The sequence below is a fragment of the Alteromonas australica genome (assembly GCF_000730385.1).
GTDB classification, from domain to species: Bacteria; Pseudomonadota; Gammaproteobacteria; order Enterobacterales; family Alteromonadaceae; genus Alteromonas; species Alteromonas australica.
Window position 1 is genome coordinate 865,070 of the sequence record NZ_CP008849.1, and the last position, 57,671, is coordinate 922,740.

Consider the following 57,671-nt stretch of genomic DNA (forward strand, 5'->3'; position numbering starts at 1 on the left):
GTTTTGCTGACGCGATAAAGGAGTTCTCTGTATTCGTCATTATCCAAAGAGCCAAATTTGATAACCGATAAAGCTAGCAAGGAATAATGCCCCATTCGTGCGGGAGATTATTCGTTTGCCAATAAGGTCAAAGCTAAATAAAAACAACAACAGGGTTAGCCCAAGCATTACCCACATATCTCGGTTAAATACATCAGGGTCGAGTAGTCCAGGGGCTATCAACCCTGGCATTCCCAGTACGGCCAACAAATTGAATATGTTCGAGCCAATAATATTACCTAATGCTAGGTCATCTTCACCTTTCAAAACCCCTGCGATGCTGGCAGCTAATTCAGGCAAACTTGTGCCAAATGCAATGATGGTTAAGCCGATAACCAAGTCGGAGATTCCAAAGTAGCGCGCAATCTCTACCGCTGAATCTACCAAGAAGTGTGCACTTAAGGGTAAAAGAACCAGTCCGACACCGACCCATATGAGTGCTGAAGTGGTTGATACGTTTGAGGGAATTTCGTCGGCAGTTTCGGCAACAAGGGGGTCTTCTTTATCTACTTGTAGAGATAGCCAAGCCATCATGGCCAAGACAAAGACAAATAAGCCCATTAAAATTAAGCCTTCGTAGCTGGCTAATTCACCGTCAAACAAAAATGCTACGGCAATTAGGGTAATGACTAATAAGGCGGGAAGTTCTCGTTTAAGTGTTGTTGAAGCCACCACTAGAGGTTTAACCAACGCGGTTATACCTAGTACTAGCGCAATGTTAGTGATATTCGAGCCTAAGGCATTGCCAACGGCGGTGTTCATATTGCCATTGGCTGACGCCATAGCAGAAACAACAATCTCCGGCGCCGAAGACCCCATTGCAACAATAGTCAGGCCTATCATCATGGGGGAGATACCAATGTTTTTGGCGAGGGCAGACGCGCCGTACACAAAACGATCAGCACTCCAACTGAGCACAATGAGGCCAACAAGAAAAATAACTACGCTTAAAAACACAACAACCTGTTATTTTGATGATTTCATGGGATTGTCGCAAAAACAATGCCATTTGCCTATGGGAACTATGGGATATTTTAATTAATGATAGAATACGGGGATAAAAGGCTCGTGAAGCGCATGACAAATAAAGTGAAAATTGAAGGTAAATCTGATGCGAAACTATTGCGAAGCAATAGGCAATGATCAACCATTCGTTTTCATAGAACATATATTGTAACTTTTTGCTTTTGGCGCGAGCCTTGAAAAAGCGTACAATGCCTCAAAATTACACTCGTCAGTAAACTTTCTATTGTTTTTGCACTCATAGGCATAGTTATTGCTCATTCAGTGGGGCTTGCAACCCTTGAAAAAGCGACAAGGAACTGATGGGGAACTCCCCTGTACTAACGCGTGGTATTTAGAATGCGCATGCGTGGTTACACGGATAAGCAAGTAATAATAATTAATGGCTGTAGAAGTGCATCAGGGTTTCTGCAGTGACTAAATTTAATCATTCAAAGGTTGGCCTTAATAGAGCTATGGATCATTTAGTTGAAGTAGACAATCTTACCTTTCGACGCGCCGAGCGGCTTATATATGATGGTATATCGCTGCGGGTTCCGAAAGGCAAAATAACAGCAGTAATGGGCCCAAGCGGAATAGGCAAAACCACGTTGCTACGCTTAATCGGCGGGCAACTTATCCCCGATGAAGGGGACGTGAGATTTGATGGTAATTCAATTGTTGCCATGAATCGACGAGAGCTGTATCAGACCCGTCGTCGCATGAGCATGTTGTTTCAAAGTGGCGCGCTGTTTACCGACATGAGTGTGTTCGACAACGTGGCATTTCCGTTAAGGGAGCATACCCAGCTTTCAGAAGACATTATTGCTACGACTGTCGCATTAAAGCTACAGGCTGTTGGCTTAAGAGGCGCTGCCTCGTTAATGCCAAGTGAATTATCGGGCGGAATGGCACGACGCGCCGCACTAGCGCGTGCTATTGCATTGGATCCTGACTTAATTATGTACGATGAGCCATTCGCAGGCCAAGATCCTATTTCTATGGGCGTTTTGGTCAAGCTTATTAGAGAGCTTAACGATGCTTTGGGACTGACAAGTATCGTGGTAACCCACGATGTGACAGAAGTACTTACTATCGCTGATTACATATATATTTTGGCTGACAAGCGTGTTATTGGCGAAGGAACAGCGCAACAAATTAAAGAAAGCGAGTCTGAATTGGTTCAACAGTTTTTAAAAGGCCAAGCTGACGGGCCTGTTCCCTTTCATTTTCCTGCTGATGATTTAGAGCAAAGCTTCTTTGGAGGTGGGAAATGAATGTCTTTCAGTCGGTAGGCGCCTCTACCTTAGGTAAGATTAGCGCGGTTGGGCGAGCAGGTGTGATGCTCTTTGGCGCGTTGATTGCCGTGCCCCGCTTAAAGAATATCCCGCTGACAGTAAAGCAAGTTAATGTGGTAGGCGTTCAGTCTCTATTAATTATATTAGTGTCAGGATTGTTCATTGGAATGGTCATGGCACTGCAAGGCTATACCATTCTAGTGGACTATGGTGCTGAGGGAAGCTTAGGGCCAATGGTGGCACTTTCGTTACTACGAGAGCTTGGCCCTGTGGTGACAGCATTATTGTTTGCGGGTCGCGCAGGATCTGCCTTAACCGCAGAAATTGGTTTAATGAAAGCCACTGAGCAGTTAAGTAGTTTAGAAATGATGGCGATAGATCCGCTACGACGGGTTGTCGCGCCGCGCTTCTGGGCCGGTATGATTTCTATGCCTATGTTAGCGCTGATTTTTAGCGCCGTAGGTATTTTAGGTGGTCACTTAGTGGGAGTGGATTGGCTAGGCGTCGATGCAGGCAGCTATTGGTCAATCATGCAGTCCACCGTTGATTGGAATCAAGATGTAATAAACGGCGTGATTAAAAGCCTTGTTTTTGCCTTGGTTGTCACCTGGATTGCCATATTTAAAGGGTATGATTCCATTCCTACTTCGGAAGGGATCAGTAAAGCAACAACTGAAACCGTTGTGTTTTCTTCATTAGCAGTATTAGGGCTGGACTTCGTGCTCACCGCCCTTATGTTTGGTATCGAGTAGAGGGTTGGTATGAATAAGTATAAAACGGAAATGATGGTAGGTGTATTTGTAGTCCTGACCATTGGCGCTATTTTGTTGCTGGCATTAAAAGTGGCCAATCAATCGATGGCCACAGACGGCGACACCTACACCCTGTACGCAAAGTTTGACAACATTGGTGGTCTTAAACCTCGCTCTGCGGTGAAGGTAGGCGGCGTGACGGTAGGTAGAGTGACTTCAATTTCCCTCGACCAAGGTGACTTCACTCCCATTGTAGAGTTGTCAATATCAAACGAATACAACGGTTTCCCTGAAACCAGTTCGGTATCAATTTTAACGTCGGGCTTGTTAGGCGAACAATATGTTGGCTTCCAGCCTGGGTTCTCATTCGATGGCGTGGCTAATTTGAAAGATGGCGATTATCTGCAAGACACCAAGTCTGCGTTGGTACTAGAAGACTTAATTGGACAGTTTTTATTCAATCGCGGTAGCGACGAAGATTAACGAATATTTAGGTAGGCGGATGAAACCATACGGGGTGTTATCAGGTCTGCTGTAGTAGGACACGATTTAGGAGAGTTACATTGAAAAAGTTGATGGCAGTTGCCGGTTTATTGCTGATGTCGTTGGTAGGGAACGTTCAGGCACAAGAAATTAATGATCAAAACCCTTACCAACTGGTGAAAGGCGTAGCGACAAAAACCTTTGATAGAATTAAAGCGAACCAAGAACAAATTAAGCAAGATCCAGAAATGCTTCGAACCATTATGGAAGAAGAATTGGTGCCGCACATTGATTACAAATTTGCCGCATTTATGGTGTTAGGAAAGCACTTTAAATCGGTACCAAAAGAAAAAATGGGTGAATACATTAGTGTATTTAGACAATACCTAATTACTACCTACGCGGTAGCGATGGGTTACTACGACAACCAAGAGGTTATTTTCGAGCCAGAATCTAACTTTGAAGATCAGAAGTCAGTTACCGTGCGTGCCGTAGTGCAAGATCCTGAGCGTCCAGAAATTAAAATTGCATTTAAAGTACGTAAAGACAGCAAAACCAACGAGTGGAAAGCTTACGACATGGTGGCTGAAGGTATTAGTATGCTAAACAGCAAACGTAGCGAATTTGAGTCGATCTTACGACAAGAAGGCATTGATTCAGTGATTGCACTAATGCGAGATAAAATTGGTAAGCCAGTAGAACTGAATCAAGATGAATCCTACGATATTGACGGAGCATCTGAGTGAGCCTTTTTCAGGTAAGCGACACCGGTAAAATTAGTGTACATGGGCACCTCGACCATAACACACTGTCAAAAGACTTTTGGGTATGCTTAAGCGGGGCAGAACAGGATATACTGAAACGTACAAAAACGTGTACTATCGACCTCAGTGATGTAGAGCGAGTAGACAGTGCCGGGTTAGCTTGGTTGTTGAACGCGATTAGAGATGGAAAGCAACAGGGAATAGATGTTAGCCTGCATGATATGCCTGAAAAGTTGCTCAAGCTTGCTAAAATTAGTGACCTAGACAGCTTTTTGCCCGTAAATTAAGACAGTGAAACGAGAAAAGAAGTAAGTTATGGAATTGTCAGAGATTGAAAATATCCTTAAAGAGGCGTTAAACCTTGATGAGGTACATGTGCGTGGAGAAGGTTCTCATTACAACATTATCGCCGTAAGCGATGCGTTTAATGAAATGAGCCGAGTAAAACGCCAACAGGCGGTATACGCACCCCTTGCAGATAAAATTGCAGATGGTTCTATGCACGCCATTTCGATAAAAACATTTTCAGTGAAAGACTGGGAGCGCGAGCGCCAGTTTAATATTCCTCAATAGGCGAGTCTTTTTTCGTGGATAAACTTGTAATAAAAAAAGGCCCTGCTCTTCAGGGAAGCGTGAGAATTTCAGGCGCTAAAAATGCAGCGCTTCCTCTGTTGATGACAAGCTTACTAACGGATTCGCCTTGTCGATACACCAATGTTCCTCGCTTACGTGATATTAATACCACGCTATCGTTGCTACGCGAACTGGGCATTGAAGTGGCGCAACCGGCAGCAAACGATGTGCTGTTAGATGCAAGTACCTTACAAAGCGTAACCGCGTCTTACGAGCTTGTGCGTACTATGCGTGCATCCATCTTAGTGCTAGGGCCATTGTTGGCGAAGCAAGGTAAAGCAAATGTTTCGTTACCTGGTGGTTGTGCCATTGGCGCACGCCCCGTTAACTTGCATCTTACTGGCTTAGAAAAGATGGGGGCTAAAATTGAGGTTGATGAAGGTTACATTCGTGCTGAAGTAGACGGTAAGTTACAAGGCGCACGCATCTTCATGGACATGGTCAGCGTAGGTGCTACTGAAAACCTGATGATGGCGGCCGCCATCGCTGAAGGCACAACCGTACTGGAAAACGCCGCTCGCGAGCCAGAGATTGTAGATTTAGCGAACTGCCTAATTCAGATGGGCGCGAAAATTTCAGGCGCAGGTACCGATAAAATTACCATTGAAGGTGTTGAAACCTTAAACGGATGTGACTATCGCGTATTGCCAGACCGCATTGAAACCGGAACTTTTCTCGTTGCAGCTGCGGTCACCGGCGGAAAAATCCGTTGCACCCATGCCGCGCCGGATACCCTTGATGCGGTACTAGATAAACTCGAACAAGCAGGCGCAAAAATTACCACAGGTGATGATTGGATTGAGCTTGATATGGAAGGCAAAAAGCCAACCTCTGTTCGCGTTAAAACAGCGCCTCACCCTGCGTTTCCTACCGACATGCAAGCACAATTTGTTACATTGAACTGTGTTGCTGAAGGAACAGGGGTTATCACAGAAACAATTTTTGAAAACCGCTTTATGCATGTGCCTGAATTACAACGGATGGGCGCAGAAATTGCCCTTGAAGGTAACTCCGCCGTGTCTAAAGGTAGCTCAGCATTGAAAGGTGCGCCTGTGATGGCCACTGATTTACGTGCATCTGCAAGCTTAGTCATAGCCGGTTTAATTGCCGACGGTGAAACTCACGTTAACCGTATCTACCACTTAGATCGAGGCTACGAAGCCATCGAAGAGAAGCTAGGCGGTTTAGGGGCAAATATCCAACGCGTTAAAGAATAATCATCGTTAACGAAAAGAAAAGGCCGCAAATAAAGCGGCCTTTTTTGTGTTTTCCTTGCAAGCGCATTAGTTACTCGCCGCTTGCAGTTCCCCGACCACGGCTTTTATGGTGATGGTTTGTTCGCCACGGCTGACCTCTAACTCTAACGGTGTGTTAGGGGTGGTTTCCGCAATCATATCTAAAGTCTTTGAAGCGCTTTCTATGCGAATACCATCAATAGCGACAATAATATCACCGGGTTGTAAACCCGCCTCAGCAGCAGGGCTTCCATTTGCCACGGCGGTTACTTCAATGCCTTGATGGTTGCGGTTTTCACTGCCAATGAATCCGAGTTGACCGCGGATAACACGGCCGTGAGAAATGATTTCGTCCATCACGCGTTTGGCTAACTCGTAAGGCACGGCAAAGTTGATACCATCTACATTTCGCACGCGATTACGGGAGTCTCGAACCTGGAAGTTTGCATTAGTAATTCCCAGTAAAAAGCCATTGCTATCGACTAACGCGCCACCTGAATTACCTTGGTTTAATACCGCATCAGTTTGAATGAAGTCGACATAGTTCGACAGCCCATTGCGGCCCGCACGGCTGATAATACCTTGGGTAATCGTTTGGCCTAAGTCAAAAGGGTTACCAATGGCCATGACGACATCACCTACATGAATGTCTGGCTCTTTAACTTGTGGAATGACATGTAAGTTATCGGCAGACACTTTTAATACGGCAAGGTCGGTAAGGGGGTCGTTACCCACTATTTCCGCTTCTAGAATTTGCCCGTCTTGCACCGCTACAAAAATGCTATCTGCATTGCGCACAACGTGATGGCACGTAAGTATGTACCCGTTGTCTGTCATGATAACACCAGACCCAAGACTCGTGCGTTCCCGGGGTTGGTTTCTGAATAAACCAGTGTCTTTTTCTATACTCACACTGTAAATATTCACTACCGCTGGCGCTGAACGGCTAAGAGGCGCAAAGTAACTTTCTCTACTTGCACTTACGGAAGGGTCGGAAAACAAGCCTTGCGTAAAACCGTTGCCTTGCCGTAAGTCAGGTAAGAAGAGCAACAGCAACAATGCGACGATTGTGCCGAGAAATACAGATTTTAAGAAAAAGCTAACGATTGAGCTGCCAGTCACGGATCACACTTATTTATAGGTTTATAATTGTCAACAACTGCACTATTGGCGTTTGCTATAGCGCTATTAAAGCAGAGCATAACATTTAATGCATTATTCTGGTTAAATTTATCCGATAGTGAAGACGTATTTCACGGTAAACAACAACGCCTGTTTATAAATCCCCCCCGTTGAAGCAAAAAAAAAGCAGCGCTAATGAACGCTGCTTTTTGGGGACCGATTAAACGTAGTTATTTAACGGATAACGAGATAAAGCGTGGAGTTACCTCGTTTTACATTGAGTGCGATAACACCACTGGCATCATCTAACGCATTTCTAAAATCTGACACGCTAGATGTGCGTTTACGATTAACACCCACAATCACGTCATCAGGCTTAAGACCAATGCGTGCAGCCGGGCTGTTGCGCTCAATATCTGAAATAACTACGCCAGCATTGCCGGCTTCATCTGCGCCATTTGTTAACGTAGCGCCTTCCAAGGCAGGGTGAATTTGCTGCGCGGTGACGGTAGCTTGCGTAGCATCACCCAATACAACCTCTACGGTGACTTCTTCACCTTTACGAAGTAGCGTCAGCTCCACTTCTGCGCCAGCGCCCATACTGGAAATACGCGCACGTAATTCAAGGAAGCTATTGATCTTACGGCCATTAACTTCAGTTATGATGTCTCCCGCTTCTATACCGGCATCTTCGGCCGCGGATTCCGGCGTGACTTCGCTAACAAATGCGCCAATGTTCACATTGGCGTTCATCGCTTCTGCGAGCCCTGCGTCAATGTCGCTACCGACTATGCCTAATAGGCCGCGGCGAACTTCGCCATATTCGGCAATTTGATCAGCCAAGCTTTTCATCATATTTGAAGGGATAGCAAAACCAATACCTACATTTCCACCATTAGGCCCAAAAATAGCGGTATTGATGCCCACTAAGCGACCATGTAAATCCACCAATGCGCCACCGGAGTTGCCTCGGTTAATGGCAGCGTCGGTTTGAATAAAGTCTTCGTATCCGCCAATATTTAGGCCAGAGCGCCCAAGGGCACTGACTATGCCTGATGTCACTGTTTGCGAAAGACCAAACGGGTTACCAATGGCCACCACAAAGTCGCCTACGCGGAGTTCGTCTGAATCGGCAAGAGGAATTGCTTTTAGGTCATCAGGGTCAATTTTTAACAAAGCAATGTCGCTTTGTTCATCAGCACCTAATTTCTTAGCCGTAAACTCTCTGCCATCAGTAAGCTTAACGGTAATCTCGTCTGCGTTGTCGACCACATGGCTGTTGGTAACCACATACCCTTTTTCTGCATCAATGATAACGCCTGAGCCTAAACCTCTAAACGGGCGTTCTTGCACTTGTTCCTGTGGTGCGCCAAAAAAGTACTGGAACATTTCTGGAACTTGTTGGCGAGACGTTTGCGTGCCTTTCACTGCAATACTCACCACAGCAGGGGTGGCTTCTTCAAGCATGGGTGCTAACGACGGCACTTCGTCTTTCTTATCTGAAAAGAAAGGCAGTGCCGCATTTGCGGTAACACTAAAGCCCATAGAGCTAACTACAACGGCAGACGCCAATACATAATGGCGAAAAGACATTTTCATGTTCGCTTACACTCCTTCAGGTTATTGCGACATTGTATCGATTTTACTAAAGAGTCTTAAGTTACTGAAAAAGTTCCAGGTGTTAGGGTTTCTCTGCGGTAGACTGTTCCGATTTTCCGGCGAATAGACCTGACCCCGAGTTTGCAAAGTCTTTTGGTTGGGTATCAGAAACCCTATTTGACTTCGCTTTTTCAGTGCTCTTTAGGTTATTACGTAAATAGGTGGTGGCTTGCTCACCATAAAAAGGGACTTTAGCGTCTTCGTCGTCAGACTGGTGGAGCAAGGCTTCGTATTCTTCCATTTGCGAGCGCAAGGTGGCGCACTGGCTTTCAATGCTTTCAACACTTTGACGAGTTTGGTGAATATGGTGTTGCGCCTGTTGCGAGAGAATTTCCTTCACTTGCTGTTCTGCCGTCGCGGCATTGCCCGACCCTTGTTTAGATTGCACAAAGCGACCAACAAAAAAGCCAATAATTACACCAACCACTAATAAAGCAAGGGACACTAACAGTTCCATTTCCATCTCCGAATCATACTACAACTTACCTCAGCTAACCTGATACGGTAAATAAGAGGCAAACGACCATACTTTACTATAGCAAGGTCGATGGTTAAGTGCGCCCATTGTCGTTGTTTATTGCGATAATACGACAAAGGACACCACGCAAGGTGCGATTCTACCGTGATTTTACTTAAAATTAAGGTCATAATTGAGAAAATCAAGCAGGTCGGTGCAGCCACCATAAGTATTGACATTTTTACGGAGTAGTTTGGGCGATGACGCCATGGGAAAAGTATCAAGCAGATTTAACCTCACCAGAATTTCATTACGATGCGGCGCAGGAAAACGCAGTTAAAGAGCTTCAACGGTTATACGATGAACTCACAGAGCTACGTAAGAAAGCCACGTGGAGGGTGAAATTGAAAGCCGCCTTTGGGAAAGGGCACAAAAAAGCAGGCATTCAAGGGATTTACTTCTATGGTGGAGTAGGGCGGGGAAAAACCTACCTGGTTGATACATTTTACGATTGCTTACCCTTCGAGAAAAAAATGCGCGTGCATTTTCACCGCTTTATGCACCGTGTTCACGATGAACTTAAGCGACTAAATAATGCCCAAGACCCCCTGAAAACCGTAGCGGAAAAACTGGCAAAAGAAGCGCGAGTTATCTGCTTTGATGAATTTTTTGTTTCGGATATTACTGATGCCATGATTCTTGGCACTTTAATGGAAGCGCTTTTTGGCCATGGTGTTGTGCTTGTGGCCACCTCTAATATTGTGCCCGACGAACTCTATAAAAATGGCCTTCAACGCGCACGCTTCTTACCTGCTATCGAGCTTATCAATCAAAACACCCGGGTGGTTAATGTGGACAGTGGCATTGATTATCGCTTACGTACCCTAGAGCAAGCTGAAATTTATCACTATCCACTTGATCAACAAGCGACAGCAAACTTACATGAATATTTTAATCAACTCGCGCCTGAAGAAGGTACTCGAGAACAAAATATTGAAGTCAATAATCGACAAATACCCACCCTGAGGGATGCCGACGGTGTACTTATGATCGACTTTTCAGACTTGTGTGGCGGGCCCCGTAGTCAAAGCGATTATATTGAACTTAGCCGGTGTTACCATTCGGTGTTGCTGGCAAACGTGAAAGAAATGGGGCAACACAATGACGATGTAGCACGCCGCTTTATCGCTATGGTGGATGAGTTTTATGAACGCCACGTTAAACTGATAATATCTGCCGAAGTCGCCTTGGAATCCTTGTATACAGAAGGGGTGCTCAATTTTGAATTTAGGCGTTGTTTAAGCCGACTAAAAGAGATGCAGTCGCATGACTATTTGGCAACTGAGCATTTACCTTAAAGGTTAGCAGATAAGTAAAACAGCATAAACACTGTATTGTTTTAGCTAAAATAGGTAGAATTTCGGCAATTTTTCTGTGCCCAAGGTATTTCAACGCTGGTGTCGCTTAATCAATAGGTGATGGGGTACAGGCAGTCGATAAAAACGCAACGCAGCATCCTTATTGCGAAAAAGAGAATTTTAAGATGGGAAGAGCATTCGAAGTACGTAAAGCCGCCATGGCAAAAACTGCTGGCGCAAAAACAAAAGTGTACTCTAAGTACGGTAAAGAAATTTATGTGTGTGCTAAAAACGGTGGTGCAGACCCAGACACCAACCTGTCGCTTCGCCGTTTAATGGAGAAAGCGAAGAAAGACCAGGTGCCTAGCCACGTTATTGACAAGGCTATCGATAAAGCCGCAGGTGGTGCGGGAGAAGACTTCCAGCCTATGCGCTATGAAGGCTTTGGCCCAGGTAATTGCATGGTTATTGTGGATTGCCTATCTGACAATGCGAACCGCACCATTACCGACGTGCGTAATTGCTTTACTAAAACCAACGCTAAGCTTGGCGCACAGGGCGCGGTTTCTCATATGTTCGATCACCAAGCCATTTTTCAGTTTGCCGGTGACGACGAAGATGCCATTTTAGAAGTGCTTATGGAAGCAGATGTAGATGTTACTGACGTTGAAGTAGAAGACGGTAAAGTGACTGTGTACGCGCCACATACTGAGTTTTACCAAGTAAAAACTGCGCTTACTACGGCCTACCCAGACATGACCTTTGAAACGGAAGAAATGAGCTGGATCCCACAGACAGAAACGGAAATCAGCGAAGATGATATGCCTATGTTTGAAAAGTTCATGGACATGCTTAACGATTGTGATGACGTGCAAGACGTTTATCACAACGCGATAACGCCAAGCTAAATATTTACCGCAAACCTGTTGTTTAAAGAGCACGAACACCGCGTTTTGCGATGAAAGTAAAAAGTGATATTTGCTTTAAGAGAAGATCATAAGCCTTATGGGACACCGTAAGGCTTTTATATCGTTATTAGATCCCCAATCACAGCCTTAAATTGCTTAGCGTAATTTCTGCTCAAGCGAACGTTTATGTGGCCCGAGAGGCACACGTCATAATCACCATTTAGCCTCGATTGATAAGACGTTACCTTATCGATATTTACTATGCAGGAACGGTGAAGCTTAAAAAATCGCGAATCGAGCTCTTCGCCTATTTTTTTTAAAGAGGATGAGTGCAAATAACTGTTATCTTCTGTCTGAACAAGCACGTACGGCGAGTCTGCCTTAATGCAAAGGATAGCGTCAAAGCTAACAAGGTGATGTTGTCTGCCATTTTTTATCTCAAGGTTTTTAGGTTGAGATTCTGCTGTATCGGTAATCTCATTGGCTTCTTTTGAATCTAATGTGGGCGAATAGAAACGCTTTAGGTAAATCATCGACAAAAAATAGATGAATAGGATCTTGGAACTATCATTTGAGAAAGTGAACGCGAGAATTTTTGCAAGCCCATATCCTTGGTCTTTGAATATCCAAGAGATTGCCCACACCATAACAGTGGACACAAAAACATGACAGAAAACTAATGCCCCATAAAGCAAAATCAGCTTTTGGTGAGACATCTCTTTAATCATATGAAAAGACTTATACGAACAGAGATAGGCGAGGAAAAACACTACCCAAACGCACTTGAAAAGTAGTGACTCAAAAAACACAAAGGATGTGTTATGCCTTTCGGTAAACAAGTAATCCTGAAATATGGACAAGATCATTCCGCATAACGCGACCATGCACACAAGTACAACTGATTTTCCGAGGATAACAGGGTATATCTTTCTTCGTACTGCACTTATCACAATAAGCACCTGAGTGAAGGCTGTGACTGAACGTTTAAGTTAGCAAAGTCATGAATGCTTTAAAACTAGAATTGCCATCAAAAGTCTGGCTCAGTCTTCAATTTAATCGCAACATGAATTGTTGCTCCAGCTTCCGTAGTCACAACCTCGGGTATGGAACCATACTTTCCTGATTTTTTTGAAAGTAACTTCTGGCGTTCTGTTAGTAATTTATCGTCAGAAAAATACGCTTTTAGTGCCCACTGACGGCCATATTTTTCGGATATCGTAGTGAAATGAATATGACCACCTTCACGTCCTAAATGATCAGGCGCCGCTTTGATTGTGTCAAACGTAAAGCGACCGTGCTGATCTGTCATCGCCCATCCTTGTATGCGCCAGGTTGTTGTTTCTTTATCGTTAAGGCCAAAATCAAATCCTTGGCTATCTCTGTGGTAAGCGTGAACGATAACGCCTTCTGCTACATTGCCATTTGGGTCAAACACAAGACCTCTAATCTTTAGCCGTGTACCAGGCTCATCATTGTTAACCATGAGGGCCGATGATTTTAGCTCAGAAGGTAGACTCGCAACAGCCTCCTCCCAAGAAGCTAACCATGAAGGGTCGACATTGGCGTATACAGGTGACGAGAGTGTACAAAATGTAACGGACAGTCGTAGAGCCAAAGCAGTGAGAGTTGAAGCCATAATAAGTTGCCTTTGTGAGTCACAGATAGCTAAAAATTGCACAGCAAAACCAAAGCGTTCAATGTATTTTTTCTGACACGATGAGTTTTTCAAGCGAGCGGAGTGAATACGTACTTTCTTAGTTACTTACTTTACGAGACAGGCATCTTTAATGTCCGACTTGGCGCTTGTGTTATGCCTGTCTCGGAAGTCGCTTTTTCAGTAGCGGCTTGGTTTAACTTGAATTAACATACATAGCGAGACAGGCACTTTTAGAAATGTATAAGTGGCATGCACAAAGGCTCTGCACTAGGCCGTTTAAACAGACTAATTTTTCTGTTTTGGAGGTTGGCTGGAAATGTGGATGTGTAAGTATAGTTTTGGCTCAAGGGTCCATGTCTTTAATGGCGTGAATCATCAGTAAATTTGGTGCGTTTAGCTCTTTGGGCGCATCGCTACCCCAGTAATCGCCGAGCACTTTGTCGCCCCTGAACCCGTTGCTGATGTTGGTTGTGGGCATATTGCTCAAGGTGCGCTTCTTTGCCGGCGGCGTGTTTAAAGCAGGCTTCAAATTGGGTGGTTAAGGTTAACCATTGCTCACGTTCGATGTTGAGACGTTCCAGAATAGTGGGCAAGGTATGTTCAACCTTGCCGCGTTTGGTGGGGTGAATATATCGGCTGGTGGTATCGACAAGTTGAAGGTAATCGGGAAGCGTAAAAGGCAGGCTCTGTGGCATACTTTGTTTTGAACTTTGTGCAAAAGGCATGAGTCGTTTCGGCGTTTTACCTACTCTGGCGGCGTTAATACGATATTGAATACTTGTATGGTCAGAGGTTTCTGGTGTTTTCGCCATGTTGGCGCGAACCGGGTTTAAATCAACATAAGCCATACACGCTGCAAGGGCTGATTCATCCAGTAGCGCTTGAGACTTAAACCGCCCTTCCCAAAAATGCCCAGTGCAATCATCTTCTTTGTTTGCGGCTCTGGCAATATATTCGTTTAAAGCACGCATAAACCAACTAATATCATACAACCGTTTACGCCATATCTCTGCGGTGGCCTCCACCGTTTTAATTTCTACTTCGTGCAAGTTTTTGCGTAACGCTGGTGATAGGTAGCGCTGTGTGAGTAAGGTGCCTTTATACAGTCTGTGCCAACGTTGAATCACTTCTTCTGTGGTGAGAGCGTCTGCCTTATCTTTACTGACATGTAATACCACGTGCGTATGATTGCTCATCACCGCATAGGCGCACACATCAATAGCAAACACATCACTAAGCACGTGAATACGGTCTTCCACCCAGTAGCGACGATGCTCGAAACTCTTACCGTCTTCCTCGCCACACAAAAACGCGCGGCGAACACAGCGTGAAACACAGTGGTAATACGGTGTGTCTAATAAACTGATTTGTGATTTTCTGGCTTTAGGCATCTGCACTTTCTAGCATTGGTTTACTCCACTAATAGTGTGAATAGCTAACCAAAGTAAAAAAAGTGTACTGAAGTACAGTTTTGGTACCGCCGTGTTATGCCTGTCTTGTTAAGTAAGTAATCCCTTTGGCTTCAAAAGCAGCCAAAAATAAAGCCCCTTGAAAAAGTCTCAAGCCGCCTGATCCAGAAACAACAAAGCCCCGCTTCCTAGGTCAGAGTGCGAGGCTTTGGATTCAAATATGCTTTTTATTTTATTCGTCTACTTCGACATAGCAATCGTTTTCTAACTCAAAAGAGATTGGAAAATCATTATCAAGATATTCTGCTAATTCGGGACACTTATTCACTAATGTGGAAGCATTGTACAAGGAAAAATTGTCTTCATTTTCACAATACTCTTCAGTCTCTTCTCCTGAAAAAAATCGCCATCCACTATCTTTTGGCTCTGAGGGCTTTTCTCTGTAGAAATACCCTACAGGTTTACCACCTTTCATAATTTCGTCACTTACAACAACATAGCCTACTTTGATTTTTTCACTCATTTCGCTTCTCATTAATTGTCTTTTTCTTCATGTTTATGGCTTCGGTTGCTTGATCTATCTTCTAGTTGATAAAGATCTGGGTCGTTTTCAGCCTCTATCACTTCTGGTCTAGTACTTCCTTGTTCTTCATGCATTTTTTTCCTTTTTCGCCATTCCTGCCCCGGTTTATGCCCAACATCAATCTCTCCATCAACAAGAGGCTCTCCAGTATTAGGGTCTACCACACAAACGTGATGAGACAGGCATGTTTATTTTATGCCTGTCTTGTTAAGTTCATGGGGTTGGATTCAATGAAGAAACAATTTACTCTGCACCTTTATTTACTTCCCATAATCTCGAAAATTTTGATATTGTGTATAGGCCGTATAAAACTACAAAAAATGAAACAATATAAAAGCAATACTTATTTCTATCTATTGAAGTAATTGCACTTTCAAAAGATTGGATTTCATTTCCATCAACCGAAACTTGATAAATAGCTATAATCGAATCCTTACTAAAATAATTTATTAGATCTAAATTCAAATCATAATGAAGTAATTCAATAACCTTTAAATTATTTGTTTTCATTGAGCTAACCAAATTCTCTTTATTACCTAGTATGTTCAAGTAATAGTATGCGTTATCGATTCCTCTAAGTTTAATTTTAACTCTGTAACTCTCAACTTCGTAGCTCTCTACAACTCCTACAGATTTGGTCAAATCTGTAGGAGCAGGCACAAAATAGAATAGCTTTATTGATGCATACGAAATGATAGTGCCAATACATAAAACAAATAAACCCAAGGCCAAATTTAACAATCGTTTACCGATCATGTTCTTCTAATTCCCGTTTTGCTTGCTCTTTGACAACAGCTAACCCTGTGCCGAGTACCTCTCCCGGCTTGCCTTCAAGACTAGCTGTGCCGATACTAGTGGTAAGCCCAGTAGCAGCGCCATCCAACGCGCCATTTCCAAAACGTGATGAGACAGGCATGTTTATTTTATGCCTGTCTTGTTAAGTTGCTTAGCGATTACGATTTGTTACGCCAAGTGCCACGAGATTTATTGGCTTACTCTGGGAATTGGGTATGCAACCAGCTATTTAAAGGTAAAACTGTTTACTACGAACAGTTACCCGATTCATTTGGTGATATTCAAAATTGTCTGAAACGATCTTATCGTCAACAACGTATGGCGCTGGCAAATCAACTAGACCTAAATGCTTTTCTGACATTATTGTATTTGGCAATTTTCAGCAAACTTTTTTGAAAAAACCACGGCCTACTGAAGCTGAGTGTTTAGCATTTAAACTTTATAAAAAACTATTTTGTGTTAAATACCCAATCGGCTCTCCTGACGTACTTGCTTTGCACATATCCCAACTCTTAAACCACTATTCATCAACTCGATACAGCAACGATAAAAGTACTTCTCAAGATGAAAAATTAAATTATTACTCAGCGATTTTCGATTACTACAATCAGGAGCTTTATAAAGGTGAGAAAACCTTAACTTTAAAGCTGATCCTCAATGACAAAGAATTTGATAGAAAACTGTCAAAATATAACGTTCTTAAAAATCCATTTGATAAACAAAAATCATTTTTAACACCTTTTGATTAGAGAGTTTTTTCTAGCTAATTAATAAGTATAAAATTATTGTAGTTTTAAAATTGGTCCAAGCATTTTGCATAACTGGTCCACGTGTTTTGGAATTGCTGGTAAAAATGATTGGAATGTCCATGTGGAGATTACAGCTTTTTTGTGAACGTATTCCAATCAGAGAAGGTCGATAATTCAACGTTACTGGACCAACTCATTCCAATCACTTTGGACCATTAACCTAAACCATCAAATCAAAGTACATCTTTATAATTAATTTAATATAAATTAATTAGTTAAGCGTTTAATCAGTTTCCATTTTGAACATAGCTCAGGTTAAAAACCAGTTCCAGTCTTGAGGTAAAAAACTACGGATTAGATCCACGCTTTTAGTATGTTTTTAACTGAAATTTTTCTATGATCATCTTAAATTCTTATATGGATTAGGTCACGAAAACAACAGTTAAAGATTGGTACATCGTTTCAGTTTTTGACGATGAGGAATTGATCGGAAAAATCCTCTGGGGCACTTGCGAAGAAGATGAGACTTACAGATTTTCACCGGGCAGCTATATCAGTACTTCAAAGGTTGAAAAGATTTTTCCAAACAAAAGATTAATCATTACAGCGAGTGGCAGTTGCTATAAATTGATTGGCGAAGGACAAAAGGCTCAAGTGCAAATAATTGACTTCGAACTCCTTCGAAACGGCTTTTCGCCTGAGCAGATCACCCAATTGAATTTGGCACCAAACGGATTTTTTCATTGAGCTGCTAGCCAGCCTTGAAAACAAAATCCCAAGCCAGCTACCCCAGAAAAAACAAAGCCCCGCTCATGAAATGACCAACTATTGGGGGTCACTTCAGTGCGATGCTTTGGATCCAAAACATTAAAATCAAATCTTGTTAAATAAACCCCCGAGACACTCGGAAGATATTCCTCTTCCACCACCGAGATTCGTAGATTCTCCTGTCTCAGTGTTCGTTAAGATATATTCAACTCCCAGAGCAATTTTACCTGAGGACAATTTGGCATAAGAAATATTGTGAACCTTCTTGTCTCCAATGAAACTAACAACTTCCCAATTTACATCTTCTCCAAAACGGTAGTTAGGGATCTTAGTCACTTCTGACAAACAAATTTCAATCTCGTTGAGTATCGCTTCATCTCTCGTTGACCTTATACTTCTACCACTAATACTTTCCTTTAAAGCAACTTCTTCTAAGTTCATTGCTTTTAAGTCAGAAATTGCAGATTTCTTATCGAATGAATTAGACAAAGTTTGATATCCAATTAGAACTGACAAGCACAATGCACCTGCAATTTTTAAAGCATTTGATTTAACTTCACTCATGTAATTACCTTAAATCCCAACATTCACATCTAATGCTTCTTTCATCTTGGTGGCGATATTATCCATAGTAGACTGTATTGCTTGGCCTGCGCTTTGTAGACCATTTCTGACATCTTGGCCTGTTAACGAACCTACTACTTTGGCTTGCCCTGTACCAGTATGAATAAAGCCGTTAGCTTGAGGCGTTCCTTTTTCGAGAGATAATTGCACACCTACGTCTGGGTTTGGTCCCAAAGTAGTGTTTCCTGCTACTGTACCTACAGCTCCGGCACCTCCTTGTCCACCTGCAATCATATACTCGCCATTTAACGCTGTTTCATATCCACCAGTCATAGCGCCCATTTCAAAACCCGTACCTGCTGAAGGTGTTCCAGTAGATGAGCCTATTTCATGTGAGGTATAAGTTCCAAATTTAATTCCATCAAGTGAAACGTCTAAGAAAACACCACCTGCATTGTCACCACTAACGCCAGCATTTCCACCTCCAGTAAATCCAGCATATATGACAGCTTCTCCATCAGGGTCAACATACTTATATGGATTATTATTCGCGTAGGCATATCTATTAAAACCCTGTACACCCTGTAAACCATTCATATGCCCCAAAGCATCCACAGGATCATTCGAGTAGAAACGCCCTATAACTGGATCATAGTATCGTGCCTGCATATAAGTAAGCCCAATACTTTTGTCATGCTTATGGCCGGTGTAACCTATTTCATCTTCACCTGAACTGGCATTCGTCTTCCCCCACTCTAGTCCGAAAGGGGCATAGCGCAATGGCTTAATAAGGCCACCGTCGCTGTTTGTCTTCCCAGCCGTTGTACCTAAAATGTCTGGGTGGATAAACGTTTGTTCGCCTGCCCCCTGATGGGCAATTAATCGTTTTCTAAACGAGACAGGCATGTTTATTTAGTGCCTGTCTTGTTTAGTAGTAGTAGTCGTTTGAGCAAAAAAATTTGGCGCCTATAGGGTTTCAAGTGTAATAAAAAACGATAACTACGTACTAATGCTTGTAACGTAGCGGCGGTTTCGGTGGCAACCGCTTAAACAGACCTTTTTAAATAGAAGAATAGCTAAATAACAGGAGGGAGTATGAAGAGCCAAAACACTAAACCACAGTTAAGGGAATCTTCTAGCCTAAAAGACCTCGTTAAAATGCAACCAGAAGTTGCGTTGTTCGAATCGATGTTAAAATCAAAAACGCTTACCATTATGGTTGGGGTGATGCTTTCATCATTTCTGGGGTTCTTATATTTTTTGTCTAAAATGGCGGGTGCTTAAGCGTAAATATTCCTAAGTTAGTGTGATACAGCAATGAACTTAGCAATGAGTGAATACCACTACCCCAGTAATCGCCTAGCACTTTGTCGCCCTTGCACCCGTTGCTGATGTTGGTTGTGGGCATATTGCTCAAGGTGCGCTTCTTTGCCTGCGGCATGTTTAAAGAAGGCTTCAAATTGGGTGGTTAAGGTTAACCATTGCTCATGTTCTATGTTCAGACGTTCTACAAGAGTGGGCAAGGTATGTTCAACCCTGCCGCGTTTGGTGGGGTGAATATATCGGCTGGTGATGTCAACAAGCTGAAGGTAGTCTGGGAGGGTAAAAGGTAAGGCCTGTGGCATGCTTTGTTTTGAGTTTTGCGCAAAAGGCATGAGTCGTTTAGGCGTTTTACCTACTCTGGCGGCATTAATACGATATTGAATACTCGTATGGTCAGAGGTTTCTGGTGTTTTCGCCATGTTGGCGCGAACCGGGTTTAAATCAACGTAGGCCATACACGCTGCAAGGGCTGATTCATCCAGTAGCGCTTGAGACTTAAACCGCCCTTCCCAAAAATGCCCAGTGCAATCATCTTCTTTGTTTGCGGCTCTGGCAATATATTCGTTTAAAGCACGCATAAACCAACTAATATCATACAACCGTTTACGCCATATCTCTGCGGTGGCCTCCACCGTTTTAATTTCTACTTCGTGCAAGTTTTTGCGTAACGCTGGTGATAGGTAGCGCTGTGTGAGTAAGGTGCCTTTATATAGCCTGTGCCAACGCTCAATCACTTCTTCTGTGGTGAGGATATCCGCCTTATCTTTTGCTACGTGCAGCACCACGTGTGTATGATTGCTCATCACCGCATACGCGCACACATCAATAGCAAACACATCACTGAGTACATGAATGCGGTCTTCCACCCAGTAGCGGCGATGTTCAAAGCTTTTACCGTTTTCCTCACCACATAAGTATGCGCGGCGAACACAGCGTGAAACACAATGATAATACGGCGTATCTAATAAACTAATTTGTGATTTTCTGGCTTTAGGCATCTGCACTTTCTGGCATTGGTTTACTCCATTAATAGTGTGAATAGCTAACCAAAGTAAAAAAAGTGTACTGAAGTACAGTTTTGGTACCGCCGTGTTATGCCTGTCTCAATAATGGGTGTCGGAGTTATCATGCCTGTCTCAGTAGTGGTTTCGTCTTAATTCGAAAAGCTTCTTGCTTTTTTATCCCCTCCGCTATTGAATACCTCTACACATTTAAAAGGAGAATTCAGGTGATTAAATTTAGCGTGTTGCGCAATGTGTCAGTCATACTGATAATGATGACGATGTTATGCACCTCAGCGGTAGCAAGCCAAAAAGGAGATTTGTTGGGAGAGGTGAGTAGCGAAGCGCTATTAGCAGAATTTCCTGCTTTTATGAGCGAGTACTCCACCTATGAACCCAGTGAGGAAGAGCTTAATGCTGTTGCCGCATTAGAGGGTAATCAATTAGTTATATTGTTTGGCACATGGTGCCACGACAGCGAAAGAGAGGTGCCTCGCCTTCTGAAAACCCTGGATGTTAGCGGATTAGATACGCCTGATTTTACCTTGATTGCGGTTGATAGAACAAAGCGTGATCCAGAGGGTATGGCTAAGAAACACAGCCTCAAATATACGCCTACCTTTGTTTTGCTTCGCGATGGTGACGAAATTGGCCGTGTGGTAGAGCGGGCTGATGCCGGCTTAACCCAAGACTTAAAAGCATTCGTTGAGGTAGCTCAATAATCTTTTTACAATTTGCTGCATAGCCTGTTATGCAGCGTTGTGCTCGCTTTTTTCTGGCAATGCATTACGTGTTTTTTCTCCCCACTCTTCTGTCCTCTATCCTTTTGCTTTAGATTAGGTTGATACAATTAGGCATGTTTTAGCGATTATTTCGCCTATTTTTATTGCAATGATGACCTTATAGTACATACCAATTAGTGGTTAAGGTTTTCACCTTTTCCGATTTTTTTGTCCAAGTGCGGTTATTTAAACGCCGTGCCGTTGAATCAACGTTAGACAGTCACTGTAAAATAAAAAGGTCATTTATGTCGTTTGATAATCAATTTGGTCCGAAAGGCTGGACGCCAGAAAACATCGCATCTATTGCGGGTAAAACGTATCTCATTACCGGCGCAAATTCAGGTGCGGGTTTTCAAGCTACGCGAATTTTATTGTCGAAAGGCGCTAATGTCGTAATGTTAAATAGAAACCCGAGTAAATCGGACGCCGCCATTCGTGAACTAAAGCAAGAATTTGGTGAAGGCGCCAACGTCAGCTACATTGTTATCGATTTGGCTAATTTGTCTTCTATTCGCACTGCCGCCGATGAAATACTCGAAAACGTCCCCCACATAGACGCGTTAATCTGTAACGGTGCGATTGCACAAATTTCAAAACAAGAACTAACAGTGGATGGTTTTGAAAGCCAGCTTGGGGTAAACCACTATGGCCACTTTTTACTGTGCGGCTTGTTGTTCGAGCGCATCGACGCTACTTCAGGTCGTATTGTGGTTGTCTCAAGTGAAGGGCATAAAATGGGGCTAAGAACTATTCAGTTCGACGATATGAATTGGGATAAAAACTACCACCCGAATAAGGTCTACAGTCAAAGTAAGCTAGCACAAATGATGTTTGCTTATGAGCTACAAGACAAAATTGCAGCTGCGAATAGAAACGTAAAAGTGTATGTGTGTCACCCAGGTGCGTCGAATACCTCACTTATTAGAGAAAGCGCAAGTGTGATGACGCGCGTGTCATGGTGGATTATGGTGAAGCTAGGGCTTGCGCAATCTGCCGAAAGAGGCGCCTACCCTGAAGTGATGTGTGCCACAGAAACACCTCTAAAAGAGCGCGCTTACTATGGCCCTACAGGGCTAATGAATTTTGGTGGGCCAGTGGGTGAATGCAAGCTAGAGCCTTTCGTTTTAGATAAGCCTGTATTAACTACTTTGTGGGAACGATCTGAAGAAGCTACGTCGTTTAATTGGTCTTTATAGGTTGTATCTCGTTGCGCCTTTGCAGTTCTTCATGTCAGTAACATGAAAATTTTAGCGTTTTTTTTAGGAATAGTTATGGTGAATCTAGCGGCACTGCCTGCTAATAACGCGAACCCTGATAAAAGTGGAGAATCAACGTCTGTTCAAGATGTTGATGGGAATCTTTATCAAACCGTGACGTTAGGTGGGCAAACTTGGCTCTCTGAAAACCTGAGAACCACACGGTTTCAGGACCTCTCGCCAGTGACATCAGGCTTTATACCTAAAGACGATGAAAAAAACTTGGCTACCTATGGTCGCTTATATAGCTGGGTGGATGTAGCGGATGAAAGAAAGCTATGCCCCGAGGGCTTTCGGGTTGCCACTGATGACGACTGGAAAGAGCTTGAGCGACACATAGGTGTAGCAGTCGAAGAACTTCATCGCGAAGGGTGGCGTGGTGACAATGACGTAGCCATTACCCTAAAAGCGCAGCAACCTGATTCATGGTTGAAGCGTTTTGATAAAACAAAAATTAACGCTCATCAATTTAATGCCCGCCCCGCTGGGGTAAAGGTGGGGAATTGGTATCTCACTCAAGGCGTTTACACCGAGTTTTGGACAAGCAGTAGCGCCTCTGAAAAAGAAGCTTTTGCACGCACTTTGGCTTACGCGTGGTGGAATTCCCATAAAGGTGAAATTCGCCGTGCCAAATTAAATAAAAACTATATGTTCTCGGTTCGCTGTGTGAAGGAGGCTTAAGCGTCATGAGGTTTTTTTTTGCATGTATATTGAGTGTGATAACTGCGCTACACGTCGTCGGTTGTGCTGCCTCTGAAGTGGATGAGGGGAGTACAGCCTCAAAGAGCGAGTTAGTGGTGCTGGTGCATGGTTTAGGGCGCAGTGATTGGGCTATGTGGCGCTTTGCACATCGCTTAGAGGCGGCTAATTATGAAGTTTGCTTGTTAGATTATGACACCCTAGGTGAAAGCGTTGGCAGTGTTTTGTTTGAAACCACAGCGCAAATTGATAAGTGCCTATTGGGCGCGGCCAGAGTACATTTCGTGGGACACTCTTTAGGTGGGCTGGTTATTCGTTCGTACCTTCAAAGAAAACTCGCAACGTTGAATAAAGATAACATTGGTGAAGTGGTGTTAATAGGCACTCCGAATAAAGGCAGCGAATTGGCTGACCATTTTAACGGCACCTGGTTAATGGACGTGGGTGGTGGAATAAGCCAAGCACTGGTCACAGGAACCCATAGCTTGGGAAATAATCTTGATGAGGTTAAGGTTAACGTTGGCATTATTGCTGGCTCCCGCTCATCTATGCTAACTCGTGCTCAATTTTCGGGTCCCAATGACGGTTTAGTGTCGGTGGAATCCACTAAATTGGCACACATGCGTGATTTCATCACTGTGGACGTAAATCATACTCAAATGCGCTATAACAAAGCGGTGGCAGAGCAAACCATTCATTTTTTGCGTCACGGTGAGTTTAGCCATTAAGCGTGAATACGGGGGGCTAGGTTATTTTTTAACGGGTCCTTGAGTTTTTCAATTTTGACGCCATTTTACTCCCTTCATGGCCCGCTGGTATTACTGGCAACAGTGTCAGTCAATGGGCCGTTAGAATAATAAAGCGATAACGCATTTACGTGAAAACACCACATCGAAGTATTACATTCCCTTCGATCACGCCCTTTGTTATGGCGTGGGCGTTGTCGTGGCTAATTTTTAGTGTTGGCTTTAATGGGCAGATGTTGCCTGCCCACGCTGAGGTTACCTCACCCTCGCCACTCGCTAAGTTCACTCACCCTGGACTAAGTTACAGCCACAGGCAGGGCAACGTGTCATTAGCGCCTGCCAATGACGATAGCGAACCCCCTACTGACATCGCTTTTTTTTCGCTAGCTATTCAGCGGTTTGCCGCCGAAGCGTCAGTAGAGCTTGTTTCACCCAAGGTCGTTCAACCTTCCTTTCGTTACCTTATACATCCAAGGGCACCTCCCCAATTCCTGTAGTGCATGCCTATGGCGTACCCAACTCAATTTTCGGCATTACTCACTGATATTTCGAAAACCTAGTGCTGTGCGCCTGTTATAGAATTAATTACAGGAATAAAACAATGACACGAATATCTCTTCGTGGCTTAGTGTATGGGCTTGTCGTGGTGCTAGGTTTGCTTAGCGCGGCTCCCAACATATTGCCACACTCTATCCAGCAACATTTACCTCAATGGTATACCCAAAACACCCTGTCACTTGGGTTAGATTTACAAGGTGGATCTCACTTACTATTGTCGGCTGATAAAAACGCCTTATTTGAACGTCAACTACACAGTTACGCTACGTCTTTGCTAACCGAACTAAGAGAGAAAGGGGTGCGTTATGCAAAACAAGATAGTGCCTCCCCCCTTCAAGTTCAGCTTGTGCTTAAAGATGCAAAGGATGTCAGTAAGATTAACGCTGCGGCTTATCAGGTTTCAGCACAACCTTCTGGTACCGCCGCGTTAGCGGTAACCAGTCAAAGTACATCTGTGACTATCACGCTGAGTGATACTTACGCTCAAGGGTTATTAAAAGACGCATTAGCACGCAGCGTGGAGGTGGTTCGAAAGCGTTTGAATGAAACAGGGTTAACTGAACCTACGGTGACGTTGCAAGGCAGTGACGCAATATTGGTCCAAATGCCAGGCATGTCAGACCCCTCTCAGGTAAAGAGTCTACTGGGAACAACTGCGCAAATGTCCTTTCATTGGCAAGCAAATAGCGACACATCGGCATTTATGCTGCGCCACGATGCCAGCGGCCGTAGCTATAGGTTGGAGCAAAATATAGCGTTAGAGGGAGAGCATATCACCGATGCCAGTGGCGCCCTCAGTGCTCAAACTGGCCAGCCTGTGGTGACCTTCAGATTAGACAGTATAGGAGCAAAGCAATTTGCCACCATGACCCGCGATAACGTTGGCCGGGTACTTGCGATTGTACTCGACGATGAAGTAATTACTGCCCCTGTAATTAATGGGCCAATACCCGGCGGGCGAGGGGAAATTGCGGGGTCTTTTACGCTGCCTGAAGCCCATGATGTGGCGCTGATGTTACGTACCGGTGCATTACCTGTGCCATTAAGCATAATAGAAGAGCGCACCGTGGGACCAGACTTGGGCAGTGATGCTATTAAGACAGGCATTGAAAGCGGCGTAGCCGGCGCTTTGTTGGTGCTGGCATTTATGGTCGCTATATACGGGCGCTGGGGCGCTATTGCGAGTTTTGCCCTTATTATTAACATGGCATTGGTGTTTGGTGCACTGACGCTGTTTGGGGCAACATTAACCTTACCGGGCATTGCCGGCCTCATCCTTACTATGGGGATGGCAGTCGATGCAAATATCCTTATTAACGAGAGAATTCGAGAAGAAAGCAAAAAAGGGCGGCCTCCCTTAAGTGCCATCAATATCGGCTTTCAAAAAGCTTTTGCTACCATTGTCGACGCTAACTTTACTACACTCATTGCGGTAAGTTTGTTATTCATGTTCGGTAGCGGGCCGATTAAAGGGTTCGCAATAACCATTGCTCTAGGCTTAATAACCTCGGTGTTTACCGCGGTGGCATTAACCAAAATATTAATGCAATTCATTGTACGAAGACGAGCCAATAGGTATGGACGCCGGCCGCTAACGTTCTCGTCTCCACTGCTGAAATTAAGCGACAAATTGCGAGGCGTAAATTTTATAAAGCCCCGTAAAGCTGCTCTAATCGTTTCGGTAGTGCTCACGTTGTTATCTGTAGGGCTATTTACTAAGCCGGGCTTGCACTACGGCGTAGATTTTACTGGCGGCACCATGGTGGAGCTTACAGCGCCTTCACTGTCTACCGATAATTTAAGAGAACTTATTCGCACCCAAGGGTTTGAGCAAGTGACTATTCAAGAGTACGGCAGTGTGCACCACTACTTGTTACGTGCCCCAGTGCAATCAGCAGAAGGTGCAGCATACACCGACCAGCTTAAACAAGTGATTGCGAATGCAGATACCCAGGTAACATTTGATAAAGTGGATATGGTGGGGCCAAAAGTCAGTGGTGGTTTCGCTGAGCTCTCTATTTTAGCCTTGTTGATTGCTGGAGCGGGTATGCTGGTATATTTATGGGCCCGGTTTGAGGCACATTTTGCCACTGCTGCTTTGCTTACTGTGCTACTTGATTTAACAAAGACCATTGGCTTTTTTGCATTGACAGGCATTGAATTCAACCTTACCGCAGTGGCTGCATTGCTGGCGTTGATAGGCTATTCAATTAACGACAAAGTGGTGGTGTTAGACCGAGTGCGTGAACTATTGCGGCTGAAACCTACCCAACCCCTGGAAGAAACGATTAACGATGCGGTAAATAGTACTTTAAGCCGAACGGTATTTACGTCATTAACCACCTTGTTAGCCTTGCTTCCCATGGCAGTATTTGGTGGAGACGCAGTAGCTAGTTTTGCGTTACCTATGGTATTTGCTGTGGTGATTGGCACCTCATCTACGCTGTTTATCACCTCTGGTTTATTATATGTATTAGGTAAACGTAGGGAAAAACGAGGGAAAGCCCAGTTAAAGCCCACCAAGGCAGAAATTCAGGCGTCGTTAGCACATATACCTTAAACACATATATGTCATAATAGTCGTTAATATAGGAAAGCCCGATGTGTAAAGGCCGTCTTTTGCACGTCGGGCCAATAAGGAACCGATAATGTTTGCAGTTGATCACATTATTTTACTGAGCGCGGTACTTGCCATTTTAGGTGTTCTTGCGAGTAAGCTCTCCCCACGCTTTGGCGTACCTGTGCTTGTGCTCTTTTTAGGCGTAGGTATGTTGGCGGGAGAAGATGGTATTGGTCGTATTCACTTTGATAATGCAGACACAGCGCACTCTATCGGAACCTTTGCGTTAATTCTCATCTTATTTGATGGTGGCTTACAAACCTCGCGTAAATCGATAATGCGAGCCTGGAAGCCTGCGGCACTGCTAGCTACATTAGGCGTTATTGGCACAGCCACGGTAACCGGGTTAGCTGCTATGTACATCCTAGATTTGCCCTTGTATATGGGGCTTCTACTAGGTGCCATAGTGGGGTCAACCGATGCTGCGGCGGTGTTTTCGGTACTGCGTAATGCGGGCATCGCTATTCCAGCCAAAATCAAAGCAACATTAGAATTAGAAAGCGCCTCAAACGATCCTATGGCTATCTTTCTTACCGTAGGTTTAATTACCCTAATACAAGATAGCACCACTAAGCCCCTTGAGTTATTAACCTTGTTTGCCAGCCAAATGGGGCTAGGCGCGCTAGTCGGCGGGCTAGTTGGCGGCATTGCTGTGTGGTTGTTTAGGCGAGTGACATTAATGGCCATAGGTTTGTACCCTGTGTTTGTTATGTTGTTTGGGGTACTGGCTTTCGGCCTTGCAGCGAATGTAGACGGCAGTGGTTTTTTGGCCACCTTCATTACGGGCGTGGTCATTGGCAATAGCCGTTTTTCGTACCAACGAAATACGTTTGTGTTTTTAGATGGCTTAGCATGGCTGGGACAAATAGCGATGTTCGTTATTTTAGGGTTGTTGGTAACGCCTTCAGAACTGTTTCAAAGTTGGAAAGAGGGGTTACTCATCGCGGCGGTGCTCATTTTTGTTGCTCGCCCTTTAGTGGTTATGCCACTACTCTTACTCAACCGATTCTCGTTCAATGCCGCGTTGTTAATTTCATGGGTGGGGCTGAGAGGTTCGGTGCCCATTATATTGGCTATTTTTCCGCTCATTTTTGGTTTGCCCAACGCGGAGCTTATTTTCAATGTCGTGTTTTTCATTGTGTTAATTTCGGCATTGCTACAAGGCTCTAGCTTACCCTTTGCTGCCCGTAAATTAGGGTTGGTGCTGGAAGGTAAACCGAAAGCGTCCAATACCATTGAGATTGTTAAAGTGGCAAAAAGTAAGCGGGAACTCATCGAAATTGAACTGCCTTATGGTTCTCCGGCTGTGGGGTTAACAATTAGCGAGTTATCTTTACCTGAGGGCACGATTATCGCGTTAGTAGCGCGAGGCGAAGAAACCTTAATTCCTAAAGGTAGCATTACACTTCAAGAAGACGATCAAGTGTTTATTGTCACTAAGCTGTTGGATAAAAACGCCGTAGAGGCGTGCTTTTACCCCGAAAAATAGCCACTATGATTAGCGGGAATATTTGCATATCGCTATTCGCCATCACTTCATGTAGAATGCGCCGCGGAGTTGGCCTGGCAATCGCCGCTTTCTTAGGAAAGGGGAGGAAAGTCCGGGCTCCATAGGGCAGGGTGCCAGATAACGTCTGGGCGGCGTGAGCCGACGACAAGTGCAGCAGAGAGAAGACCGCCTAAGCATGTTTACATGCCGGTAAGGGTGAAAGGGTGCGGTAAGAGCGCACCGCACCTCTGGCAACAGAGTGTGGCAAGGTAAACTCCACCCGGAGCAAGACCAAATAGGATCCCTTAACGTGTGGCCCGCATGGGGATCGGGTAGGTTGCTTGAATCAGTGAGTGATTGCTGATCTAGAGGAATGATTGCCCACGACAGAACCCGGCTTACGGCCAACTCCACTCTTTTTTAGCGTCAATCGGCCTAAGCTATTGGCTATCTAAAGCTTCCTTACTACGCTCCGCCCAATATTGCACTTTGTCGAGAAGATCTTTGGCATCAAAGGGCTTGCTGAGGTAGTCGTTCATGCCGGCTTCTTCACACACTTCCCTGTCGCCTTTCATTGCATTTGCCGTCAATGCGATAATAGGAATATCCACATATCGTTCTCCGGCGTCGCCTGCACGAATTCGACGAGTGGCTTCAAAGCCGTCCATATCTGGCATTTGACAATCCATTAAAATAACATCAAAGGTCACCTTCATTTTAACTAACGCTTGCAGCGCTTCTATGCCTGATTTGGCGCTCAATGTAGTATGGTGGCTAAGGTGTTGTTTAACGATGATTTGGTTAATATCGTTATCTTCTACAATCAAAATTTTCCGTTTACTACCTTTGGTAGGCTTAAATGCACGAGTGTCGTGTGCAGGAAGCAGCAAGCTATCATCGCCCTCTTGAAGAAGTATATTAAAGGTGAAGGTACTGCCTTCACCTTTCGTACTTTCAACATTTATGCTGCCTTGCATAAGCTCACACAATTGTTTACTAATGGATAAACCTAGGCCGGTACCACCAAATTGGCGGGTGGTAGAAATGTCTTCCTGAGTGAAAACATTGAAAATGCCAGATTGTTTTTCATCGGCTATGCCGATACCAGTATCCTGTACATTACACACTAGCCGTAAATTACCGTCAGGCACGCTTTCTATGCTGGTGGTAACATCAATGGCACCATTTTGCGTGAATTTCACAGCATTGCCTATTAAGTTAGACAGAATTTGCCTAAACCGCACGGCATCACCAATAACAACGTGATAGCCCTGCAAATTAAAGTGGAAGTGAAGCGCTAAGCCTTTTTCCTGACACAAAATAGCAAACTGTGACTGTATACTTTCTAATTCTTCCAGTATGTCGAAGGGTTGGGCTTCAATTTGTAATTGCCCAGCCTCAATTTTCGAGAAATCTAGAATGTCGTTTACTATATGCAGTAAACCTTGAATACTAAACTTAGCCAGCGACAAATAATGCTTTTGTTCATCGGAAAGCGGGGAATCTGACATTAGCTGTAATACGCCAGATATACCGTGTATAGGTGTTCTAATTTCGTGGCTCATGCTAGCTAAGAACCCCGATTTTAAGCGGGCAGATTCTTCGGCTTTTTGTTTGGCTTCTTGCAGGTATAGTTCTGCTTGTCGTTGTTGGGTAACGTCTTGCTGGAACCCGATGTAATGGGTTACTACTCCGTCAATTTTTACCGGGGTAAGGATTAAACGGTTAAAAAAGGTAGAGCCGTCTTTTCTATAGTTTAATATGGTGGTTTCGATGGGTCTATTGTCAATAATGGCTTGTCGCAACGCGGCAATATTTTTTTGTTCGGTTTCTTCACCCTGCATTAATCGACAGTTTTTACCTATAATTTCTTCTCTTGAATAGCCTGTAAGCTCGGAAAAAGCGTGATTGGTATAGATGATAGGTTGGCCGGTTCGTCGTACATCAGAAATAACGATGGATACCGTTGCTTCATCCATAGCATGGTTGAGTATTTGAACGTGGCTTTCTAATGAGCGTTGAGTAGTGATATCAAGGCCGACAAAAATGCTGCCTCTTACATTTTCATTCGCGTCTTTCAGTGCTGTTTTACCCCAACGAATTTGCTTTTCATGGCCGTCCTGAATAGAAAAATGCTTTAATTCGTCGCTAGATTTATTGTTAAGTTTATTCACAACAAACTTAACAGTGCCTTCTACTTCACCGTATTGATCGGCGCAAAACGCCTCAAATCGACGGTTACTCAAAATAACAGCATTGGCTGTATCTACCACGACAAGCATATCGCCCATAGAATCGATGACATTCGAAAACTGTTCGTTAGACACAGACACTTCAGTTAAGTCCCAAAGCAGTTTATCGAAAGCTTCACGAATATTGACCAGTTCTCTGGCTTCAAGCGTACTGCTAGTACGAGGTTGGCCCTGCTTAGTATTAATTCGGTTTTCGATATCAGTGTATAAATTCGATAACGTGTTTTCTGCAAGTAGCCCCGTGGTACGCACTATATGTAGGCCTACTAAAAGAATGCCAATAATCATGACACATAACACAATGGCTAAAGAGTACAGGCTTCTGTAAGCTTCCGAGGATGGCTTAATGCTGTACAAGCTCAAATTTTCCCAAGGCACCATTTCAACCACAAAATTCTCTACATCTACGTCAGTAAATAGTGAAGAGGGAACAAACTTCTCGGTGTCGCTACTAAATAAAATGGTACCTGTGTTGTCGGTGACTATCTGGTTGGTTAGGCGGGGGTAGGGTGCAAGTAACGCCTGCAGGCTATCCACATACATCACTAAGGCACCCTCGGCTACACCACCGAGCAATACGGGGACAGATATTAATACGCCATAACGGCTGATTGAAGAGTAGGCTTGAGATGCCCCTAAGGTTTCCTGTTGCCAGGCATTTTGCAAGTTATTCGGAAGTGTGCCATCGAAGTTTTTGTCGATTAACTTTTTACCTGAAAAATCGTAAAGAGCAAAGCTGACATTATTCGCTTGCGTTAAGTTTAGTGAACGGAAAAACATGGGGAGATAGCTATCTCTTTGCTCAATATCCACAAGGGAATTAATGAGAATGTCGTTAGCCGCGAGATCAGAAAGTTGGCGTGTGGTATCGCTAACGATAAAAGATAAATCTTGTTGCAAACCTTCTAATGACTGCTTTTGTACGTCTGAAACTTGAAGGCGTACAAAGTAAAGGGTTATCCCTAAAAGCAATATTGAAATGATTAGAATTACGCTAGCCAACCTTGGCAGCATACTTTTAAGAAGAAGTTTTCTAAGTGGTGGTGCGCGCATTATCGCTGTTCCAGCAATACCAAATGGCCTTTGTCATTCATCGTCGTCATAAAATAATCCTTCGCCATTAATGCATCATGCTGGTTTTTACTAAATGCGGGGGCATATAGTTTTACTGCACCGTTATAGTTATCTATGTTTTCTAGCGCCGCGCGCAGTTTATCGGTATCAACCACGCCTGCCTTTTCAGCGGCTATGGCAAGCAAATGAATGAGGTCGTACGCATGCGCCATGCCTACAGAGGCTGGAATAGCCTCAGGGGCTAGTAAACCATGCTGCTGAAAGTAGGCGCTCAGTAAACGTTGCGACTTTATATTATTTTGATAATGAAAGTGAAACGTCTGTAATATAGCAAGGTTAAGCTGCGAAGGGAGAATATTTAACCTTTCTGCAAAGTTCCCTGATGCAATACCCCAATGGGATATTATCGGCAATGCAGCAAGTTTGCTTTGATGCAATGCATTTACAACCACTGCGCCTTCCGGCGCGTTTGTAACTAAGATAACGGCATCGACATCAGCCGCTTTAATTTTTTCTGCTTCGTCACTAAAAGACTTTTGTTGCCAATTAACCCAATGAGTAGCCGCAATATTAATATTTTGTGCTTTCGCCGCTTGGGTTAGTGAAGCTTCGTTCGAGCGCCCCCAGCCCGTACGTTCAAGAACAAGTGCAATGCGGGTGGCGTTTACTTTCTTGGCATGTGAAATTAATACTTGCCCCGCCTGTTCATCTCTGACCGACACTCGAAAAACGTTGTTAGGGGTATATCCGTTGTCAATGAGCGGTGTGCCCGCAGCCCATGGGATTAAAAACAGCAGGTTTTGTTCATGTATAAAGGGTAATTCAGCTAAGGCGACTGGCGTATGCACCCCGCCCATGACTGCTAATAAATCCGGATTTTGGGAAAACTGCTGAAGATTATAAATACCTCGGGCGGGGTTGCCACGATGATCTAAGGAAACAATTTTTAACGTACGCCCTAGAATCCCCCCCGATTGATTAATCTCTTCTGCAGCAATTTCGGCACCATGCTTAATGGCAAAACCCCCTTCAATGGCTACCGCCGAGAAGTCGGCATCAATACCTACGTACAGCGGTGCATCACCTTCTGCTGCCGTTAGCGAAAGTGAAGTAAAACAAAGAAAAATAAACACGAAAAATTTGCGTAAAGACATACGTAGTCACAAAAATGATAATCATCTTCAATTCTATATCATTAAAAATAGAGTTGACTGTTTGTGGCCTTATTCTTTCGTCTAATTTTTTTACTGATAAGTAAGGTTAGTGGGTGATACAAATAACTAATCGTTTGAATCTATGCTGTATTTTAGCGCTTTTACGCTATTTCAGAGGATTTATCTTGTAACGGCGTAAACTGATAATAGCGCTTAAATTCACGAGAAAATTGAGAAACGCTTTTATAACCGACTGCTTCAGCTGCCTCACTCACACGCTCCCCGCCATTAATGCGTTCTCTTGCTTTTGCTAAACGTACCTTTTTTATGTATTGAATTGGGGTGTCTAGTACCACCTCACGAAACACGCGATGAAAGCCTGATGGGCTCATGTTAACGTCACGGGCAATTTGCTCTACATTTAACGACGTTGCATACTTTTCGTGAATAATGTGAAGGGCTTTGGCTACACGGGCGTAATGGCCATTTTCGGTTAGCCCACTCAGTACGTAACCTGCTGGGCCATTAAGAACATGGTAAATAATTTCACGAACATAACTTGCACCTAGGGCTAACGCTTTATTTTTATTGGTAAATGCCGCTAATAAGCGGTGGGTTGCATCAGCAATGGTCGTGTCTAACGATTGCTGACTCACCGTAAATGTGGGGCGCGCTGAAGACGCCTCTCGTGGTGTTAACTGTGTTAATTCAACCAGTAACGAGGGGGGAACATCTACCACTAGCCCCAATATACAGTCGTCATCATCGGTGAAGGCTGCGCATTCTGCAGGCAAAGGGACACCTAGAACCAAATAGTCGCCTTTTTTATAGACAATTTCCCTACTATCTATGTACAGTCGTTTGCTACCTTTAAGCATGATGATAATGCCTGACTGGTATAGTAACGGCTGCTTTTTACATCCTGTGGGATCTCTAAATAGTCGTACGCCATCAACGGGGGTTTTTATTACTCCATTGAGATGAGACTTCCCTTGCGCCAATAAGAACTCGCAGGCTAACGCAGCAAGACACTGTATATCTGATGACGAAAACGGGGCTTTTGTAGAAATAGGCAAATTGTTTCCAGAATTAGACGGTTTTTATTTATATGTTGGCACTATTATGCATTAACACAGGCAGAAAAATACAGAGGAAAGACCGTGAAATTTTCATTTAGTAACCCAACAAAAATTCAGTTTGGCCAAGGCCAAATAGCCTCAATAAATACACTTATTCCTAAAGAACAGCGAGTGCTAGTGCTTTATGGCGGCGGTTCTATCAAGAAAAATGGTGTATATGACCAAGTAGAAAGCGCCCTTGATGGCTATACATGGGAAGCCTTTGGCGGCGTAGAGCCAAACCCAACAGTGGAAACTCTGGACAAAGCCGTTGAACAAGTCAAAGCATCGAACATCGACTTTATTCTTGCCGTAGGTGGCGGGAGTGTTATCGATGGTGCTAAATATGTCGCCGCGAGTGCGAAATACGAAGGTGAAGGTTGGGACATTCTTACCGGTGCCCATACTGTAGATGACGCGTTGCCTATTGGCGCTATATTAACCCTACCGGCGACGGGTTCTGAGTCTAACGGTGGCTCGGTTATCAGCAAGAAAGCCACGAAGCAAAAACTGCCCTTTATGTCGCCTTTGGTGTATCCGAAGTTTGCTGTACTAGACCCTGACGTTATCAAAAGCTTGCCTCAGCGCCAAGTGGTCAACGGCTTGGTTGATGCGTTTGTGCACGTATGTGAGCAGTACCTCACCTATCCACAAAATGCGCCCGTACAAGATGGCTACGCAGAAACCTTACTTAAAACGCTTATTGCGCTGGGTAAAGAGGTAGATAATCCAGATGACGCGTGGCGCGCCAACTTAATGTGGTCAGCAAACCAAGCATTAAACGGGCTAATTGGCTCTGGCGTTGTGCACGATTGGGCAACCCATATGATTGGTCATGAGTTAACGGCCTTATATGGTGTGGATCATGCGCGATCACTGGCCATTGTTCAGCCTTCACTGCTTCGTGTTCAAATTGATACGAAGAAAGACAAATTAGCGCAAATGGGTAAAAACGTATTTGGCCTAGCACCATCGGACGATATTGCTGAAAAAACCATCGATGCCATTGAGTCTTTTTACCAAAGCTTATCGGTGGCCACTACGCTAACCGAACACGAGGGCGATCAGCAATCGGCAATCGACGCCATTATTGCGCAACTTGAAAAGCATAAAATGGTGGCGTTGGGTGAGCATCAAGCGATTACGCCTGAAGTCAGCAAAGAGATACTTTCTCTGGCGGTGGCCAAGTAAGTCTCATACCTTTAAATAAGGTAAATTAAGGTTTAATTAAACTGACACGCAAACTGGCACGATTTTACTATTAGTCTAAATTAAGTCACAGAGACGACATAGTAATACGGTGCCGGTTTGGGGTTGTCGAAGACACTAATTTCCCCGTTTCCGTATAAAAAGACAGTAAATACGCAGTGATGCTGCGATTAAGTAAAGCGGTAGCCCGTTGTGCGGGCGGCAACGGGAGCTAGCTTGCGAAATACGTATCCTCCTTCCATTATAGATGTGGAAGCTAGCGGGTTTGGGGCCAAGAGTTACCCCATTGAAATTGGTGTTGTGCGCCATGATGGTGCAAAGTGGTGCAAATTAATCAGGCCTTTCGATCACTGGATGCATTGGGATGAAGAAGCCGAAGCCTTACATGGCATAACCCGCGAAATGCTAAACAACCATGGTTTAAGCCCTATTCGTGTGTGCCATGAGCTCAATCATTTTCTTAGCAATACACAGGTATATAGTGATGGGTGGGTGGTAGATAACCCCTGGCTTATCAAATTGTACGCAGCATCTGGCGTGGAAATGAGCTTTACTTGTCGCGCTTTAGATTACGTATTGAATGAAACGCAGATGGAGTATTGGCACCAAGTTAAGTCTGATATTGAAGATCATACAAAGGACTCTCGCCATCGAGCCAGTACAGATGCACTTATTATTCAAAAGACATTTGTGAAAACGAAGCAAATAGCCTAAATAAAGCCACTATACTCAACAGCGCTAGAACCAGTAGTGTACACCAAGAGAAAGTGCATTATTTTCGCTGCTTCCTACTTTTCTATGTTCATATTCAATGGCCATGTTCAATGTTTCTGGGTCACCCAGCAGCCAACCTAATCGCGTAAAGGTGCCCATATTCGCTGGAAGGTATTGCCAGTTAGTTGACGACCTCATGGTGGCGTCGGCACGATCATACGAAGCGTAAATTCGTTGTGGCAGTACGAAAGAAAAAGCGTGGCTGGCACGCACACTAGTGACACTTACCGGTAACACCGCGTTTTCAATCCATGGAGCAGCATAATACGGGCTAGATTGATAATTAAATCGACTTTGAAGTTGCCACCCTGATAACTTTTTACTTTTAAAAACAATGGGGCCATAACCCATTTCCCTATAGCCCGCCACACGGTAATCCGAGGTCATCGAGGCTGCATAAACCGGCAATGAACAAACAACCATGGCGCATAAAGCAATAAATGCTACGCCTGTGTGTTTTGTGTGCATGGTAACGGTTCCCTAAATGTGTTCATAAGCCGAGTTGCGCGAAGGCGTCATTTTGCTTTCGCAAAAAAAGAGTAAGGGAGTCATCCTCACTGAGTTTCTCTGCTAACAATATGATTTGCGAGGCGTAAAAATGCTTGGTAACCGCTATATACCCACTTTAAGTGTAGTCCGATTTGAAAAGTATGAAAATAAACTTGATAGATTTTTCCATACTGAACTAATTTTAAATGAGAGAAGTGATTGTGTGTTGTCACTTTTAAAGTTATCGAGCAACGATGATGCGATTATCCCAATGCAGTAGAGGGGAGTTTTACGTTAGTGAGTGACAGGAGATGAGAAATGCAAACGGAATGGGAGTTTGAACGCAAATTTGTGGTTTCTTATGTTCCAGAGGGGTTGCTAGATACCCGGAAGTCGGTGGTTATTCGCCAAGGGTATTTAGCGACCGAACGGGATAAACACATTCGAATTCGTGATGAAGGTGGCCATTACACTATGACTGTGAAACAGGGCATGGGGCTTAAACGTCGAGACACACGAATAGAATTAAACGCAGCGCAATTTAATGACCTCTGGCCATTAACTCAAAATATGAGGGTGGAGAAGAAGCGTTATCGAATAGATTTTTTTGGCGATCAATTGGTCGTTGATATTTTTGTTGGCAACCTTGCCCCGCTAAAGCTGGTTGAGGTTGAATTTGACAGTGAAATCAGTAGCCGACAATTCTTGCCGCCAGATTTTGCTGACTTAGAGGTGACCCATCGAAAGGAATTTCAAAACGTGGCTTTGGCGAGATATGGGCTGCCCGACATGGTCATTTCCAGCGGGCAGCAAGTCATTGCGTAAATCTATATTCGGACTTATACAGACGCGCGTAGCGCGTCTGCTTTATCTGTAGCTTCCCATGGGAATTCATCGCGACCAAAGTGGCCGTATGCCGCTGTGGGGCGATAAATAGGGCGCTCTAAATCTAGCATTTGAATAAGGCCGTAAGGGCGCAGGTCAAAGTGTTCACGTACAAGGGCCACTAGTGTTTTCTCATCAACCACACCTGTGCCGAAGGTATCGATACTGATAGACGTTGGCTCTGCCACACCAATGGCATAAGACACTTGAATTTCACAGCGCTTAGCCAAACCTGCTGCAACAATGTTCTTCGCTACGTAACGGCCCGCGTAGGCTGCACTGCGGTCAACTTTTGAGGGATCTTTACCTGAGAATGCACCACCACCATGACGGGCCATACCGCCGTAGGTATCTACAATGATTTTACGACCGGTTAAACCACAATCGCCCATGGGGCCGCCAATAACAAAGCGGCCAGTGGGGTTGATGTGGAAGCGGGTGCTGGCGTCAATCCACTCGCTTGGTAGTACAGGCTTGATGATTTCTTCCATTACCGCTTCGCGAACCGTTTCCGTGCTCACAGAATCACAATGCTGGGTTGAAAGTACAACGGCATCAATGCCTACTGGCTTGTGGTTCTCATATTTAAAGGTAATTTGGCTTTTCGCATCGGGACGCAGCCAGTCAAGTTTTCCTGATTTACGCACTTCAGCTTGCTTTTGCACAAGACGGTGAGAGTACGTAATCGGCGCTGGCATTAATACGTCAGTTTCGTCACTGGCGTATCCGAACATTAAACCCTGATCACCGGCGCCCTGTTCTTCTAGGCTTGCGCGATCAACACCTTGGTTAATGTCAGGTGACTGTTTGCCAATAGCATTCAGTACCGCACATGAGTCGGCATCAAAGCCCATGTCAGAGTGCGTGTAGCCAATTTCTTTTACTGTTTTACGGGTTAGCTCTTCAATGTCTACCCACGCTGAGGTAGTGACTTCACCACCGACTAAAACCATACCGGTTTTTACATACGTTTCGCAGGCCACCCGAGCGCGAGGATCTTGCTCTAGAATTGCGTCAAGAACGGCATCTGAAATCTGATCAGCAATTTTGTCCGGATGTCCTTCAGACACTGACTCGGATGTGAATAAATGCGTGGCCATAAATGCTCCGTAAGCGTTAAATTATCAAAATAGTCGTATATTGTACTAAAACAAGTTATAAATACCAGTCTTTACTTCTAGACGTCTAAAAGTCTTTCGTCACGTATAGTTGACATTACCCGATCATTTATAGGGGTATACAGGGCCTGAACCGAACGACAATACAAGACGCGAAGTTTAAGGAAGAAATAAAGATGGTTATTTTTATTGTTTATCGAATACGTATAGGTCACGCTATAGACCATTTTTTACTATGACTTTCGTTATTGGCAATGAAAACCCATTGAACTGTAAGGTGGCATAGGTAAGAATAACGCCACATTCAAGCGTATAAAGAAGTTGAGCAAAAGCCTTACCTCCACGCTCACTTGAATACGAAAGATACAAATAAAATCAGGAGACAACATGCCCTCTCGTCGTGAACTCGCCAATGCTATCCGTGCATTAAGCATGGATGCTGTTCAACAAGCTAAATCTGGTCACCCGGGCGCCCCAATGGGGATGGCCGATATTGCACAGGTGTTGTGGGGAGATTTCCTAGCACACAACCCTGCCAACCCATCATGGGCAAACCGCGATCGCTTCGTGCTTTCTAACGGCCACGGCTCTATGTTGTTGTACTCATTGCTTCACCTTTCTGGCTATGAATTGCCTATTGAAGAGTTGAAGAATTTCCGTCAACTTCACTCTAAAACGCCAGGTCACCCTGAATACGGTTATGCGCCTGGTGTAGAAACCACCACAGGGCCGTTAGGTCAGGGCATTAGCAATGCAGTGGGAATGGCGCTAGCTGAAAAAGTGCTAGCTGCACAGTTTAACCGTGACGGTCACGACATTGTTGATCATCATACTTACGCCTTTTTAGGTGACGGTTGCTTGATGGAAGGTATCTCACACGAAACCTGTTCACTAGCAGGCACGCTAGGTTTGGGCAAACTGATTGCGTTTTGGGATGACAATGGCATTTCCATCGACGGTGAAGTAGAAGGTTGGTTTACCGACGACACGCCTGCGCGCTTCAAGAGCTATGGCTGGGAAGTGATTGAAGGCGTTGATGGTCACGATGCTGAGCAAGTGAAAGCAGCCATTGAAAAAGGCCAAGCAAATACTGCTCAACCGACCCTTATTTGCTGTAAAACTACCATTGGTTTTGGTTCGCCAAATAAAGAAGGTACAGAGTCTTGCCACGGTGCACCATTGGGCGACGATGAAATTGTTGCTACGCGTGAAAAACTGGGCTGGAGTCATGGCGCCTTTGAAATTCCTGACGACATTTATGCTGGCTGGGATGGTAAAGCGAAGGGCGCTAAAGCCGAAAGCGCGTGGAATGAGGCTTTCGCAGCCTATGAAGCGGCTTACCCAGAGCTTGCTGCTGAGTTTAAGCGCCGGGTAAATGGTGAGCTACCGGCTGATTTCAGCGAAAAAGCTGATGCCATTATTGCCGAGCTTCAAGCTAATCCACAAAACATTGCATCACGTAAAGCGTCGCAAAACGCGCTAAATGCTTTCGGCCCACTGCTTCCTGAGCTTCTAGGTGGTTCTGCCGACCTAGCAGGTTCAAACCTGACCATATGGGATGGCAGCAAAGGAGTTGAAGCAAACGACGCATCAGGTAACTACATTTACTACGGTGTGCGTGAGTTTGGTATGTCTGCCATGATGAACGGTATTACCCTTCACGGTGGCTTTAAAGCTTATGGCGCAACCTTCCTTATGTTTATGGAATATGCGCGTAACGCGGTACGCATGGCAGCGCTTATGAAGCAGCCAGCTATTTTTGTCTACACCCACGACTCAATTGGATTGGGTGAAGATGGCCCTACTCACCAGCCGGTAGAGCAAGTGGTTGCACTACGTGCAACGCCAAACCTAGACAACTGGCGTCCATGTGACCAAGTAGAGTCTGCGGTATCGTGGAAGTCTGCCATTGAGCGCACTGACGGCCCAACAACCCTAATTTTCACACGCCAAGGTTTGGCGCAGCAAGACAGAACGCCTGAACAGGTAGCCGATATTGCAAAAGGCGGTTACGTACTGAAAGATTGCGACGGAACGCCAGAGTTAATTCTGATTGGTACAGGCTCAGAAGTACAGTTGGCAGTGGAAGCCGCAGATAAGCTGACTGAACAAGGTAAAGCAGTTCGCGTTGTGTCTATGCCATCTACTGATGTATTTGATCGTCAGTCAGCGGAATACCGCGAAAGCGTATTGCCATCAAGTGTGGTTAAGCGCGTTGCAGTTGAAGCCTTATCTAAAGACAGCTGGTACAAATATGTTGGCTTTAATGGCGCGATTGTCGGTATGGACACCTTCGGTGAATCTGCGCCTGCTGGCGAGTTGTTTAAGCACTTCAACATTACTACTGACGCGGTAGTAGAGGCGGCACTGTCTCTATAAGAGGTAAATAAATAAGCCTATGGTAAATATTGCCATAAATGGGTTTGGTCGTATTGGTCGCAACGTGTTGCGTGCACTTTATGAAAGTGGACGCAATAACGAGTTTAACGTTGTGGCCATCAACGACATTGCTAAGCCCGAAGGCATCGCACATTTGCTTAAATACGATACCGCCCACGGGCGGTTCCGTTTTGATGTGGCCTTAGAAAATAATACCCTTAAGGTGGCGGGGAGCCCTATCCAGCTGTTAGCCGAACCTGACATTAATCACCTGCCGTGGCAAGCCTTAGGCGTGGATATTGTGCTTGAGTGCACCGGTAAATTCGATGATAGAACCTCAGGCCTGGCGCATATCAATGCTGGGGCAGGCAAGGTGCTTTTTTCTTCACCGGGTGCCACAGATTTAGACAATACCGTTATTTTTGGTACCAATGAAGATACGTTAACCAGTGAACAAAAGTTGGTCTCTAACGGGTCCTGTACCACGAATTGTATTGTGCCTGTCATCCAAGCGCTTGATGCGGCTTTTGGCGTAGAAAGTGGAACAATTACGACTATTCACGCGTCTATGCACGACCAACAAGTGATTGATGCTTACCATGAAGATTTGCGCAGAACCCGCGCAGCAAGCCAGTCAATTATTCCCGTTGATACGCGCTTAGCGGCAGGTATAGAGCGTATTCTGCCTAAGTTTGCAGGGAAGTTTGAAGCAATCGCTGTGCGTGTGCCCACGATAAACGTCACTGCTATGGACTTAAGTGTCAGCCTTAATGCTAAAGTCACTATTGAGCAGGTAAATCAGGCGCTTCGTAGTGCAAAGGCGGGGCGATTACAGGGAATTTTGGATTACACCGAAGAGCCTTTGGTGTCGGTAGATTTTAATCATGACCCACACTCGTGTATTGTAGATGGCACACAAACGCGAGTAAGCCATAAGCAGCTGGTTAAAACCCTGGTATGGTGTGACAACGAATGGGGTTTTGCTAACCGAATGCTCGACACCGCCAAAGCGATGTTCGACGCAAAATAATGCATTAATGCTGCCAGGGTTGGTAGCACAACCCGCGCAGCTTTCATAAGTTAATATGCCCTTGTTAATCATGTTGTTGATTCACAGGGGCGGTAAATTTAAATTAACATAGGAAAGACAATGGCAATTCCAAGTATGAGCGATATGGCCCTTAACGGTCAGCGTGTTCTAATCAGACAAGATTTAAACGTGCCGGTAAAAGACGGCAAAGTGACTTCTGATGCGCGTATTAAAGCATCTATTCCCACGATTAAAGCGGCCTTAGAAGCCGGCGCAGCGGTAATGGTGATGTCTCATCTTGGCCGCCCCACTGAAGGGGAGCCTGCCGATGAGTTTTCACTACAACCTGTTGTCGATTACCTTAACGACGCGCTCGATGTTCCCGTCAAGCTTGTCAAAAACTACCTTGATGGCGTGGAACTTGCCGACGGTGAATTGGTTATTTTGGAAAATGTTCGTTTTAACCAAGGCGAAAAGAAAGACGACGAAACCCTAGCGAAGCAATACGCAGCCCTGTGCGACATCTTTGTGATGGATGCATTTGGTACTGCACACCGTGCACAAGCCTCTACTCATGGCGTCGCTAAGTTTGCTCCTAAAGCGTGTGCAGGCCCTCTACTTGCGGCTGAACTTGACGCGCTTGGCAAGGCTTTAGATAACCCTAAGCGCCCTATGGTAGCCATTGTGGGTGGCTCTAAAGTTTCTACAAAACTTACGGTATTAAAAACGTTGGCCGAAAAAGTTGACCAGTTAATTGTTGGTGGCGGTATTGCCAATACCTTTATTGCAGCACAGGGTCACAATGTTGGTAAATCTCTTGTGGAAATGGATTTAACCGAACAAGCCACTCAGCTCATGAACGAAGCACAGGCTAACGGCGGTAACATTCCAGTACCTACTGATGTTGTGGTAGGGCAAGCGTTTGATGAAAATACACAAGCCACCCTGAAAGCGGTATCTGATGTCGCTGATGATGATATGATTTTTGATATCGGCCCTGATTCCTCAAAAGCTCTAGAGTCCATTATTAAAAATGCCGGCACCATTGTATGGAATGGGCCAGTAGGTGTCTTTGAGTTTGAACAGTTCAGTGCGGGAACGAAAGCGCTTTCTCAAGCAATTGCCGAAAGTGATGCGTTCTCAATTGCAGGTGGTGGTGATACACTAGCTGCAGTCGATAGATATGAAATCGCTGACAAGATATCTTATATCTCAACAGGTGGTGGTGCATTCCTCGAGTTTTTAGAAGGAAAAACACTACCTGCAGTAGCCATGTTAGAAGAAAAAAATAAATAATACTAACAGGTTACAAGAATCGGAAACGATTTTGCCGGTGCTACAGTGACGTACACCGGCTTATAACTATAAACCCTACAGCTGTCCACAGGACAGGAATATAAAAAGGAGTGTTGCAATGGCATCACAAGCTCAGCAAGCTATGCTGGATAAACTCAATACGCAAACGGGTTTTATTGCAGCCCTAGATCAAAGTGGCGGCAGTACACCTAAAGCATTGCGTCTTTATGGCATTGAAGAGTCTGAATACAGTTCAGACGAAGAAATGTTCAACCTCGTTCATGAAATGCGTACCCGCATTATTACCAGCACCCCTTTTAGCGGTGAGCGCGTATTAGGCGCAATCCTGTTTGAAAACACACTTGATAGAGAAATTGAAGGCATGTCTACTGCGCATTTCTTGTGGCAGAAAAAGCGTGTTATCCCTTTCTTAAAAGTGGACAAAGGGCTAGAGGCTGAAAGCAATGGTGTGCAGGTAATGAAGCCTATTGTCGGCCTAGATGCTCTGCTAGCGAAAGCGGTTGCGCAAGACGTATTTGGTACAAAAATGCGTAGCGTGGTAAAACTCGCTAACCATCAAGGTATCAAAGATGTGGTTGCTCAGCAGTTTGAAGTGGGTAAGGAAATTCTCGCCGCAGGGTTAGTGCCTATTATTGAACCTGAGGTTGACATTAACAGCCCTCAAAAAGCAGAAGCAGAAGCATTACTGAAACTTGAAATCCTCACTCAGCTAAATTTACTGAATGAAGGCCAAGAAGTTATGCTGAAACTGACTTTGCCTACGGAAGCGAATTTCTACAAAGAGCTTGTCGATCATCCGCGGGTACTGAAAGTGGTCGCACTTTCTGGTGGATATAGCCGCGATGATGCGAATGCGAAATTGGCTGAAAACCAAGGTATTATTGCTAGTTTCTCAAGAGCACTTACCGAAGGTGTTTCGGCTAAGCAAAGCCAAGAAGAATTTGAAGCGACACTAGATGCAGCGATTGAAGGCATCTATCAGGCGTCAAAGTCATAAAGTAAAATATGAATTCATTAAAAAAGGAGAGCGTTGCTCTCCTTTTTTGTGTTTGTTTCCCGCCCATTTAGGGTAACCCTTGCCGTTATCTGTTGTTAACCGTTGCTTACTTATAGGCTATATCGAAAGCTTCTGTGTTAACTAACTCTCCAGTTTTGTGATGTCGGGCTTAATCACCAACGACAAATCTAGACTTTTCCAATACACACTTTCTCTGATTAAATCTGCTGAGATAATCGGCTTTTCATCTAACCATTCGTCAGGGAAGGTAAGAGTAAGTACATGTTTATCAACGTGTATTTTTACGTCAGGAACAAAGCCTTCTTGGCGTTTAATATTCAACAACGCCCCTAACCGCAATAAGGCAATTAAGCGTTTTACTGCATTGTCCTCAAATAGGTTAAAGTTCGGTAACTCATTGGTGCGTATCTTTTTGCGATGAAAGCGTACGAGGGTGGCCAATAGCAACTGTTGTTCTTGGGTAAATCCAGGCATGTCTACATTTGCCAAAATATACGCACTGTGTTTTTGAATGCCTCGGGTGTTAATTTGCATTCCTACTTCGTGCAGCAGCGCTGCCCAACCCAGCATACTTCTGAAATCTTTTCCTTTAAGCTTCCATTCTTTTGCCACTTGATCGAAAAACTGCAAGGTTGTGTTTAACACCATAGTGGCTTGCGCCGTGTCTACGTCGTAACGCGTCGCTAGGCTGCTGGCGGTTCTGCCTCTAATATCAGCATGATGAAGCTCATCTTCCATCTGATATAACACGCCTTCTCTTAGCGCCGCAGGCGAGTAGGTTAACCCTTCTATGTCTAAGGCTTTAAACACAGCAATTAATATGGCTAAGCCGCCTGCAATAACTACTCGCCTATCATCGCTTAGGTTCGGGTAGTTAAGTTTGTCTACATGACCGGCGCTGACAAACTCTTTCATTAGGTTGCGTAGGCTTTTTTGGGTGACAGGCACATCATGACCATTTGCATTGTCTTGTTGGCACAAGGTAAATAATGAACGAATGGTACCTGAGGTACCAATACACTGTACCCAGCCGAGACGACGGTACTTGCCGTCAATCATTTCAAGTTCTTGTGCCGCCGCAGTAATGGCACGATCAAATGACTTACCTTTTAATTCGCCATCGGGGAAGAAGCGTTGGGTGTAGCTCACACAGCCCATTTGTAAGCTTCTGCACAGCAAAGGCTTAAACCCCTTACCAATCACAAATTCAGTTGACCCGCCGCCAATATCAACCACTAACTGTTGTCCATCAGCGTGATTGGTGTGGGCAACGCCAGAATAAATAAGACGTGCTTCCTCTACCCCAGAAATAACTTCGACAGGATAGGGAAGGATCTCTTTGGCTTGATTGATAAAGTCTCGGGCATTTACCGCTTTACGCAGTGTATGTGTGGCAACAATACGTACAGAATCAGGCTCGAAGCCGCGTAGGCTTTCGGCAATAACCCGCAACATATTTAAGCCACGCTCCATGGCTTCTTCTGATAAAACATTGTTTTCATCAAGACCTTCAGCCAGTCGAACTTTTTGTTTCACACGGTGAAGAATTTGAACTGACCCAGCCACAATACGCGCTACCACGAGGTGAAAGCTGTTAGAACCAATGTCTAATGCTGCGACTTTATTGGTTTCGCGGCTTTCTACTGAGCTTAATACGGTTTCATGTTGGGTCATGTAGTTTCTTCATTTCCTGCTTATTTGTCTTCTTGTTGCTTTAAATAGTCGTAAATCTCTATTTGTGAGCGTAATTTTTTACGGTTGCCTCTGCGAACGTACTTGTTGCTCTGATCTCTGTCAATTACTCTCGCTTTTAAAGTATCACGGAATTGCATTTCCATGATATCCACCACACGCTGTTGAAGGGATTTATCGTATATTGGGCAGCCAACTTCAATACGGTTATCCATATTGCGAGTCATCCAGTCGGCTGAACTGATAAACACTTTTCGTTCGCCGCCGCCTTCAAATATCATCACTCTGGGGTGTTCTAAAAACCTATCAACGATGGAAATGATTTCTATATTTTCACTTAACCCTTTTACACCAGGGTTCAATGAACACATGCCTCGAACAATTCCTCGTATCCTCACACCAGCTTGGCTCGCTCGGTACAGGTCATCAATCAGTTCTTTATCAACCAAGTTGTTAATCTTAAACGTTATCTTCGCATCAGCCCCTTCTTTTAAATGCTGGATTTCTTGGCGAATTAATGACTGTATCTTGGTCCGCGCATTGAGCGGCGATATTTGTAAATGCTGGAATTTATAACGACGGTACGGGTAATTGATAAGGTCGAATACGGCCACCCCTTCATTCGCCAATTCCTGATTGCGGGTAAACAAGCTGAAGTCGGTATAAATTTTTGCCGTTTTTTCGTTGAAGTTACCTGTACCAAAGTGGGCATAGTTCACCAACGAGCCACGCTCTTCACGGCTCACAATACATAATTTAGAGTGTATTTTAAGGGTTGGCACACCTAACACAACGCGAATACCCGCGTCGGTCATACGTTTCGACCATTCAATATTGGCTTCTTCGTCGAAACGAGCGCGAAGCTCTACCACAACGGTCACTTTCTTTCCGTTATCAACCGCATCAATCAGTGAGTTGATGATGCGAGAATTACTGGCTACCCGATAAATATTGATACGAATGGCTTTTACGCTGGGGTCGAAGGCGGCTTGACGCACAAACTCAGTGAAGTGCAAAAAGCGATGGTACGGGTAATAAAGGAGTATGTCGTGGGCCGTAATGGCATCGAATACCGTGTTGTATTTTGAAAATGCGCTGGTATCGATAGCGGGTAAAGCCCCATGTTCTAAGTATTCTCGCCCCACATTGGGAAAGCCGATGAAATCCTTAAAGTTGCGGTAATGTCCGGCAGCATGCATGGTATCAAGCTTGGTGATCCGTAAACGCTTGCGCAAGTCATTCACCATGTCATCTGGCATGTCGTTATCGTAAATCACCCGGACAGGCTCTGCGATAAGGCGCTGTTTCATACTCTCTGACATTTTTTCAACGTAGCTTTCGTCAATTTCGTCATTAATCGAGTATTCAGCATCTCGTGTCATTTTAAACGAAAAGGACTCAATTTCGTCGAACTTCACAAAGCCTCGGAAAATGTCTTCTAAGCAAAGCTGAATCATGTCGTCCAACATAATAATATGTTTTTTCTTACGGCTTTTTTCCGGAGGAATCAGCTTAAAGCGTGACATTTCAGAGGTAGGAACCTGAATAACGGCAAAGCGGGTGTTACGCTCTTTTCTTCTCAACGCCACATACAAATATACTGAGGTGCCGTTAAGTCGGCTAAGCAGGTCAACCTTCTTATCGATAAGAATAGGGGCAATATGACGAAGGACCTTGTTGACAAAGAAATTGCGAACCCATTGCTTTTGATAGTCGTTAAGATCATTTTTGCGCAAAATGTGGATGTTATATCGCGCTAACGACTTCAATACGTCTTTATGAATTTCGTCAAACTTGTCTGACAACTGCACAACTTTCTTTTGAATGCGCTCCATCAACTCAGTTTGACGCAACGCTTCTTCTTCGTTGCCGTCATTTTGAGCAATGGTAATTTGCCGCTTAACATCCGCCGCACGTACACGGTAAAACTCATCTAGGTTATTTGAGTAAATACCGAGAAAGCGTATACGCTCTACCGCTGGGTTATTTTTGTCCGCGGCTTCTTGTAATACACGCTCATTAAAAGCGAGCCAACTAAGCTCTTTGGGATAATATAAATCTTCGTTATCCATAAATGTTCATATTCACTATTAAAAATGGTCAAAGACTGCCATTAGTCGGTGACACTACTGTGACAACCCTGTAATACAGAGTAATTTGGTAAATCCATTACCTTAGTAAGGTGAAGGTGTTTATTGGCTATCTTCTATTTCAACCACTAAATCGTTCGATAGCGCTTCTAACGCATCTTGCAGTGCGTCCTGATCAAAGGATGCTGGAACGGCAATAACGGCCGTGGCTTTAAAAATCAGGCTTCCCCAGTTAGGTGCGCTTTCACAATGGGACGAAAAGCTAACAATGTTTAAGTTAAACTGATTCAGTATGCTGGTAAGTTCTTGCACAATTCCGGGTTTATCGTTGCCCATAACATCAACGGATAATTCGGTGAGCGTTTCGCTTTTTGATAAACTGGTCACCACGGTTTGTACTGTGACATCAGTAAGGCCGTCTAAGGCTGTGACTAACTTGTCTTTTTGGGCGTCGTCCACGTGAACTTCGACAAAGCCAGTGAACATGCCTGCCATATGTGCAAAGCTAGAACCTTGCCAATTGCCGTTATGCTGATAAATACATTTTGCTAATGCGTCAACGATACCGGGTTTGTCTTTACCTAAAATGCTGATTACCAGGGATTGCATAAAAACTCCTATTCACATCGTAAAGAAATGCATTTGCCAGTAGGGATAGAGGGTAATACCATGAGTCGGATTGATCTGGCGCTATAGCAGTACCCGAAACTTTCGCTTGCTATTAGCATAACAAAACTTACACTGCTCACCAGTGCAAATTTCGCCTGAATATTTAATAAATTAAGCATGACCTACGAAAGCGATAGTATAGATAAAAAACGCCAGCGCTATGATAAGTGGAGCCGTTATACTGTAACTGCATTCGGTGGTTTGGTGTTAATTACGCTGGTTGTGCTTATTTCTCACCTTTTAACGCAATCGCTGCCTCTCGCTTTATTGCCCAAAATTCAGTTAGAAAAGACCTACGGGCTGCCAGATAAACACCCAATAGTCGCAAATGGCGATATCTTTAGCGGCCAGCCAATGATTGTGAAAAATGGCCCTTGTCGTTTAGCGTTAATGAACGTAGACAACCGAGAAACTTTCTTAAGCCTACATAACTTTACGCGCCCTTGTGATCATGAATTAGCGGCTATTTCCTTAATGGGTGAGAATGCACTTGTTGATATTTCGAGTAGTGGTCAGGTACGTATCGTTTTCGCTAGAGGGTTAACGTATGGTTCTCGCATTCAAGGTGCTTCACGTTCAAATCAACAAGAGCAATCTGACAGACGCCTCGCTGCAACGTCGCCCTCTAGTGTGTCATTTTCTTTGCCAGTACAGGTATGGCAGAACCGTAAACGCTGGCATGTAGAACTTTCTTCTCGTTGGGCGGTGGCGAAGGTGGTAACCGACGAGGCCGTGTTTGTGCGCTGGGTGAACAGAAAAGACCCCACATTACGAATAGATAAACAATTTGAAGAAGCTCAGGATGTGGTGCTGCTTCCTGGGGCAGAGATGATGATTGTTGAGCAAAACAATGAACTAACCCTAATGTCCCTCAATGGACCACCACAGCCCCTAGGCGACGTGGGTGACTCGGGAACGAGTATACCCTTGTCTAAACGGGTATTTGCGCTCGAAAAAGATCGTACCTTTTTACTTGTTGAGGGTGAAACGAACAGTGAGAGCAGCGTGTCTCGCTGGGTACTGCAGCGTGACGAGAGAGGATTAACCTTCAAGAAAACCTATAGCATCGCGCTAGGCAAACAGGTGCGAGTGCTGGATGTGGGTGAGCACGCAAGTGGGAACGTTTTGGTCCTGTTAACTAATCAATCTAGCCTATTGTTTGTGAATCGTGTGTCGGGTGAAATAGTAAGCCAACAAAGTATTGCGCATCAGGTTAGTCACATTACCTGGTTTGGTGACCGCATTTTTGGCTACGATAATAATCAGCTATATATATGGCGAGCAGACCACTTAAGCGGAATCACCACGTGGCGCTCTTTATTCTCGCCTTTGCATTATGAGGGCTATTCTGAACCTGATACCGTTTGGCAAACCACCAGTGCCTCCGATTTTACGGAAGCTAAGTTTAGTTTAACTCCTCTCTTAATTGGCAGTATTAAAGCCTCGTTACTGGCACTTATTTTGGCTATTCCTTTAGCCATTGGCGCAGCCATTTATACGGCCTTTTTTGCCAAAAGCCGATTAAGGCATATTATAAAGCCAGCAGTAGAAATGCTAGAAGCGGTTCCCAGTGTCCTTATTGGTTTCATTGCTGCTATTTGGTTGTCGCCTAAAGCTGAGCAGTTTTTGTTTTCCTTTGCCTTTTTCCTCATGGTCGTGCCATTTGTTTTAGTGGCAATTGCACTTGTTCAGCGGGAAGTCGCCGGCTACCTTCCGAGTAAAATACGCCATGGCGCAGAGTTAGGCTTTGCCATTGTTGGGGTGTTTGTTCTTGGCTTTGTCAGTGTTGAGTGGGCGCCATTTTGGCTAGAGTCGCTGTTTGGATTAAATGGCTATGAAATACTCGCGGCTGAATCTGATAGCCCTATAGGAAAAACCACCATTGTTGTGGCCATTGCCCTTGGAGTGGCCATCTCACCCAGTATTTATTCGTTGGCTGAAGATGCCATCAGCGGTGTGCCAGATGAATTAAAGTTTGCTTCTTTTGCATTAGGGGCAACACGGCTACAAACGCTGATGTACGTGGTTTTGAAAGTGGCCTTTCCTGGCGTGGTGGCTGCCATTATGCTTGGTTTTGGTCGCGCATTTGGTGAAACCATGATTGTGTTAATGGTCACAGGCAACACCCCGATATCAAGTTGGGGCCTTATAGAAGGGTTACGTGCATTAACGGCAAATCTAGCCATCGAGCTGCCTGAAGCTGATGTGTCTTCTGCGCATTACCAAATACTATTTTTAACCGCCGCCATTTTGTTCGCCTTCACCTTTATAGTGAACACAGTAGCAGAGCTTGTTCGAAAGCGTATGAGGCTTAAGGGTTAATATGGCGAGCATTAAGCAACTGGGTTTGAATCCAGTACAGCGACAATCTTTAGTTATCAGTCTCACAGCCTTTTTTACCGGGTTACTGGTCATCGCACTCATTTCCGTGTTGGCGCTAATTTCGATTCGGGGCGGCGCTTATTTTTGGCCTCAGCCAATTTATGCGGTTTCTTATTCACAAGGCGGAATAACCCACAAAGTATTAGCTCAGCGATACTTAAGCGACGAGACTGAACGCGTTTTTCAACTCAATTATAGTGACTTTCACCACCCCTATGGAACGCAGGCTTTGGTGAAAGAAAGTGACATCGTTGCTGAGTCACTCGCCGTAGAAAGTGCTCAAATTAAGCTGACTGATGGACGTAACTTGTTGGCAACGCCTATGTTTCTTCGCACCCCGGCAGGAGACAAAGAATCGTTAGATGAGTATGCCGATGTAAAGCGCACGGTGAACCAAATAAATAATGAAATCTATCGTATCAGCAGTGAACAACTTGCTGATATTCACAATGCCCTAGCTGCACTCGATGCTAAAGACGTGGCACTAGATGCGCCAGCGCGAGAAAAATTGGTGGCGCAGTTTCATCGCGTTCAGGAAAAGGTTATTGAGCTCGAAGGGCAATTGTCTGAGTATTTACTCGCCCTGACTTTTTCAGGTAGCCAAACGCTATTTATTAAAGTGTCTGATATAGCCACTGTCACCTACGTGAGTCAGCTAAACTATGTTGAAAAATGGCAGGTGGTTGTTCAAAACCTCATTACCTTTTTAACAGAGTCCCCCAAGCAGGCTAATACCTCAGGTGGTGTGTTTCCGGCTCTCTTCGGCACTATTCTAATGGTGTTTTTAATGACCATAATAGTGACACCCTTTGGTGTGTTAGCGGCTATTTACTTAAGCGAATATGCACCAGATAACGGGTTTACGACTGCCATTCGAATCAGTGTCAGTAACATGGCTGGTGTACCTTCGATTGTTTATGGTGTGTTCGGTTTGGGCTTTTTCGTTTACTCAGTTGGTGGCAGCATTGATGCACTATTTTTTAGCGATTCATTGCCCGCACCAACCATGGGAACGCCAGGGGTTTTCTGGGCAGCACTCACCATGGCAATACTGACGTTGCCGGTGGTTATCGTGGCAACTGAAGAAGGACTGCGTCGCGTACCCGAAGGGTTAAAAGCAGGCAGTTATGCTTTAGGGGCAACAAAGATTGAGACCATCATGAAAACCATTTTGCCCATCGCTTCACCGGGAATAATGACAGGGGTTATATTGGCGATAGCGAGAGCAGCAGGAGAGGTTGCTCCTCTTATGTTAGTAGGCGCGGTGAAATTTGCCCCCAACTTACCCTTTGACGGCGAATTTCCGTATCTTCACCTCGATCGCCAATTTATGCATTTGGGCGTACTTATTTATGACGGTGCCTTTCATAGCCAAACAGACGCAAAAAGCGCGTCAATGATGTTTGCGGCATGCCTATTGTTACTGGTGGTAGTGTTTGTGTTAAATGTACTGGCCGTTATACTGCGTACGCGATTGCGCAAACGTTACTTACAGGGGTAATGGAATTTCATGCTGAAGTTGTTTGAACATAACACGCTAAATGTTGATGAGATAGACGAAGCCAGTACGGCAATTGATGTTAGGCAGTTTAATCTATGGTTTGGCGGTAAACAGGTACTGCATGACATATCTATGCGTATCCCGAAAAATAAAGTGACGGCACTGATTGGTCAAAGTGGCTGTGGTAAATCTACCTTGGTGAGTAGCTTTAACCGCTTAAATGACTTGTACAATGGGTGCAAATATTCTGGCGAAATTCTCATTGATGGTCGCAATATTAATAGTAAAAAAATAAACGTGTCTAGATTGCGCACCCGAGTGGGCATGGTTTTCCAGCGACCTAACCCGTTTCCCATGAGTATTTATGACAATGTATGTTATGGATTGCGACTACAAGGTGTGAAAACGCGACGCAAGCTAGACGATGCAGTGGAAAGTACGTTAAAAGAAGCCGCGCTATGGGAAGAGGTAAAAGACCGGTTATTTGAACCTGCGCACCTGCTCTCCGGAGGGCAACAACAGCGTTTAGTGATAGCGCGAGCATTAGCGCTAAAGCCCGATATTCTATTGTTGGACGAGCCCACATCAGCGCTAGACCCGCTCACCACCCTTTTTATTGAAGAGTTAATGGCTAGCCTCAAAAAGCGGTGTACCATCGTTATCGTGACTCACAATATGCAACAAGCCGCGCGGGTATCGGACTACACCGCGTTTTTTCATCAAGGACGACTCATTGAATATGCCGACAGCGATACACTCTTTACCATGCCAGAAAAAAAACAAACAGAAGACTATATTACCGGTCGTTATGGTTAATGGTTTTTACTGTAGGAGAATGCACCTATGCGTCAAGTAGCCCTGAATACCCACATTTCCGGCACCTTCAATATTGAGTTGGAAAACTTACGAAACTCAGTACTCACCATGGGGGGAGAAGTAGAGCAGCAATTGGTAGACACGTTAAAAGCGATAAAGCTCAATCATGCTTCATTAGCCGAAAAGGTGGTGCTAAACGACCTGAAGATTAATTCTATGGAAGTGCAGATTGATGAAGAGTGTCTACGTATTATTGCAAAGCGTCATCCTACCGCGAGCGACCTTCGCTTAATTATGACGATTTCAAAAGCCATTACAGATATAGAGAGAATGGGGGATGAAATAGAGCGTATAGCTAAACTGGTCACTCGGAACAAGCTACCAAGCTCAGACACAATCAAAACCAGTATGTTGCTCATTGGAGAGCGTGTCGCCGCTATGATGCGAGGTACTTTTGATGCATTTGCACGACAAGATGAAAGTGCGGCTCTTGCCGTATACGATCAAGATAACCGCATCGACAGTGAATATAAGCGTCTTTTAACCTACACCACATTGGAAATGGAAAAAACCACAGAAGACATGCAAGATTGGTTAGATGTGCTTTGGGCGCTTCGCTCCTTAGAACGTATTGGTGATAGGTGTAAAAATGTATGCGAATACGTGGTGTATTTAACCCGGGGCACAGATGTTCGACATATGCCTTTGGAAAACATGCAGCAAAAATTAGAAGATCTCTCGTAAGAGGGGAGTGAATTGTCACAAAACTGAAATAATTGTTCTAATAATCACCGTATCGCAAAATATCCATGTCAATTTATAATTTTTCGGTGATTTTCTCTATGGCTTCGCAGATGATTACGTTATTATGCGCCGCAGCCAAGAACAGATCGTGCAAAAAATACTCTAAACCTATGCGTAGACACAATTTGTCCTCAACTTCATCCTGTTGCCTTCATTGGCAAGAGTTGCTGCTATCTCGTGTAGTAGTGTCCAGCTTAAATCGCGTATAAGATCAGGAGCGATTATCCGTGGAATTTTTCGAAAGTTATGGCCTAATTCTCATACTGCTTGCCGCCGGTGTTGGTTTTGTAATGGCATGGGGTATTGGTGCAAATGACGTTGCCAATGCAATGGGAACGTCTGTAGGTTCAAAAGCATTAACTATTAAGCAAGCTATAATCATTGCGATGATCTTCGAGTTTGCCGGCGCTTATCTCGCTGGTGGTGAAGTGACATCAACTATTCGCAAAGGCATTATCGATCCCGATTATTTCTCTGCGGTGCCCGAATACCTAGTATTGGGCATGATTTCCTCCCTATTTGCGGCTGGCATTTGGCTAGCAGTAGCTTCATGGTTGGGTTGGCCGGTTTCTACCACACACTCAATCATTGGTGCCATTATTGGTTTCACTGCAACAGGCGTTAGTATGGATGCCGTGGCTTGGAACAAAGTCGGTGGCATCGTGGGAAGCTGGGTTGTTACCCCTGCCATATCAGGCATTATTGCCTACCTTATTTTTATGAGTGCACACAAACTCATTTTTCAAACCAGCTCCCCTTTTCAAAACGCGAAACGTTATGTGCCTTTCTATATGGCGCTAGCAGGGTTTGTCATGTCGCTGGTTACCATCAAGAAGGGTTTGAAGCACGTTGGTCTAGAAATTGGCTCGCCAAATGATTTTTTGTTAGCCATTGCCATTGCTATTGCGTTGGGCCTTTTTGGAAAGTGGTTTATCGGTAGAATGACATTCAGTGGCTCTGAAGATAAAGATTTACAGGCTGCCAATGTAGAGAAAGTGTTTGCCTTACTTATGGTGGTGACTGCCTGTTGTATGGCATTTGCGCATGGTTCTAATGATGTGGCTAATGCTATTGGTCCTCTTGCGGCAGTAGTGAGCGTTGTGAGTAGTGGCGGTGAAATAACCTCTAGTGCAAAACTAGCGCCGTGGATTTTGCCCTTAGGTGGCGTAGGGATAGTGCTAGGTTTAGCATTATTTGGTCATCGAGTTATTAAAACTATCGGGCAAGGTATTACGCATTTAACACCAAGTCGCGGTTTTGCCGCTGAACTAGCTGCCGCCACGACCGTGGTTATTGCTTCAGGCACCGGCTTACCTATATCAACCACACAAACATTGGTGGGTGCCGTATTAGGTGTTGGATTAGCGCGGGGCGTGTCAGCACTTAATTTAGGTATAGTCAGAAACATTGTGGTGTCGTGGATTGTTACCTTGCCAGCGGGTGCTTTGCTGTCCATTATCTTCTTCTACCTATTAAAGGCCGCATTTGGTGTTGCCTAGATGCCGCAGGCCTTGCCCATACAGATAATGGGTTAAAGCAAATAGAATATGCAGTACCAAAACTAAAACACCCCCTCAATGAGGGGGTGTTTTGATTTCGGGCGATAGAAAACTAGGCGGTTTAGTCGTTGGCATCCGCCAAGGTAATAGGCGAGGTAAATCCAGCCGGTTTGATACCTACCACGGCGCAGTTTAATTGATTCATGGTCTCTTCCGCCGTTCCTCCCATAATAAAGCCAGGCACGCCTAATCGCGCCACCGTTCCCATGACTATCACATCGGTATCTAGTGATTTCGTTGTGGCAGCAATTTCTCGTCTTGGATAACCGTGGACAATATGTTTTTGCGGTTTCAAATAATCCATGGTGTCTGGCGCGAGTTCGCCTTCTAACGCTTGCAATAGATCTTCAAGCGCTTGCTCGCGCTCGGCATGTATCTTTGCTAAATCGGTTTCCATCTGGTCGTTATCAACGGTGATAAAGCCATCGCGTACAATATTTTCCGGCACGGCATCAAACACGTGGACAATGTGCAATTGGGAAAATTCCAGCAATGATATTTGAATAGCGTGGCGAAGAATATCGGCATTCAGTTTTTTGCGAACCGAAATTTCATGTTTGGGGTAGTGATAATTTAAATCTAACGCCGCAACCACGTTTTTATATTGGCTTGTACATTTTTGGTGCAGCACCCAAACAGGACAAGGACATTTTCGCAATAAGCGCATATCTAAACTGCCAAACAAACGATCTAAAAAGCTCTCTTCAGCGCGTTTTATCACCAAGTCATATTGATATTGAATGACATTGGTAATGATGTCGATAAGCGGGCTTCCAATACTTACCTTGGTTTGTGTAGGGTATTTTTCTTCCCATTTTTCTGCCTGATTGCGCAGCCAGTCTTGTGCTTGGGTTTCCATTGATGATTGGGAATCTATATATGAGAAGGACTCCATCACCATATTGGCATTCGGGGGAAGCGACTCTAGCGAGAGCATAAGGGTGAGTGTGGCTTGATGGCTTTTGGCGATATGCACAGCTTGTGCGATAACATCATCTTGTCGATGGGTATCACTTAGCACACACAATATATTGCTATAATGGCCTTTCATGAATGCTCCTAGCAAGATAGTAAGGTAGGGTAAAACTCTAATAATATCCTAACCCTTGAACTGCGCCCTGACTACCGAAATTCAACAGAAACACGGGCGAAAGTTGCAATAAATCAAGCGCACAGTGAGAAATCTCTCTTTCTTTCGCGGAGGCCTTAAAACCGTAATAAAAGTGTGTTTACTAATAATCTTTATGTTAGATTAAGAATATCATTTTCAATCAGATTCTATACGTTATGAAATGGCCAAACTTAAAGCACCTTCACTATCTTGTTACCTTGTATCAGGAGCAGCATTTCCATCGTGCAGCCCAACGATGTAATGTCAGTCAGTCAACCTTAAGTACGGCAATTCAAAACCTCGAAGAGCATTTTGGCAGTCAGTTGCTCGAACGTGAACACAAAACCTTTGTGTTCACTTCTCTAGGGCTTGATATCGTTGAACGTAGTAAAGTGTTGCTACAAGAGGCTGGGGAACTGGTTGAGTATGCAAAAAATGCAGGCAACTGGGAACGGGGCACGTTAAAGTTAGGGGTTATTCCTACTATCGCGCCTTTCTTGTTTGAAGGTATGCTAAGTGCG

General features: G+C 44.5%; 55 protein-coding genes and 1 other RNA gene (2 of these 56 running past the window's edge). 32 read left to right on the forward strand and 24 right to left on the reverse strand.

The annotated features are described in order from the left end of the window. Together EP13_RS03765 and EP13_RS03770 are read right to left on the reverse strand one after the other, a co-directional pair. On the reverse strand, positions 1-40 hold the 5' end (the start) of the coding sequence (locus EP13_RS03765; protein WP_044056093.1) for a KpsF/GutQ family sugar-phosphate isomerase. 938 nt of this gene lie to the left of the window's left edge; 40 of the gene's 978 nt are visible here — the first part of the coding sequence; the start codon lies at positions 38-40; its stop codon lies beyond the left edge, outside the window. Beyond that, a complete protein-coding gene (locus EP13_RS03770; RefSeq protein ID WP_044056094.1) occupies positions 40-996 on the reverse strand; it encodes a calcium/sodium antiporter in 957 nt (318 codons plus the stop codon). The genes EP13_RS03765 and EP13_RS03770 overlap by 1 nt, the downstream gene beginning before the upstream one ends. A 521-nt stretch (positions 997-1,517) precedes the next feature. On the opposite strand from EP13_RS03770, the gene mlaF reads away from it, so the two are divergent. The 7 genes from mlaF to murA all read left to right on the forward strand — a co-directional run bounded on the left by mlaF (position 1,518) and on the right by murA (position 6,188). Next, complete coding sequence (gene mlaF / locus EP13_RS03775; RefSeq protein WP_044056095.1) at positions 1,518-2,318, forward strand: phospholipid ABC transporter ATP-binding protein MlaF; 801 nt, start codon at positions 1,518-1,520, stop codon at positions 2,316-2,318. Beyond that, positions 2,315-3,091, forward strand: a complete 777-nt coding sequence (mlaE, locus tag EP13_RS03780) for a lipid asymmetry maintenance ABC transporter permease subunit MlaE (RefSeq protein WP_044056096.1) — start codon at positions 2,315-2,317, stop codon at positions 3,089-3,091. The genes mlaF and mlaE overlap by 4 nt, the downstream gene beginning before the upstream one ends. 9 nt (positions 3,092-3,100) lie before the next feature. After that, positions 3,101-3,574: an outer membrane lipid asymmetry maintenance protein MlaD gene (mlaD, locus tag EP13_RS03785; protein ID WP_044056097.1), complete on the forward strand. Its 474-nt coding sequence runs from the start codon at positions 3,101-3,103 to the stop codon at positions 3,572-3,574. Positions 3,575-3,666: 92 nt separating this feature from the next. Beyond that, on the forward strand, positions 3,667-4,320 hold the full coding sequence (locus EP13_RS03790) for an MlaC/ttg2D family ABC transporter substrate-binding protein (RefSeq protein WP_375276777.1): 654 nt from the start codon (positions 3,667-3,669) through the stop codon (positions 4,318-4,320). After that, positions 4,317-4,625: an STAS domain-containing protein gene (locus EP13_RS03795; RefSeq protein WP_044056099.1), complete on the forward strand. Its 309-nt coding sequence runs from the start codon at positions 4,317-4,319 to the stop codon at positions 4,623-4,625. Before EP13_RS03790 ends, EP13_RS03795 begins: the two co-directional genes overlap by 4 nt. Positions 4,626-4,653: 28 nt before the next feature. Further along, complete coding sequence (locus tag EP13_RS03800; protein WP_044056100.1) at positions 4,654-4,911, forward strand: BolA family protein; 258 nt, start codon at positions 4,654-4,656, stop codon at positions 4,909-4,911. Positions 4,912-4,925: 14 nt separating this feature from the next. Continuing rightward, positions 4,926-6,188 (forward strand): UDP-N-acetylglucosamine 1-carboxyvinyltransferase, encoded by a 1,263-nt coding sequence (gene murA, locus EP13_RS03805; protein WP_044056101.1) that lies wholly within the window; start codon positions 4,926-4,928, stop codon positions 6,186-6,188. A 66-nt stretch (positions 6,189-6,254) separates the two neighbouring features. Here the strand turns inward: murA and EP13_RS03810 are convergent, their stop codons facing one another. The 3 genes from EP13_RS03810 to EP13_RS03820 form a co-directional block, all read right to left on the reverse strand. Continuing rightward, positions 6,255-7,328, reverse strand: a complete 1,074-nt coding sequence (locus EP13_RS03810; RefSeq protein ID WP_044056102.1) for a trypsin-like peptidase domain-containing protein — start codon at positions 7,326-7,328, stop codon at positions 6,255-6,257. A 234-nt stretch (positions 7,329-7,562) separates the two neighbouring features. Continuing rightward, positions 7,563-8,921 carry a DegQ family serine endoprotease gene (locus EP13_RS03815; RefSeq protein WP_044058721.1) on the reverse strand — a complete coding sequence of 453 codons (1,359 nt, stop codon included), beginning with the start codon at positions 8,919-8,921 and terminating at the stop codon, positions 7,563-7,565. An 88-nt stretch (positions 8,922-9,009) separates the two neighbouring features. Further along, a complete protein-coding gene (locus EP13_RS03820) occupies positions 9,010-9,444 on the reverse strand; it encodes a ZapG family protein (RefSeq protein WP_044056104.1) in 435 nt (144 codons plus the stop codon). A 260-nt stretch (positions 9,445-9,704) separates the two neighbouring features. On the opposite strand from EP13_RS03820, the gene zapE reads away from it, so the two are divergent. Both zapE and EP13_RS03830 read left to right on the forward strand, forming a co-directional pair. Further along, positions 9,705-10,802, forward strand: coding sequence for a cell division protein ZapE (gene zapE, locus EP13_RS03825; protein ID WP_044056105.1), 1,098 nt, complete (start codon positions 9,705-9,707; stop codon positions 10,800-10,802). Between the two features lie 185 nt (positions 10,803-10,987). Next, positions 10,988-11,710 carry a YebC/PmpR family DNA-binding transcriptional regulator gene (locus EP13_RS03830; protein WP_044056106.1) on the forward strand — a complete coding sequence of 241 codons (723 nt, stop codon included), beginning with the start codon at positions 10,988-10,990 and terminating at the stop codon, positions 11,708-11,710. 116 nt (positions 11,711-11,826) lie between these two features. Here the strand turns inward: EP13_RS03830 and EP13_RS03835 are convergent, their stop codons facing one another. From EP13_RS03835 to EP13_RS19215, 7 genes are all read right to left on the reverse strand, one after another. After that, positions 11,827-12,438: a LytR/AlgR family response regulator transcription factor gene (locus EP13_RS03835; protein WP_197035946.1), complete on the reverse strand. Its 612-nt coding sequence runs from the start codon at positions 12,436-12,438 to the stop codon at positions 11,827-11,829. Positions 12,439-12,737: 299 nt separating this feature from the next. After that, positions 12,738-13,346, reverse strand: a complete 609-nt coding sequence (locus EP13_RS18840) for a dioxygenase family protein (protein ID WP_052364271.1) — start codon at positions 13,344-13,346, stop codon at positions 12,738-12,740. A gap of 434 nt (positions 13,347-13,780) precedes the next feature. Beyond that, complete coding sequence (locus EP13_RS03845) at positions 13,781-14,758, reverse strand: transposase (RefSeq protein WP_044056108.1); 978 nt, start codon at positions 14,756-14,758, stop codon at positions 13,781-13,783. Positions 14,759-15,008: 250 nt separating this feature from the next. Then, the gene (locus EP13_RS03850; RefSeq protein ID WP_044058724.1) at positions 15,009-15,299 is read right to left on the reverse strand and encodes an immunity protein Imm33 domain-containing protein; all 291 of its coding nucleotides are present in this window, start codon (positions 15,297-15,299) and stop codon (positions 15,009-15,011) included. A gap of 11 nt (positions 15,300-15,310) precedes the next feature. Further along, the gene (locus EP13_RS19020; protein WP_081869432.1) at positions 15,311-15,523 is read right to left on the reverse strand and encodes a GH-E family nuclease; all 213 of its coding nucleotides are present in this window, start codon (positions 15,521-15,523) and stop codon (positions 15,311-15,313) included. A gap of 79 nt (positions 15,524-15,602) precedes the next feature. Beyond that, positions 15,603-16,115: a hypothetical protein gene (locus EP13_RS03855; protein ID WP_044056109.1), complete on the reverse strand. Its 513-nt coding sequence runs from the start codon at positions 16,113-16,115 to the stop codon at positions 15,603-15,605. Next, on the reverse strand, positions 16,105-16,275 hold the full coding sequence (locus EP13_RS19215) for a hypothetical protein (protein WP_156026725.1): 171 nt from the start codon (positions 16,273-16,275) through the stop codon (positions 16,105-16,107). The genes EP13_RS03855 and EP13_RS19215 overlap by 11 nt, the downstream gene beginning before the upstream one ends. 166 nt (positions 16,276-16,441) lie before the next feature. Here EP13_RS19215 and EP13_RS03860 point away from each other — a divergent pair, with 166 nt between their 5' ends. Then, positions 16,442-16,903 carry a hypothetical protein gene (locus EP13_RS03860; RefSeq protein WP_044056110.1) on the forward strand — a complete coding sequence of 154 codons (462 nt, stop codon included), beginning with the start codon at positions 16,442-16,444 and terminating at the stop codon, positions 16,901-16,903. Between the two features lie 873 nt (positions 16,904-17,776). Here EP13_RS03860 and EP13_RS03870 read toward each other — a convergent pair. Together EP13_RS03870 and EP13_RS19325 are read right to left on the reverse strand one after the other, a co-directional pair. Next, positions 17,777-18,235: a hypothetical protein gene (locus EP13_RS03870; RefSeq protein ID WP_044056112.1), complete on the reverse strand. Its 459-nt coding sequence runs from the start codon at positions 18,233-18,235 to the stop codon at positions 17,777-17,779. Between the two features lie 9 nt (positions 18,236-18,244). Further along, positions 18,245-19,141: an RHS repeat-associated core domain-containing protein gene (locus EP13_RS19325; protein ID WP_052364273.1), complete on the reverse strand. Its 897-nt coding sequence runs from the start codon at positions 19,139-19,141 to the stop codon at positions 18,245-18,247. Between the two features lie 189 nt (positions 19,142-19,330). Here EP13_RS19325 and EP13_RS03880 point away from each other — a divergent pair, with 189 nt between their 5' ends. Beyond that, positions 19,331-19,519 carry a hypothetical protein gene (locus EP13_RS03880; RefSeq protein ID WP_044056113.1) on the forward strand — a complete coding sequence of 63 codons (189 nt, stop codon included), beginning with the start codon at positions 19,331-19,333 and terminating at the stop codon, positions 19,517-19,519. A gap of 59 nt (positions 19,520-19,578) precedes the next feature. Here the strand turns inward: EP13_RS03880 and EP13_RS03885 are convergent, their stop codons facing one another. Further along, the gene (locus EP13_RS03885; protein ID WP_044056114.1) at positions 19,579-20,556 is read right to left on the reverse strand and encodes a transposase; all 978 of its coding nucleotides are present in this window, start codon (positions 20,554-20,556) and stop codon (positions 19,579-19,581) included. Positions 20,557-20,786: 230 nt separating this feature from the next. Here EP13_RS03885 and EP13_RS03890 point away from each other — a divergent pair, with 230 nt between their 5' ends. The 8 genes from EP13_RS03890 (at position 20,787) to rnpB (ending at position 29,125) form a co-directional block, all read left to right on the forward strand. Next, positions 20,787-21,281 carry a thioredoxin family protein gene (locus tag EP13_RS03890; RefSeq protein WP_231497919.1) on the forward strand — a complete coding sequence of 165 codons (495 nt, stop codon included), beginning with the start codon at positions 20,787-20,789 and terminating at the stop codon, positions 21,279-21,281. A 305-nt stretch (positions 21,282-21,586) separates the two neighbouring features. Then, entirely contained in the window at positions 21,587-22,537 is a 951-nt protein-coding gene (locus EP13_RS03895) for an SDR family oxidoreductase (protein ID WP_044056115.1), read from the forward strand. Between the two features lie 75 nt (positions 22,538-22,612). Next, the gene (locus EP13_RS03900) at positions 22,613-23,278 is read left to right on the forward strand and encodes a fibrobacter succinogenes major paralogous domain-containing protein (protein ID WP_044056116.1); all 666 of its coding nucleotides are present in this window, start codon (positions 22,613-22,615) and stop codon (positions 23,276-23,278) included. Between the two features lie 5 nt (positions 23,279-23,283). Continuing rightward, positions 23,284-24,024: an alpha/beta fold hydrolase gene (locus EP13_RS03905; protein WP_044056118.1), complete on the forward strand. Its 741-nt coding sequence runs from the start codon at positions 23,284-23,286 to the stop codon at positions 24,022-24,024. Between the two features lie 149 nt (positions 24,025-24,173). Then, positions 24,174-24,539, forward strand: coding sequence for a hypothetical protein (locus tag EP13_RS18850; RefSeq protein WP_052364274.1), 366 nt, complete (start codon positions 24,174-24,176; stop codon positions 24,537-24,539). Between the two features lie 104 nt (positions 24,540-24,643). Next, a complete protein-coding gene (gene secD, locus EP13_RS03915; protein ID WP_044056119.1) occupies positions 24,644-27,160 on the forward strand; it encodes a protein translocase subunit SecD in 2,517 nt (838 codons plus the stop codon). 88 nt (positions 27,161-27,248) lie between these two features. Next, positions 27,249-28,709 (forward strand): potassium/proton antiporter, encoded by a 1,461-nt coding sequence (locus tag EP13_RS03920; protein ID WP_044056120.1) that lies wholly within the window; start codon positions 27,249-27,251, stop codon positions 28,707-28,709. Positions 28,710-28,774: 65 nt separating this feature from the next. After that, positions 28,775-29,125: RNase P RNA component class A (rnpB, locus tag EP13_RS18980), an RNA gene on the forward strand. 24 nt (positions 29,126-29,149) lie between these two features. On the opposite strand, the gene EP13_RS03925 is transcribed toward rnpB, so the two are convergent. From EP13_RS03925 to EP13_RS03935, 3 genes are all read right to left on the reverse strand, one after another. Further along, positions 29,150-32,014, reverse strand: a complete 2,865-nt coding sequence (locus tag EP13_RS03925) for an ATP-binding protein (RefSeq protein WP_044056121.1) — start codon at positions 32,012-32,014, stop codon at positions 29,150-29,152. Continuing rightward, a complete protein-coding gene (locus tag EP13_RS03930; protein ID WP_044056122.1) occupies positions 32,014-33,189 on the reverse strand; it encodes an ABC transporter substrate-binding protein in 1,176 nt (391 codons plus the stop codon). The genes EP13_RS03925 and EP13_RS03930 overlap by 1 nt, the downstream gene beginning before the upstream one ends. A gap of 161 nt (positions 33,190-33,350) precedes the next feature. Continuing rightward, positions 33,351-34,265, reverse strand: a complete 915-nt coding sequence (locus tag EP13_RS03935) for an AraC family transcriptional regulator (protein ID WP_052364275.1) — start codon at positions 34,263-34,265, stop codon at positions 33,351-33,353. An 84-nt stretch (positions 34,266-34,349) separates the two neighbouring features. Here EP13_RS03935 and EP13_RS03940 point away from each other — a divergent pair, with 84 nt between their 5' ends. Continuing rightward, complete coding sequence (locus EP13_RS03940) at positions 34,350-35,498, forward strand: iron-containing alcohol dehydrogenase (protein ID WP_044056123.1); 1,149 nt, start codon at positions 34,350-34,352, stop codon at positions 35,496-35,498. Positions 35,499-35,732: 234 nt separating this feature from the next. Continuing rightward, positions 35,733-36,230: a 3'-5' exonuclease gene (locus EP13_RS03945; protein WP_044058729.1), complete on the forward strand. Its 498-nt coding sequence runs from the start codon at positions 35,733-35,735 to the stop codon at positions 36,228-36,230. 24 nt (positions 36,231-36,254) lie between these two features. Here the strand turns inward: EP13_RS03945 and EP13_RS03950 are convergent, their stop codons facing one another. Next, positions 36,255-36,758, reverse strand: a complete 504-nt coding sequence (locus EP13_RS03950; RefSeq protein WP_052364276.1) for a hypothetical protein — start codon at positions 36,756-36,758, stop codon at positions 36,255-36,257. A 339-nt stretch (positions 36,759-37,097) separates the two neighbouring features. Here EP13_RS03950 and EP13_RS03955 point away from each other — a divergent pair, with 339 nt between their 5' ends. After that, positions 37,098-37,604 (forward strand): CYTH domain-containing protein, encoded by a 507-nt coding sequence (locus EP13_RS03955; protein WP_044056124.1) that lies wholly within the window; start codon positions 37,098-37,100, stop codon positions 37,602-37,604. 14 nt (positions 37,605-37,618) lie between these two features. Here the strand turns inward: EP13_RS03955 and metK are convergent, their stop codons facing one another. Beyond that, positions 37,619-38,764 (reverse strand): methionine adenosyltransferase, encoded by a 1,146-nt coding sequence (metK, locus tag EP13_RS03960; RefSeq protein ID WP_044056125.1) that lies wholly within the window; start codon positions 38,762-38,764, stop codon positions 37,619-37,621. Between the two features lie 405 nt (positions 38,765-39,169). On the opposite strand from metK, the gene tkt reads away from it, so the two are divergent. The 4 genes from tkt to EP13_RS03980 all read left to right on the forward strand — a co-directional run bounded on the left by tkt (position 39,170) and on the right by EP13_RS03980 (position 44,505). After that, on the forward strand, positions 39,170-41,161 hold the full coding sequence (gene tkt / locus EP13_RS03965) for a transketolase (RefSeq protein ID WP_044056126.1): 1,992 nt from the start codon (positions 39,170-39,172) through the stop codon (positions 41,159-41,161). Between the two features lie 19 nt (positions 41,162-41,180). Next, positions 41,181-42,191: an erythrose-4-phosphate dehydrogenase gene (gene epd / locus EP13_RS03970; RefSeq protein ID WP_044056127.1), complete on the forward strand. Its 1,011-nt coding sequence runs from the start codon at positions 41,181-41,183 to the stop codon at positions 42,189-42,191. A 120-nt stretch (positions 42,192-42,311) separates the two neighbouring features. After that, positions 42,312-43,487 (forward strand): phosphoglycerate kinase, encoded by a 1,176-nt coding sequence (locus EP13_RS03975; RefSeq protein WP_044056128.1) that lies wholly within the window; start codon positions 42,312-42,314, stop codon positions 43,485-43,487. Positions 43,488-43,605: 118 nt separating this feature from the next. Further along, complete coding sequence (locus tag EP13_RS03980) at positions 43,606-44,505, forward strand: fructose bisphosphate aldolase (protein WP_044056129.1); 900 nt, start codon at positions 43,606-43,608, stop codon at positions 44,503-44,505. Positions 44,506-44,646: 141 nt separating this feature from the next. Here the strand turns inward: EP13_RS03980 and ppx are convergent, their stop codons facing one another. From ppx to EP13_RS03995, 3 genes are all read right to left on the reverse strand, one after another. After that, the gene (gene ppx, locus EP13_RS03985; protein WP_044056131.1) at positions 44,647-46,200 is read right to left on the reverse strand and encodes an exopolyphosphatase; all 1,554 of its coding nucleotides are present in this window, start codon (positions 46,198-46,200) and stop codon (positions 44,647-44,649) included. Between the two features lie 20 nt (positions 46,201-46,220). After that, positions 46,221-48,290 (reverse strand): polyphosphate kinase 1, encoded by a 2,070-nt coding sequence (ppk1, locus tag EP13_RS03990; protein ID WP_044056132.1) that lies wholly within the window; start codon positions 48,288-48,290, stop codon positions 46,221-46,223. Between the two features lie 120 nt (positions 48,291-48,410). Beyond that, the gene (locus tag EP13_RS03995) at positions 48,411-48,917 is read right to left on the reverse strand and encodes a glycine cleavage system protein R (protein ID WP_044056133.1); all 507 of its coding nucleotides are present in this window, start codon (positions 48,915-48,917) and stop codon (positions 48,411-48,413) included. Between the two features lie 177 nt (positions 48,918-49,094). Between EP13_RS03995 and EP13_RS04000 the strand changes: the two genes are divergently transcribed. The 5 genes from EP13_RS04000 to EP13_RS04020 all read left to right on the forward strand — a co-directional run bounded on the left by EP13_RS04000 (position 49,095) and on the right by EP13_RS04020 (position 55,979). Then, positions 49,095-51,299 (forward strand): ABC transporter permease subunit, encoded by a 2,205-nt coding sequence (locus tag EP13_RS04000; RefSeq protein WP_044056134.1) that lies wholly within the window; start codon positions 49,095-49,097, stop codon positions 51,297-51,299. A gap of 1 nt (position 51,300) precedes the next feature. Next, on the forward strand, positions 51,301-52,860 hold the full coding sequence (pstA, locus tag EP13_RS04005) for a phosphate ABC transporter permease PstA (RefSeq protein ID WP_052364277.1): 1,560 nt from the start codon (positions 51,301-51,303) through the stop codon (positions 52,858-52,860). Between the two features lie 9 nt (positions 52,861-52,869). Continuing rightward, positions 52,870-53,676 (forward strand): phosphate ABC transporter ATP-binding protein PstB, encoded by an 807-nt coding sequence (gene pstB, locus EP13_RS04010; RefSeq protein WP_044056135.1) that lies wholly within the window; start codon positions 52,870-52,872, stop codon positions 53,674-53,676. A 27-nt stretch (positions 53,677-53,703) separates the two neighbouring features. Then, positions 53,704-54,420 (forward strand): phosphate signaling complex protein PhoU, encoded by a 717-nt coding sequence (phoU, locus tag EP13_RS04015; protein ID WP_044056136.1) that lies wholly within the window; start codon positions 53,704-53,706, stop codon positions 54,418-54,420. A 287-nt stretch (positions 54,421-54,707) separates the two neighbouring features. Further along, on the forward strand, positions 54,708-55,979 hold the full coding sequence (locus EP13_RS04020; protein ID WP_044056137.1) for an inorganic phosphate transporter: 1,272 nt from the start codon (positions 54,708-54,710) through the stop codon (positions 55,977-55,979). A 121-nt stretch (positions 55,980-56,100) separates the two neighbouring features. Here EP13_RS04020 and EP13_RS04025 read toward each other — a convergent pair whose 3' ends face one another. Further along, a complete protein-coding gene (locus EP13_RS04025) occupies positions 56,101-57,090 on the reverse strand; it encodes a universal stress protein (RefSeq protein WP_044056138.1) in 990 nt (329 codons plus the stop codon). A gap of 236 nt (positions 57,091-57,326) precedes the next feature. On the opposite strand from EP13_RS04025, the gene EP13_RS04030 reads away from it, so the two are divergent. Then, positions 57,327-57,671, forward strand: partial view of a hydrogen peroxide-inducible genes activator gene (locus EP13_RS04030; RefSeq protein WP_044056140.1) — the 5' end (the start) only. It continues 564 nt past the right edge of the window; the window shows 345 of its 909 coding nt (coding positions 1-345); it begins with the start codon at positions 57,327-57,329; the stop codon falls past the right edge of the window.

Bases quoted from the DNA above. Each gene is read 5' to 3' on its own strand.
- tkt (WP_044056126.1), top strand. From the start codon at position 39,170: ATGCCCTCTCGTCGTGAACTCGCCAATGCTATCCGTGCATTAAGCATG.
- pstB (WP_044056135.1), top strand. From the start codon at position 52,870: ATGCTGAAGTTGTTTGAACATAACACGCTAAATGTTGATGAGATAGAC.
- phoU (WP_044056136.1), top strand. From the start codon at position 53,704: ATGCGTCAAGTAGCCCTGAATACCCACATTTCCGGCACCTTCAATATT.
- EP13_RS03975 (WP_044056128.1), top strand. From the start codon at position 42,312: ATGGCAATTCCAAGTATGAGCGATATGGCCCTTAACGGTCAGCGTGTT.
- EP13_RS03870 (WP_044056112.1), bottom strand. From the start codon at position 18,235: ATGAGTGAAGTTAAATCAAATGCTTTAAAAATTGCAGGTGCATTGTGC.
- zapE (WP_044056105.1), top strand. From the start codon at position 9,705: ATGACGCCATGGGAAAAGTATCAAGCAGATTTAACCTCACCAGAATTT.
- mlaF (WP_044056095.1), top strand. From the start codon at position 1,518: ATGGATCATTTAGTTGAAGTAGACAATCTTACCTTTCGACGCGCCGAG.
- EP13_RS03880 (WP_044056113.1), top strand. From the start codon at position 19,331: ATGAAGAGCCAAAACACTAAACCACAGTTAAGGGAATCTTCTAGCCTA.
- EP13_RS03790 (WP_375276777.1), top strand. From the start codon at position 3,667: ATGGCAGTTGCCGGTTTATTGCTGATGTCGTTGGTAGGGAACGTTCAG.
- mlaD (WP_044056097.1), top strand. From the start codon at position 3,101: ATGAATAAGTATAAAACGGAAATGATGGTAGGTGTATTTGTAGTCCTG.
- EP13_RS03900 (WP_044056116.1), top strand. From the start codon at position 22,613: ATGGTGAATCTAGCGGCACTGCCTGCTAATAACGCGAACCCTGATAAA.
- EP13_RS03850 (WP_044058724.1), bottom strand. From the start codon at position 15,299: ATGAGTGAAAAAATCAAAGTAGGCTATGTTGTTGTAAGTGACGAAATT.
- EP13_RS03820 (WP_044056104.1), bottom strand. From the start codon at position 9,444: ATGGAACTGTTAGTGTCCCTTGCTTTATTAGTGGTTGGTGTAATTATT.
- EP13_RS03950 (WP_052364276.1), bottom strand. From the start codon at position 36,758: ATGCACACAAAACACACAGGCGTAGCATTTATTGCTTTATGCGCCATG.
- EP13_RS03925 (WP_044056121.1), bottom strand. From the start codon at position 32,014: ATGCGCGCACCACCACTTAGAAAACTTCTTCTTAAAAGTATGCTGCCA.
- EP13_RS03995 (WP_044056133.1), bottom strand. From the start codon at position 48,917: ATGCAATCCCTGGTAATCAGCATTTTAGGTAAAGACAAACCCGGTATC.
- EP13_RS03920 (WP_044056120.1), top strand. From the start codon at position 27,249: ATGTTTGCAGTTGATCACATTATTTTACTGAGCGCGGTACTTGCCATT.
- EP13_RS03955 (WP_044056124.1), top strand. From the start codon at position 37,098: ATGCAAACGGAATGGGAGTTTGAACGCAAATTTGTGGTTTCTTATGTT.
- EP13_RS03930 (WP_044056122.1), bottom strand. From the start codon at position 33,189: ATGTCTTTACGCAAATTTTTCGTGTTTATTTTTCTTTGTTTTACTTCA.
- EP13_RS03815 (WP_044058721.1), bottom strand. From the start codon at position 8,921: ATGTCTTTTCGCCATTATGTATTGGCGTCTGCCGTTGTAGTTAGCTCT.
- pstA (WP_052364277.1), top strand. From the start codon at position 51,301: ATGGCGAGCATTAAGCAACTGGGTTTGAATCCAGTACAGCGACAATCT.
- ppk1 (WP_044056132.1), bottom strand. From the start codon at position 48,290: ATGGATAACGAAGATTTATATTATCCCAAAGAGCTTAGTTGGCTCGCT.
- EP13_RS03845 (WP_044056108.1), bottom strand. From the start codon at position 14,758: ATGCCTAAAGCCAGAAAATCACAAATCAGTTTATTAGACACACCGTAT.
- EP13_RS03830 (WP_044056106.1), top strand. From the start codon at position 10,988: ATGGGAAGAGCATTCGAAGTACGTAAAGCCGCCATGGCAAAAACTGCT.
- EP13_RS03905 (WP_044056118.1), top strand. From the start codon at position 23,284: ATGAGGTTTTTTTTTGCATGTATATTGAGTGTGATAACTGCGCTACAC.
- metK (WP_044056125.1), bottom strand. From the start codon at position 38,764: ATGGCCACGCATTTATTCACATCCGAGTCAGTGTCTGAAGGACATCCG.
- EP13_RS03980 (WP_044056129.1), top strand. From the start codon at position 43,606: ATGGCATCACAAGCTCAGCAAGCTATGCTGGATAAACTCAATACGCAA.
- EP13_RS18840 (WP_052364271.1), bottom strand. From the start codon at position 13,346: ATGGCTTCAACTCTCACTGCTTTGGCTCTACGACTGTCCGTTACATTT.
- mlaE (WP_044056096.1), top strand. From the start codon at position 2,315: ATGAATGTCTTTCAGTCGGTAGGCGCCTCTACCTTAGGTAAGATTAGC.
- EP13_RS03855 (WP_044056109.1), bottom strand. From the start codon at position 16,115: ATGATCGGTAAACGATTGTTAAATTTGGCCTTGGGTTTATTTGTTTTA.
- EP13_RS03835 (WP_197035946.1), bottom strand. From the start codon at position 12,438: ATGATTAAAGAGATGTCTCACCAAAAGCTGATTTTGCTTTATGGGGCA.
- epd (WP_044056127.1), top strand. From the start codon at position 41,181: ATGGTAAATATTGCCATAAATGGGTTTGGTCGTATTGGTCGCAACGTG.
- secD (WP_044056119.1), top strand. From the start codon at position 24,644: ATGACACGAATATCTCTTCGTGGCTTAGTGTATGGGCTTGTCGTGGTG.
- EP13_RS04000 (WP_044056134.1), top strand. From the start codon at position 49,095: ATGACCTACGAAAGCGATAGTATAGATAAAAAACGCCAGCGCTATGAT.
- EP13_RS03800 (WP_044056100.1), top strand. From the start codon at position 4,654: ATGGAATTGTCAGAGATTGAAAATATCCTTAAAGAGGCGTTAAACCTT.
- EP13_RS19325 (WP_052364273.1), bottom strand. From the start codon at position 19,141: ATGCCTGTCTCGTTTAGAAAACGATTAATTGCCCATCAGGGGGCAGGC.
- EP13_RS04025 (WP_044056138.1), bottom strand. From the start codon at position 57,090: ATGAAAGGCCATTATAGCAATATATTGTGTGTGCTAAGTGATACCCAT.
- ppx (WP_044056131.1), bottom strand. From the start codon at position 46,200: ATGACCCAACATGAAACCGTATTAAGCTCAGTAGAAAGCCGCGAAACC.
- EP13_RS03895 (WP_044056115.1), top strand. From the start codon at position 21,587: ATGTCGTTTGATAATCAATTTGGTCCGAAAGGCTGGACGCCAGAAAAC.
- EP13_RS03885 (WP_044056114.1), bottom strand. From the start codon at position 20,556: ATGCCTAAAGCCAGAAAATCACAAATTAGTTTATTAGATACGCCGTAT.
- EP13_RS19215 (WP_156026725.1), bottom strand. From the start codon at position 16,275: ATGCCTGTCTCATCACGTTTTGGAAATGGCGCGTTGGATGGCGCTGCT.